The following is a 49986-nucleotide window of genomic DNA, read 5'->3' on the forward strand; positions in this document are numbered from 1 at the left end:
CAACTCGCCACCTGGGCCCGCCGCGGTCTGCTCGCCAAACCCGCACGCGGTCGCTATGCAGCCCCGAGCAACTGCCCCGCACCAAGCCCCTTGACCTGCGCCGATCCGCCTTAACTACGCGGCATTGGGTCTATACCTGGGCGATTCAGGCAAACGCTGAGCCCTGGACACCACCCCCTGCCACCAGCAAGGTCACCGACGCCAGGACGCGTCATGATCGGAACTACAGCAACCGTGGCTGTGCCGCCGCCGGTACCCTGGCTGCACACTTCGAAGCAACGTGATCGCGCCGTGGCGCGGAGGAGAACAGCTACAACATGGCACCGACCACCAAAGAAGGCCAGCGGACAGAGCTGCACAAGACGATCTGGCGTATCGCGAACGACCTGCGCGGCAGCGTCGACGGCTGGGACTTCAAGACCTACGTGCTGGGCATGCTCTTCTACCGCTTCATCTCCGAGAACCTAACGGCGTACATCAACCGCGGCGAACATGAAGCTGGAGATGAGTCGTTCGACTACAAGGTGCTTCCCGACGCGCAGGCCGAATTCGCTCGCGACGAGGTGGTGGCAGAGAAGGGCTTCTACATTCTGCCGTCGGAACTGTTCGCCAATGTCCGCGAGCGCGCCGCGCGGGACGAAAACCTCAACGAAACGCTCGCTCGGGTCTTCAAGAACATCGAGGGCTCGGCGCTGGGAACCGACAGCGAGGACGATCTGAAGGGGCTGTTTGACGATCTTGACGTCAACAGCAACAAGCTCGGAGGAACGGTCACCAAGCGCAACCAGAAGCTTGTGAAGTTGCTCAACGCCGTCGGCGATCTGCCGCTGGGGCGGTTTGAGGACAACTCGATCGACCTGTTCGGCGATGCCTACGAATACCTGATGCAGATGTACGCGGCCAACGCGGGCAAGTCCGGTGGCGAGTATTACACGCCGCAGGAGGTATCGGAACTGCTGGCGCGCATCACAGTCGTCGGCAAGAAGCAGGTTAACAAGGTCTATGACCCGGCGGTCGGGTCGGGCTCGCTGCTGTTGCAATTCGACAAGGTGCTCGGCAGGAACAATGTCCGCCGGGGTTTCTACGGTCAGGAGATCAACCTGACCACGTACAACCTTGCCCGGATTAATATGTTCCTACATGACGTGAACTACTCCGACTTCAATCTCGCGCACGGCGACACTCTCATCGACCCGGCGCACTGGGACGATGAACCGTTCGAGGCGATCGTCTCCAACCCGCCGTACTCGATCAGGTGGGAAGGTGACGCGAACCCGCTGCTGATCAACGATGAGAGGTTTGCGCCGGCGGGCGTGCTGGCGCCGAAGTCGAAGGCCGACCTGGCCTTCACGATGCACATGCTCAGCTGGCTCGCTGTCAACGGCACGGCCGCGATCGTCGAGTTCCCTGGGGTGCTATACCGCGGGGGTACGGAAAAGAAGATCCGTAAGTACCTGATCGACAACAACTACGTCGACACCGTCATCCAGTTGCCTGCCGACCTGTTCTTCGGAACCACGATCGCCACGTGCATCCTCGTGCTGAAGAAGTCGAAAAACTCGAGCGATGTGCTCTTTATCGATGCCTCAGCCGAGTACAAGCGTGTTGGCAACAAGAATAAGCTGCTCAAGGAGCATCAGGCGAGGATCCTCAATGCGTTCACCACGCGTGAGCCGGAAGATCACTTCACCACGCTCGTCAGCATCGAGGACATCGCGACGAACGACTACAACATCGCTGTGTCCTCTTATGTGGAGTCGGAGGACACGCGCACGGAGGTCGACATCGTCGAGTTGAACGCCGAGATCGCCCGCATCGTGGCGCGGCAGGCGGAGCTGCGCACGTCGATCGACGCGATCGTTTCCAAGCTGGAAGCGGGGGGAAATGCGCCTGTCTAAACTCCTCTCCGACGCTCCCGCTGTGGCAGCCATGCAAGTGGATGGTTTTCTCGATGGGCACGCATTGAAGTGGGGCAAGCACAAGAGGATCAAAGTAGGGAAGGTCCTCCGCAATTTTCATTGCCGCACCTGTGAAGCTCAGCGAACTTTCGTGTCTGGAGAGGAGCTGTCGTGTTTGGGTCTCGGTGAAAATCAAATCAGTATCGACGCCACACTACAATGCATCGAATGCCGGTCATCCGTGGAGATATGGTTCCTCATCGGCAGCAATGGTGACATTTCTGGTGCCGCACCAGAAGTGCGTATCGAGCGCTACACAGAGAACCTTCGCGACCGCGCTGACCGGGTTGACAGTCATCGCGGGCCGTTCTCGGATCTGGTCAAGCGAGCGCAGCTCGCGTATGAGAACCAACTTGGTGCCGGATCGATCGTCTACCTTCGCAAGATCTTCGAGCTCGTTACGTTTGAAGTGGCCGAGATTGCCGAGATCGAGACAAAGAAGAATAACGGGAAAAATTTCCCCTTTGCTTTGGTGCTAGAGAAAGTGAATGAAGTTCGCAATATCATTCCACGGCGCTTCTCGAGTGATGGATATCAGCTATTTCGTGAACTCAGCAATATTATCCATGGTGAGTCAAGCGAAGAGGAGGCGCTACAGAAATACAAGCCCTGCCTCCAGCTGGTCCTAGGTGTCGTTGACGAAGTAAGCCGCGACAACGAATACGCGCGAGCGATCGAAGAGTTGGGCTGGGATATCAAAAGCATTAGCGAGATCGCAGGAGGGAGCGTCGCGTGAGCAGTATCGATGAAATGCTTCATGAGCTATGCCCGGACGGGGTCAAGTTCAAGGAGCTTGGCACGATTGCAGAACTGGTTCGCGGTAACGGAATGCCGAAATCGGACTTCACGGATGAAGGGGTTGGCTGCATTCACTATGGTCAGATCTATACACATTACGGCACCTGGGCCACTGAAGTAATTTCGCACGTACACGAGGAGAAGGCTGCAAGACTGGCGAAGGTGAATCCTGGTGATCTCATCATCACTAACACTAGCGAGAATCTCGATGACGTGGGTAAAGCTGTTGCGTGGCTCGGTAGCGAGGTCATTGTAACGGGGGGGCATGCAACTGTCATTAAGCCGTCTATCGACTCCAAGTATCTTGCCTACTGGTTTCAATCCCCGGCATTCCATTATGAGAAAAAGCGTCGCGCTACCGGCACCAAGGTTATCGACGTTTCCGCAAATAAGCTCGCAACGGTGAAAATTCCGGTCCCACCTCTTGAGGTGCAGCGGGAGATCGTGAAGGTGTTGGACCAGTTCGCGGAGCTGGAGGCGGAGCTAAAGGCGGAGCTAAAGTCGGAGCTGGAGGCACGCCATCGCCAGTATGTTTTCTACCGAGACAAGCTGGTGAGCGAGGCTGTCGGGGCAGAGCATCTTCGTCTAGGTGACGTTGGTGATTTTGTGCGTGGACGTCGTTTTACCAAGAACGACGTGGTCGACTCTGGAATTCCGAGTATCCACTATGGTGAAATTTACACCGAATACGGTACCTCCGCTGACGAGGCCGTTAGGCACGTTCGCGTTGAGCTTCACGATCAACTCCGATATGCGCAACCCGGGAGCGTAGTATTCGCCGGCGTTGGTGAGACGGTTGAAGACGTAGGTAAAGCTGTCGCGTGGCTCGGAAACGAACCAGTGGCGACGCACGACGATACATTTGTGTTTACCTCCCCACTGAACCCTAAGTATGTCGCTTATGCGGTGCAGACAAAAGAGTTTCATCGCCAGAAGGAACGCCATGTGTCGCGGGCCAAGGTGAAGAGGCTCTCAGCGGCTGGGCTCGCCGATATCAAGATCCCAGTCCCGAATCTCACTGTTCAGGAGAGGATCGTCGAGACGCTCGACAATTTTGATGCTCTCGTCGGCGACATCATTTTCGGGCTACCTGCTGAGATCTCGTTTCGCCGCAAGCAGTATGAGCACTACCGCGATCGGCTCTTGACGTTCAAGGAGGCTGCGGCATGAGGGAAGCGCAGGCGCGCAAGTACGACCCGATCGCCGTCTCGGCTGAAAGTACCGTCGTTGCTGAGTACGTCCCCGATGCCTCTGGAGCCGCGACATACCAATCGGAGGCGGCGCTTGAGCGGGAGATGATCCGCCTGCTGGAGGCGCAGGCGTATGAGTACCTCCCGATCACATCGGAGGCGCAGCTGGTCGCGAACCTGCGGATCCAGCTTGAGACACTGAACCACGTGTCGTTCTCGGACTCTGAGTGGGAGTCGTTCTTCTCCACCAAGATCGCCGGACAGAACGAGGGCATCGTGGAGAAGACACTGCGGGTCCAGGATGACCACGTTCAGCTTCTGAAGCGTGACGATGGTTCGACGAAGAACATCACTCTCATCGACAAGAAGAACGTCCACAACAATCGTCTGCAGGTCATCAACCAGTACGAGGTAGACCGGGGCGAGGGCGGTGCGAGCTTCGCGAACCGGTACGACGTGACGGTGCTAGTCAACGGTCTGCCGATGGTGCATATCGAGCTCAAGCGCCGTGGGGTGGACGTCCGTGAGGCGTTCAACCAGATCAGCCGGTACCAGCGCGATAGCTTCTGGGCCGGCTCTGGGTTGTTCGAGTATGTGCAGTTGTTCGTGATCAGCAACGGCACGTTGACGAAGTACTACTCCAACAGCACCCGCTCGAAGCACTTGAAGGACAACCAGAAAACTGTCGGCGCGGGCAAGGGCAAGAAGTCGAGCAACTCGTTCGAGTTCACGTCGTGGTGGGCGGACGCGCAGAACAAGCCGATCGCGGAGCTGACCGCGTTCGTCAAGACGTTCTTCGCCAAGCACTCGCTGTTGAACGTGCTGACGAAGTACTGCGTGCTGACAGCCGACCATGACCTGCTAGTGATGCGGCCGTACCAGATCGTGGCGACGGAACGGATCTTGCGGAAGATCGAGTGCTCGACGAACCGCAAGATGCTTGGCACCATCGAGGCGGGTGGGTACGTCTGGCACACGACCGGGTCAGGCAAGACGCTGACGTCGTTCAAGGCTGCGCAGCTGGCATCGAAACTACCCGATGTCGCGAAAGTGTTGTTCGTCGTCGACCGCAAGGACCTCGACTACCAGACGATGCGCGAGTATGACCGCTTCGAGAAGGGTGCCGCCAACTCGAACGCGTCCACGGCGATCTTGAAGAAGCAACTGGAGGATCCGAACGCAAGCATCATCATCACGACGATCCAGAAGCTGTCGACGTTCATCAAGGCGAACCGGGGACACGAGGTGTTTTCGGGCCACTCCGTGATCATCTTTGACGAGTGTCACCGGTCGCAGTTCGGCGACATGCACACTGACATCACGCGAGCCTTCAAGCGGTACAACCTGTTCGGCTTCACCGGTACCCCGATCTTCCCGCCCAACTCCTCGAGCGGCGGGAACCCGTTGCTGAAGACCACTGAGCAGGCCTTCGGCGACAAGTTGCACACGTACACGATCATAGACGCGATTACGGACAGGAATGTCCTGCCGTTCCGTATCGACTACATCAATACGATCAAGGTCGGCAACCCAGACGATAAGCAGGTCTCGGCGATCGATCGGGAGCGTGCTCTGTTGGATGCGCGCCGACTCCGCGAGATCACAAAGTACATCCTGGAGCACTTCGACCAGAAGACGAAGCGGCAGACGAGCTATGAGCACGCGGTTGTCGCCAATGTTGTGGAATCGACCCGGACGAGGCGTCAGGTAGAGGCACTTCGTGAGAAGAAGCGAGTCCGCGGCTTCAACGCCTTGCTCGCCACCGCCTCAATTGAGGCAGCGCAGCGCTATTACTTGCAGTTCAAGCACCAGCAGGAGGCGCTCACCCCGGATCAGCGGCTGAAGGTGGGCATCATCTTCTCGTACGGTGCGAACGAGGCCACCGATGACGGGATCCTTGACGACGAGGCGTTTGACACCGACGCACTAAGCGGAGACGCGCGCACGTTCCTGGAAGATGCGATCCGGGACTACAACGCGATGTTCGGCACCAGCTACGACACCAGTGCCGACAAGTTCCAGAACTACTACAAGGACCTGTCGCAGCGAATGAAGAACCGCGAGATCGACTTGGTCATCGTGGTGAACATGTTCCTCACCGGCTTCGACGCGACCACGCTAAACACGCTGTTCGTCGACAAGAACCTGAAGATGCATGGTTTGATCCAGGCATACTCGCGCACCAATCGGATCCTCAACTCCGTCAAGCGCCACGGGAATATCGTCGTCTTCCGTGACCTTGAAGAGGAGACGAACGCGGCGCTCGAGCTGTTCGGGAACAAGGACGCCAAGGGCATCGTCATCGTGCCGTCCTACAGCGAGTACTACAGCGAGTACGCCGAGAAAGTCACCGAGCTGCTACACGCCTTCCCGCTTGGCACTCCTATCATCGGGGAGCAGGCCCAGAAGGACTTCATCAACCTTTTTGGTGCCGTACTGCGGCTGCACAATATCCTGACCGAGTTCGACGGCTTCGCTGGCCAGGACCTGTTGACAGAGCGCCAGCACCAGGACTACCGCAGTGTCTACCTCGACTTGTACGCCGAGTTCCGTGCGGAGACCGCCGCGGAGAAGGAACGCATCAACGAGGATATCGTCTTCGAGATCGAGCTGGTCAAGCAGGTCGAGATCGGCGTCGACTACATTTTGCTGCTCGTTGAGAAGATGCGGGCCGAGCGTGGGGACGGCGAGGACAAGGAGATTCGTGCCCAGATCTCGCGTGCGGTCGACGCTAGCCCGAGCCTGCGGAGCAAGCGCGACCTTGTTGAAGATTTCGTGAACTCGCTGTCTGTGCGCGGCGCTGTTGATGAACAGTGGCAGGCGTACGTGGAGGCGAAGCGAGATACTGAACTCGCGCGGATCATCGAGGAGGAAAAACTCCAGCCAGAGCAGACCCGGGCGTTCATCAAGTCCGCGTTCCGTGACGGGCAGATCCGTACGACTGGTACGGAGATTACGAAGATCCTTCCCCCCGTCTCTCGTTTCAGTCGCGATGGCGGCCACAGCGACAAGAAGAAGCGTGTGATCGAAACATTGACACAGTTCTTCGAGCGGTTCTTTGGGCTGGGCGCTGGAGGAAACGACTAACCGATGCGACGGGTCCCTTGATGGCTGGCCATTTGAAAGAACGCCGGTACGCCATCCGGAACTGAACGGAAAGCGCCGTCTCCCCAGGGTTGGGCGTTCCCAAGGGAACACTGGAAGTGTTCCCTTGGGAACGTGTCGCACCAGGGTCTGTGCCAGCCTTCGCCGGCCGCACCCTTCGTCGGGAATCTGGCTGGGCGAATCCGGGGTCAGCGGTGCCGACTGCGCTCCTCGAGCCTCGTGGCCACTGGCGTAGCCGGATGGCGTGGCGTGGCGGGCATGGCCGGTGTCCCGCTGGTGGTGCTTCGGCTGCGAGCCGCTTGCGTCCGCCGGTTCGGCTGAGCGGTTATGCGCCAGTTCAGGACCTCGGCGGGGTGCTCGGCACTGTCGAGTTCCCCCTGGGTGCCCACTTCGGCTAAGAGGCGTCGAGGGTTGTGGCCGGCGGTCTCGGCGTGGGCGAGGGTTGTGGTCAGGGCGGTCCAAGTGGGATCGGCGAGGATCCGGTCGGCGTGGTCGGGAAGGGCCGCGCGGAGGTCTTGCTCGAAGCGGCGGGCGGTATCCGCTCGTGGGGCGCGGCGCGTCAGGTCCGCTAGGACGGGTGCGGCGGCCTGCTCGTAGCCCGCCTGGAGGTGGTGGAAGGCTTCGTCGGCGGCTGCGGCCTGCTGTTCGTGGCCTCGCTGCTCGTGCCATTTGGCGGCGGCGCGGGCCAGGTGCACGGCGGCGAAGAGTAGGGCGATGGCGAGTCCTCCGGGCTCGTTGGAGGCGTAAGCGAGCTCCTTGGCGGCTTGGCGCAGGGCGGTGGCCGCGTCGTGGTCGGCGCGAGTGGCGGAGCGGCGGGCGCGGTTGAACGCCGAGGCGGCTGCGCGTAGCTCTGTGCGGTGTGGGCCGGGTGTGGCGCTGGCGATGTTGTAGAGGGCGTCGCCGAAGGCGGCGAGGTGGGCTTGGGCGGTGGCATCGTCGTCGGAGTCGAGGGTGGTGTGTGCCGTCTGCATCGCAGTGATGGTGTGGTCCCACGGCTCGGCGGGGTCTGCCGTGAACCGGGGGCGGCCGGCTGTCTCCTGGTCGGGCAGGCGTTCGCGTAGGCGGTTGATGGAGAGGTCGGGGGCGAGCTTCGAGCCGCCGTACCAGACAGGTTCGCCCGCCGCGTTGGTGTCGCCAGGTGCGGCGAGGCTGTAGCCGATCACGTCGCCAGTCTCGGGGCCGAGGCGCGTCTTGACCTTGATGCCCAGGGACTGCAGCACGGTGAAGTAGTCGGCCTCGGTGTGTACAGCGGCGGCGACCGCGTAGGCCCGCTCGCGCAGCCACTGCCGTGCCGTCACGGTCTGGCCCTGGCGCTCGGCCTTGGCGCGTTCGGCGCCGGTGGGGGTTCGGGGGGCCGTGAGGTCACCGGACTTCAGACGGCGCAGGCCGTACTCGGCTTCGATCCTGCGGCACTCGACTTGGGCCCTCCGGCCGTCCTGGTGGGTGCGCGGGCGGCGTCCGTCGGCGCGGACGGTGGTGGCCATGATGTGGATGTGGTCGTCAGCGTGGCGGACCGCGATCCATCGGCATGCCTTCTCGTCGCCGTCGGGGGCGATGCCCGTGGCGTGCAGGACGCGGCGGGCGACTTCGGCCCACTCGGTGTCGGTGAGGTAGCGGTCGCCGGGGGCGGTGCGGACCGGGCAGTGCCAGACGTGCTGTGGTGGCTTCTTGCCGCCCAGTTCGCGGGTGCGGAGGTCGACGTGGTGGTCGAGTCGTTTGGCGAGCTGGGAGTAGGTGGCTGCCGGGTCGCGGCCGGGGTCTGGAGCGCCGTTCATGTCCCAGGCGGCGACGATGTGGGGGTTGGTGTGTTCGTCGCGGCGGCCGGGGCCGAAGAGGTAGGCGATCAGTCCGCGGCTGTCGGAGCCGGTGGAGACGTCAGGAACCATGAGCCGTACCTTCCGCCAAGAGCTGGTCGATGAGGTGGAAGCTGTTCTGCGCTGCTCGCTCGACGCGGTCCAGAACCGCCTCGGCGCGCTCGGGCACGGTTCCTCGGTTGATGGCTGCTGTGATCTGGTTGAGGTTGCCGCCGATGCGGTTCAGCGCGACGGTGTGCGCCTCGACGGTCTCGATCAGCGGGCGGAGAGGATCGTCCTCCGGACTGCCGACCATTCCCGCCTTGCCCTGCGCAACGGCCAGGGCCGCGTCTCCGACGAATCCGGCGAACCTCTGACCGCGCTGGTGAGCGGCGGCGCTGATCACCTGGACCGCGGTGCGCGTGAAGCGGATGGTCTTCTCCTGGTCGCGCTTCTCCACGGTGCGCTTGCGGTTCAACTGCGCGGGCAGGACTGGGGCGTCGAGATCCCGCCAGGACGGCCGCTCGACGAGCGATGGGACATCGGCCGGCGGATTGCGAGGAGCTACGGGGTCGGCTGCGGGCTGGCAAGAGTCCCCGGCCACTCCCTCCTCCGGCTCGGGCGCCCCCTGGCGCTCGGCCTTGTCCTCCGCCACCCCTGGGGCGGGGGCAAGCGCGGACGAAGCCTCGTTAGAGGCTCGTTCGCTCCAGCTTGCTGCTGGTCGTCGGGGGAGCCTGAACAGCTTCCTGTGGCGGTGGGAGATGGTGTCGTCGGCGTTCGATTCGGGCATGGTGGTGCTCCGTCAGTCGTATGGGCGGTGGCTCGTCGCGTCCGTCGCATCCGTCGCATGGCTGGTCAGCACAGGTACGGAGAGGGCCGCAGGTACGGAGTGATCCGTAACGGCGAGGAGATCCGTCCCCGCGCTCACCTGCGCGGGGACGGATGCGACGGATTGCTACGGACCTGGTGTCAGCGAGCGGGCCTGGGGCCTGCGGGCCCGATGGGCGGGCCTGTGGGAAGCGACCCGGACGGAGGGGCGGGCGGCCTGCCCTGGGTCGGACGTGCCGGGGCCCCGGCGGTGGGTACAGGTGGGGCGAAGTCAGGGCAGTAGCGGGCCCAGGCGTCCACGAACTGGTTACGGGCGTACGCCTTGGCCTGCCTGCCGTTCTCGAACCGGTAGTTGGCCGGACTGATACCGAAGTCACGCAGCAAATTCGCCAGGTGGTACGCGTTCAGCCCCTTCGTGCCGTACTCCGCCCACGGGGCCTCGGCGTCCTGAATGAGGACCGCGAGCAGGTCCTGGCTGCGCAGAGCCTCCTTGCCGGCCTCCTGGTCGAAGACGCGGCGGATGTCGCGCAGCAGCCGGGTCTTCAGCGTCGTCTGCTCGTCTTGGACCACCTCGTTGCGCGTCATCGCCAGACAGGCGGCACGTGCCAGCGCGGGCCAGTGCCCACCGGCAAGGTCGGCGACGATGACGAGCGGCTCCCATGTGTCGGCGGCGCGGTCCTCGACGGGCATCTTCGGCACCGCGCCCGCGACGGTGCCGCGCAGCGGGACCAGCCAGTCGGCCAGCCGGTCGCGAAGCGCGTGCAGTTCCGGCACGGAGTACCGCGAGCGGAACGGGGTGATCCGCTCTCCCGGCTTGCGCTTCTGCATGCGGATGACGATCGCCCTGTCCATGATCGTGTCCGGCAGGTCACCGATACCGGCCAGCGCCGCCATCGCGAAGGTGGGGAACGCGGTCGGCTTGTGCTCCGGCCCGGAGATCCGCCAGGCGGGCCGGTTGCGCTGGTGCCCGGCGTTCAGCAGGCCGCGCAGGTCCTCTTTGTCGCCCGCTTTGGGACCGAAGATGGTGTCGGCCTCGTCCACCAGCAGCGTCGGCGGGTTCTTGCCGATGACGCGGAAGACAACCGCCGGGGAGGTGTTCACCGTCATCATCGGCTGGTGGACGGTCTCGTAGAGAACGTCCAGGAGACGGGACTTGCCGCAACCCTTGGTCGGCCCGACCACCGCCAGCCGTGGCGCGTGCTGGAGGCCGGGCTGGATGTGGGAGGCCGCGACCCAGAGGGTGACGGCGGTCAGGGCTTCATCGCTCGGCAGCACCACGTACCGCCCGATCGCCGTGCGGAGGTCGTCCAGCAGCGCGCTGCCTTCACCTACCGGCCCGCTGCCGTCTTGGGCTTCTGGTCCGTCTGGAACAGGATCGCCTGCGCTGTCCGACGCGGTTGTCGGGGCACTGGCCTCGGCGGGTCGCGAATCGCGCGAGCTCCGGTGCGGAGCACCGGCGGTCGGGCCTCCGATGGCGGGGCGTGCTTGCCGGTCGCGAGGCAGACCCTGGCCCGGGACCGCGATCGGCGGCCAGGCAACACCGGATGCCTTCGAGGTAGCGGGGGACGTAGGGACCTTCATAGATGTTCCTCTCGGGTGGGGGCGAGACGGGCAAGGTCTCGCCCCCGACCAGTTCGTTCAGGGATGGGCGACGTGCAAGGGGATCTCCGGCCCTCGGCGTAGGCGCGCCGAGGGCCGTTCCCGTATCCGGGCGGGCCAGCGACTCATGAGGCCAGGCCCCACTCGTCTCCGCCGTCGATCAGCGCGCGCTCGTAGCGCAGCAGTTCGGCCTCGGGGTAGAGCACCCGCTTGCCGACCTTGATGCCGCGCGGCCCCTTCTTGAGCTGCCGCCAGTAGCGGACGGTGCTCTCGGCGGTGCGGTAGCGCTCGGCGACCTCGGCGGTGGTCAGGTATCGCATGCGTTCCCATTCGGCTAGGTAGTGATTCGATCTGCATAATCAGTACCTCATGATCGGCGGTTAGCCAAACCGGGAAGCTCATGTTTCAATTTGGATAGCGACGGTCGCGATGGAGGTTCGATGGCAAGCGAGAAGGCCGAGGGTGGCGAGGTGCCGCTGCTCTACAGCGAAGGCAACGTGGCGGGCCGCGTGGCCCTGGAGCGCGAGGTCAGAGGGTGGAGCACGACCGAGCTGGCCGAACGGGTGACCAGAGCCGGCGTGAAGATGAACCAGACGGCCGTCTGGCGCATCGAGAACGGCTCACCCCGTCGCCGGATCAACCTCGACGAGGCGCTCGCCTTCTCCCGCGTCTTCGAGCTCCCCCTCGAAGAGCTGATGTCGCCGCCCCTCGAAGGGCTCGACGTCGACAGCCGACGGCTCGTCCAGGAAGCCGTCGAAGCGTTCTACGAAACCCGTGACGCCCGCGACCGTCTGCACCGTGCCGTGGTCGCCGTCGCCGGCCACATCAAGGCCCACCCGGACAGCTCGCGGGCGATCCACGAGCAATGCCTCCGCCTCATGGGGGACGAGCGAGACGCCCGCGTCCTCAGCGGCGACATCGAGGACGGGGGCCACTACTGACAACCAGCACAGAGGAGAAGCCACTTGGCGAACGTACAGAAGCGCCCCAACGGCAAATGGCGCGCCCGCTACCGTGATCTCGACGGCAAGGAGCACGCTCGCCACTTCGACCGGAAGCTCGACGCCCAGCGCTGGCTCGACGAGGTCACAGCCAGCGTGGTCACTGGTCAGTACGTCGACCCGCGCGCCGGTCGCATCACCTTCGCGAAATACGCCGAGAGGTGGCAGGGCTCGCTCATCGCGAGCGAGGCGGGTGAGCGCATCACCGACAACGCGCTCCGGCTCCACCTCGTACCGGCGCTGGGTGCCCGCTCCCTGGCGGCGATACGCCGCAACGACATACAAGTGCTGTTCAAGCACCTGTCCGACCAGCTCGGCCCGGGCAGTGTCCGGAACGTCCACGACGTCCTCGTGCGCGTCATGACGGCGGCCGTGGACGACAAGGTCATCGCCTCCAGCCCGTGCCGCCGGATCACCCTTCCGGTCATTCCGGACGAGGAGGTCACCCCGCCCACCGTCGCCCAGGTCGAGGCCATGGCGCGCGTGATGCCGCCCTACATCCGCGCGGCCGTCGTCGTGCTCGCCGGGTCAGGCTTGCGCATAGGTGAGTTGCTGGGCCTGAAGGTGTCGGACATCGACTTCAAGGCCGGCAGCATTCGCGTGGAGCGGCAGCGGCTCCAGTCGGGGAAGGTCGGCCCGCCGAAGACCGCGAAGTCCCGGCGGACGGTTCCGGTCGGGGAGGTAGTCACCGACGCGCTCCTCGGGCACCTCGCCGCGCGCCCCTCCACGGAGTGGCTGTTCACGATGGAGGAGGGGGAGCCGCTCAACTACCGCCGTTGGAAAACCGAGTGGAATGGGGCCCGCAAAGCGCTCCAGGCGGCGGAGAACGAGGCGGCCGGGCGTGAGGGCCGCAAGCCCGTCGAGCTGCCGCACATGGTGACCCACGACCTACGGCATTTCTACGCCTCCGCGCTCATCGCCGGCGGGGCGAGCGTCAAGCAGGTCCAGCTGGTCCTCGGCCATGCGTCCGCAGTCATCACCCTGCGGATCTACGCGCACCTGTGGCCGGGCGAAGAAGACCGCACCCGGTCCGTCATGGACGCCGTTCTCGGCGGCCTGCGGACCGGGTGCGGACCGGTAGGCGATATGACCAACGAAACCGCAGGTCAGACGGCCTAGCCGTAAATCAGGCCTTCTTCGTCTCCCAGAAGATCTTGTCGATCTCGGCAACCAGATCCAGAAGCTTCTGGCCGGTGGCCGGGTCGGTTGAGCCCTTGGCCGCGCTGGCGGCCTTGAGGGCGTCGTTGACCAGCTGGTGGAGCTGCGGGTACTTCTCGAAGTGCGGCGGCTTGAAGTAGTCGCTCCAGAGCACCGAGATGTGGTGCTTCGCGAGCTCCGCGCGCTGCTCCTTGATGACCACGACGCGGGCCCGGAAGTGCGGGTCCTCGTTGGCCTGGTACTTCTCCTGGACTGCCTTGACCGACTCGGCCTCGATACGGGCCTGGGCGGGGTCGTACACGCCGCAGGGAAGGTCGCAGTGGGCGCTGACCTTCACCTTGGTGGCGAACAGGCGGGAAAGCATAGTGCTGTCCTTCCTCGTGATCGTCTTCTCAGGTGGGACATTACTCCGTGAGAAGACGTTTTTCGCGAGTGCCCCCATGGGCTTAGGACAAAAGTCCAGTGTGGAACCAGGGCTGGTGGAGGAACGGACCGGGAGGTGCCGGATGCCGGAGTGGGACCGCGAGCGCGGGCATGGACAGGGGTTGGAGCAGGAGTTGGAGCAAGGGCCGCGACGAGGGCCGGGGCAAGGGGCCGCGGTCGGGCCGCCGTTCGGGATGGCCGAGGTGCACGGGCCGTCGATGGCGCCCACGCTGCTGCACGGCGACCAGCTGGTGGTCCACTACGGGGCGCCGGTCCGCGCGGGGGACGTGGCCGTGCTGCGCCACCCGTTGCAGCAGGATCTGCTGATCGTCAAGCGGCTGGTGGAACGGCGCGAGGGCGGCTGGTGGGTGCTCGGCGACAATCCGTACGCCGAGGGCGACAGCCGGGTGTTCGGGGCGGTGCCGGAGGAGTTGGTGCTGGGGAGGGTGCGGGCCAGGTTCCGGCCGCCGGCGGACGTTCAGCGTTCGGTGCCCGCGCTGCTTTCCTGGGCCGTCTCGTCGGTGCGGCTGGTGCGGGTGGACCGCTCGGTCTCCAGGCGCTTGCGGGCCCGGTAGGCGGCGACGTTGGCGCGGGTCGCGCAGCGGTCCGAGCAGTAGCGGCGGGAGCGGTTCGTCGAGGTGTCGAGGTAGGCGTTGCGGCACGGCGCCGCCTGGCAGATGCCGAGCCGGTCGACGCCCAGTTCGGTGAGGTGGAAGGCGAGCCCCATGCAGGCCGTCGCCGCGTAGCCCGCGGTGGCGTTCGCCGGGTGGTCCGCGATGTGCATGTGCCAGTCGGGGCGGGCCCCGGCGTCCCCGGCCCGCCCGCGGGGCCCGGCGTCCGGGCCCCGCCCGCCCTTGTCGGCCTTGTCGCCCTTGGCCGCGAGGTCGGTGTGGCCCGAGATCTGCGGGCTGACCGGGAACTCCATCAGCAGCGCGTTCAGCAGATCGACGGCCAGCGCCTCGTCGCCCCGGTCGGCCGCCTCGAAGATCGTGCGCAGCCGGCTGCGCACGCCCCGCAGCCGGGTCACGTCGGCGTCCGTCGCGCGGCGGGCCGCCTGCTGGCTGGTGCCGAAGAGGCCGCGTACGGCGTCGACCGAGGTGAGGGTGTCCTCGCCGCGAGCGGGTTGCTCGGTGTTGACCAGTCGCACGGCGTAGTCCGAGTAATAGGCCAGTTCCACTTGTAGTCCTTACGGAGGCGCTTTAGGGTTGGTAATGGCCGACAGCTATTCGAGGGTATTACGGGTCGGGGCGGGCGTCGTGGCCATGGACGCGGATACGGGCGTGGATGTGGACGTAGATGTAGATGTGGACATGGGCGCGGAGTGCGAGCGCGGGATCAAGAGCGGGAACGGGAGCAGACGTGGCACGGGGTGCGAAGGACGCGATGGACGTGGACAGCGTTGACGGGACGGCCGCCGGCGTGGACTGGCGCGGCTGGCAGGACAGCTGGGACCGGCAACAGGAGTGGTACCTCCCTGACCGCGAGGAGCGCTTCCGGGTCATGCTCGACATGGTCGAGGCGCTCGTCGGCCCCGAACCCGAGGTGTTGGATCTGGCCTGCGGTACGGGAAGTATCACGGACCGGCTGCTCCGGCGGTTCCCGAACGCACGGAGCACCGGCGTCGATCTCGATCCCGCGCTGCTCACCATCGCCCGCGGCCACTTCGCCGACGACCCGCGCGTCACCTTCGTCACCGCCGACCTCCAGGACCCCGGCTGGACGGGAGAACTCCCGCACCGCGCGTATGACGCCGTGCTCACCGCCACCGCACTCCACTGGCTGCCCACGGACGTGCTGCGCACGCTCTACGGGCAGCTCCCGGGCGTACTGCGGGACGGCGGCGTCTTCATGAACGCCGACCACATGCCGGACGACGGCACGCCCCGCATCAGCGCCGCCGAGCGGGCCTTCCGGCACGCCCGGCAGGGCCGCACCAAGGCCGCGGGGGTGCAGGACTGGGAGAGCTGGTGGCAGACCGCGGGCGCCGACCCCGTGCTGGCCGGCCCGGTCGCCCGCCGCTTCGAGATCTTCGGCTCGCACGCCGACGGCGAACCACACCCCGCCGAGTGGCACACGGACGTGCTGCGCGCGGGCGGCTTCGGCGAGGCGCGGGCGATCTGGCGGTCGGTGCCGGACGCGCTGGTGCTGGGGTTGAAGTAGCGGGCTGATCGCCGGGTGAGCCAGTCGCCGGGCGAAGCAGTCGCTGGGTGAGCCAGTCGCCGCGTGAAGCAGTCGCTGAGCGGAGCAGCCTGGCGAGCGCGTGGCCGGGCGGCGAAACGCCCGGCCGACAGCGGCCCCGCCCCCAGACGCCGCGAAGGCGGTACCGGCCCCCTCGGCCCGTACCGCCTTCGCGTACGTCCACAGCGGTCAGCGTCGGGCGACGCCCTCCGCGCGGGCGGCCGCGGCCACCGCCTGGGTGACCGCGGGGGCGACCCGCTCGTCGAACGGCGACGGGATCACGCACTCCGCGCTCAGCTCGTCCGCGACCACCGCGGCCAGCGCCTCGGCCGCCGCGAGCTTCATGCCCTCGGTGATCCGGGAGGCCCGCACCTGGAGCGCGCCCGCGAAGATGCCGGGGAACGCGAGCACGTTGTTGATCTGGTTCGGATAGTCGCTGCGCCCGGTCGCGACCACGGCCGCGTACTTGCGCGCGACCTCCGGGTGGATCTCCGGCGTCGGGTTGGCCATCGCGAAGATCAGCGCGTCCTTGGCCATCGTCGCCACCGCGGACTCGGCGACCGTGCCGCCGGAGACGCCGATGAAGACGTCCGCGCCGTCCAGCGCCGATTCCAGCGAACCGGCGAGCCCGGCCTTGTTGGTGAAGCCCGCCAGGTAGCGCTTGACCTCGGTCAGGTCCTGGCGGTCCGGGTGCACGATGCCCTTGCGGTCGCAGACCGCGACGTCCCCGATGCCCGCCTCGACCAGGATCTTGGCGATCGCGACCCCGGCCGCTCCCGCGCCGGAGATCACCGCGCGCAGCTGGCCCAGCGAGCGGCCGGTGAACTGCGCCGCGTTGCGCAGCGCGGCGAGGGTGACGACCGCCGTGCCGTGCTGGTCGTCGTGGAAGACCGGGATGTCGAGCCGCTCCTGGAGCCTGCGCTCGATCTCGAAACAGCGGGGGGCGGAGATGTCCTCCAGGTTGACGCCGCCGAAGGACGGGGCGAGCCGCACCACGGTCTCGATGATCTCGTCGACGTCGGTGGTGGCGAGCGCGAGCGGGATCGCGTCCACCCCGCCGAACTGCTTGAACAGGATGGCCTTGCCCTCCATCACCGGGAGGGACGCCTCCGGCCCGATGTCACCCAGGCCCAGCACCGCGGTGCCGTCCGTGACGACCGCGACGACCTGGGACTTCCAGGTGTAGTCGTGGACGAGATCGGGCTGCTCGGCGATCGCGCTGCACACCTTCGCGACGCCCGGCGTGTACGCGAGGGACAGGTCGTCGCTGTCGCGGATCGGCACGGTCGCCCGAATGGCCATTTTGCCGCCGCGATGGAGCGCGAAGGCCGGATCGAAGAACTCTTCGTCCGTAGCACTGTCGCTGCGAGGATTGATGATCTCCGCTGCCACTTGTATAACCCCTTAGTCATGAATCAGTTGAGGGTGACCACTCCTGGTTGAGGGGTGGGCGGGCACCGCGTCCGTGCCCCGCCGCGTCGGTTGGCCCGTCGCTGCGGAGGGAGGTACGGACGCCGGGCGCGCCGCACACGCGCCCTGAGCCCCGGATGAGGGGTGTTAGCAGACCTTTGTACCGGAAGACGCTCGCAGCCGACGAGTGAGTTGTGTTGCATCGTTGTGCCGTATGGGCTCGATGCTGCCGAAAGCGGCTCAAGAACTACTCGATGTCCACAGAGTGAGACAAGATATGCGCGACATCGGTCGTGGGCCGAGCGCGGGACCGGTGGCTGGCGTGTCCGGACATGACCGCTGTGTGACGGGGATCGCCGTTATCCGATTTTGACCTGGCTGACTACCTGATCGCAGCCGTCCAGATGGCAAGATGCGCTCATCACACAAGGTCCCGACACTCGAAGACGCGTGCCCTGACCTCGGCCACTGCCTCATCCGCAGGAGGAACCAGCATGACCGCAAGCACCACCCGTCGCGCGACCGCAGCCAGGACGAGGATGGCCGCTGTCGGCGCGATCGCGGTCGCCGGCGCCCTGCTGCTGACCGCGTGCGGCGACCAGACCGAAGAAGCGGACAAGAGCAAGACCGAGAGCGGCAGCGACTCGCTGCACAGCAAGCTGCCGACGGGCATCCAGAAGTCCGGCGTCCTCAAGATCGGTACGGACGCCCAGTACGCCCCGATGGAGTACGAGGAGGGCGGCAAGATCGTCGGCATCGACCCCGACATCGCCGCCGCGCTCGCCAAGGAGCTCGGCGTCAAGGTGCAGTTCACCAACAGCACCTTCGACGGCCTCGTCACCACGCTGAACTCGGGCCGCCAGAACGCCGTCATGTCCGCGATGAGCGACACCAAGGCCCGGCAGGAAGGCCTCGACGACAAGGGCAAGAAGGCCGGCAAGGGCGTCGACTTCGTCGACTACTTCACCTCCGGCGTCTCGCTCCTGGTCAAGAAGGGCAACCCCGAGGGCATCAAGGGACTGGATGACCTCTGCGGCAAGAAGGTCGCCGTCCAGCGCGGCACCATCTACGAGACCACCTTCAAAGACCAGGCCAAGAAGTGCGACAAGGCCGGTGACAAGAAGCTCGCGATCGAGGCCTTCGACACCGACGCCGAGGCGCAGACCCGGGTGAAGGCCGGCGGCGCGGTCGCCGACCTGAACGACTACCCGGTCTCCGCGTACATCGCGAAGAAGGCCGGCGGCGGCAAGGACTTCGAGGTGGCGGGCGGCCAGACCGACGCAGGCCCGTTCGGTATCGCGGTCTCCAAGGACGAGCCCCAGCTGCGCGAGGCCCTCAAGCTGGCGCTGGACAAGATCATCAAGAGCGGCGAGTACACCAAGGTCCTGGAGAAGTGGCAGGTCACGAAGAGCGCGGTCGACAAGGCGAGCATCAATGCCGGCTCCTGATCCACGTGTCCTGGGTTCCACTGAAGGGCAGTCACAGTGACTGACAAGTTCGACAAGGTGCCCGCCGAGGCCTCGCCCGGCGGCGAGCCGGTCTCCAAAGAGTCCGCCACCGCGGTCGCCCCCGAGGCCATCCGCGCCATTCCCGTCCGGCACTACGGCCGCTGGCTCAGCGGCGTGATCGTGCTGGCTCTGCTGGTGACGCTGGTGTACTCGTTCTCCCAGGGCAATGTGCGCTGGGGTACGGTCGGAGATTTCGTCTTCGACCACAGGGTCATCACCGGCGCCGGCAGGACGCTGCTGATCAGCGCGCTCTCCATGATCATCGGCCTGGTGCTGGGCGTCCTGTTCGCGGTGATGCGGATGTCGAAGAACCCGGTGACCAACTCGGTCGCCTGGCTCTACATCTGGCTTTTCCGCGGCACCCCGGTGTACGTACAGCTGGCGCTCTGGTTCAACCTGGCGCTGATCTTCCACTACCTCGACATCCCGTTCATCTACAAGGACGAGATGACGGACGTCATGACGCCCTTCATGTGCGCGCTGCTGGGCCTCGGCCTGAACGAGGGCGCGTACATGGCGGAGATCGTGCGGGCCGGCATCCAGTCGGTGGACGAGGGGCAGAACGAGGCGTCCCACGCGCTGGGCATGACCACGACCCAGACCATGCGCCGGGTCGTGCTGCCGCAGGCGATGCGGGTGATCATCCCGCCGACCGGCAACGAGTTCATCAACATGCTGAAGACCTCGTCACTGGTCACGGTCGTGACCTACCCGGAACTGCTCAGGTCGACCTCGGCGATCGGCGCCACCTCCTTCGCGGTGATGGAGCTGCTCTTCGTCGCCTCGATCTGGTACATCATCCTGACCAGCGTGTTCAGCGTCGGCCAGTACTACCTGGAGCGGCATTACGCGCGCGGCGCGCTGCGCAGTCTGCCGCCGACCCCGTGGCAGCGGGTCAGGACCAATCTGGCCGGCTTCAACAGGAGCTCGCCCGCCTCCGGAGGTGCTTCCGTATGACGACCCCCATGGTGAAGGCCGAGGCCGTCCACAAGTCCTTCGGCCCCGCGCACGTCCTCAAGGGTATCGACCTTGAGGTCGCGCCGCGCGAGGTGTCCTGTCTGATCGGCCCGTCCGGCTCCGGCAAGTCCACCTTCCTGCGGTGCATCAACCACCTGGAGAAGGTGAACGCCGGCCGCCTCTCGGTCGACGGCAAGCTGGTCGGCTACCGGCAGAAGGGCGACAAGCTCTACGAGCTCAAGGACAGCGAAGTCGCCCTCCAGCGCCGCGACATCGGCATGGTCTTCCAGCGCTTCAACCTCTTCCCGCACATGACGGCCGTCCAGAACATCATGGAGGCGCCGATCCAGGTCAAGCGCGAGTCGAGGGCGGACGCGCACCACCGGGCGATGGAACTCCTCGACCGGGTCGGCCTGAGCGAGAAGTCGGGCAGCTACCCCTCGCAGCTCTCCGGCGGCCAGCAGCAGCGCGTCGCCATCGCGCGGGCGCTCGCCATGCAGCCGAAGCTGATGCTCTTCGACGAGCCGACCTCGGCGCTCGACCCCGAGCTGGTCGGCGAGGTCCTCGACGTCATGCGCGGTCTCGCCGAGGACGGCATGACGATGATCGTCGTCACCCATGAGATGGGCTTCGCCCGCGAGGTCGGCGACGCGCTGGTCTTCATGGACGACGGCATGGTCGTGGAGTCAGGCAACCCGCGCGAGGTGCTGAGCGACCCGCAGCACGAGCGGACGAAGTCCTTCCTGTCGAAGGTGCTGTAGCGAGAGCGTGCTGGACGCGCCGGTGGCGTGAACGCGAGGGCGGTACGGGCCGGTCGGCCCGTACCGCCCTCGCGCGTGCGGCCCGCCCGGGGCCGTGCCCGCCGGAGAGGCCGTCGGCGCGGCGCTCCCGTGGCGCTCCCGCGGCGGGTCCGGGCGCAGGCCCGGGCGCTGGGCCCGCCGGGGGAGCCGGGCGGGCTGCGGGGAGTGTCACACCCCCGCGTGCTTCCACCGCGCCTCGCCCGCGTCCTATCGTCAGGTCCATGTTCGCTGCCTACGCTGCCCGTATTGACCGTGACCAGCCGCTGAACGGACTCGAACTGGGGGAGCGGCCGGCCCCGGACGCGCGGCCCGGCTGGACGACCGTCGACGTCAGGGCGGCCTCCCTCAACCACCACGACCTGTGGTCGCTGCGCGGGGTCGGGCTCGGCGAGAAGTCGCTGCCGATGATCCTGGGCTGCGACGCGGCCGGGACCGACGAGGACGGCAACGAGGTCGTCCTGCACTCCGTCATCGGCCAGAGCGGCCACGGCGTGGGCCCCGACGAGCCGCGCTCCATCCTCACCGAGCGCTACCAGGGCACCTTCGCGGAGCGGGTGAGCGTCCCGTCCTGGAACGTGCTGCCCAAGCCCGCCGAGCTGACCTTCGAGGAGGCTGCCTGCCTGCCGACAGCCTGGCTGACCGCGTACCGGATGCTCTTCAGCAACGCGGGCGTACGGCCCGGCGACAGCGTCCTGGTGCAGGGCGCGGGCGGCGGCGTCGCCACGGCCGCGATCGTGCTGGGCGCGGCGGCGGGCCTGCGGATGTTCGCGCCGAGCCGCGGCGAGGCCAAGCGGCGGCGGGCCGTGGAGCTGGGCGCGGAGGCGGCCTTCGAGAGCGGCGAGCGGCTGCCGCACCGCGTCGACGCGGTCATCGAGACGGTCGGCGCGGCCACCTGGTCGCATTCGGTCAAGTCCCTCAAGCCGGGCGGCACCCTGGTCATCTCCGGCGCGACGAGCGGCCCGAACCCGGCCGCCGCCGAGCTCAACCGGATCTTCTTCCTGGAGCTGAGGATCGTCGGCTCGACGATGGGCAGCAAGGAGGAGCTGACGTCCCTGCTGAGCTTCTGCGCCGCCACCGGCGTACGGCCCGTCATCGACACCGTGCTGCCGTTGGACCGGGCCCGCGAGGGCTTCGAGAAGATGGCGGGCGGGGAGCTGATCGGGAAGGTCGTGCTCACGGTCTGAGGCGCGGGACGGGGGAGCGGGTCTGAGGAGTGGGACGGGGGGCCGGGCGCGGGCGGCTCCCGTACGTCCCCTACGTCCCGTTGTCCCGCACGTCCTCTTGCCGGTCGCGGCCGGCCCTGTTTGGATGTCCGGCATATGACGGCCCATCAGGGGCGGTCGGGGCCAGGGGGATTCATGCGCAAGCCGGTACTGGTCGCGGTCCTGGCGGCGCTCGCCCTGCTGGTGCCCGAGGCGGCGGGCGCGCGACCGGCCGATCCGCCCGGGCCCGCGCGCTCCCCGGCCCGCGCCGCCGGCATCCCGCCGCTGACCGACGAGCACGGCCGCACGCTGACCCTGCGCGGCTGGAACGTCGAGGACAAGGCGCACCGGGGCGCCGACGCGTTGAGCGCCGTCACCGAGCGGCACTTCCGGGACATGGCGGCGGCGGGCTTCAACACCGCCCGGCTGCTGGTCTTCTGGGACGACCTGGAGCCGGAGCGCGGGCAGTACAGCGAGCGCTACCTGCGCAAGATCGAGCGGATTCTCGGCTGGGCGCAGCGGCACCGCGTCCGGGTCGTCATCGACGCGCACCAGGACGTCTACGGGCCCGCGTTCGGGACGCACCGGGGCATCCCGGAGTGGGCGACCCGCACCGACGGCCTGCCCTACACGCCCAACCCGGACGACTGGTTCTCGGAGTACTTCCAGCCCGCCGTGCAGGCCGCCTTCGAGCACCTCTACGAGGACGCGGACCTCCAGCGGGCGCAGGCCCGGATGTGGCAGGTGCTGGCCCGGCGGCTCGCCCGGCAGCCCGCCGTGCTCGGCTACGACCTGATCAACGAGCCGATGGGCCGCATCCGCGACGGCGAGGAACTGCCCACAGCCGCACGCCGGATCGAGCGCGAGCAGCTCACCCCGATGTACAACCGGATCGCGGACGCGGTGCGCGAGGTCGACCGGCGCAGCTGGCTGTTCGTCGAGCCGACCCCGATCGTGGGCGAGGGCGTGCCGACCGGGCTGGGCAGGATCGATGACCCCAAGGTCGTCTACGCGCCGCACTTCTACAACGCCGCGATGGAGGCGGGCCGGGACTACGACCCCTCGGCCGGCTGGATCGAGGCGTACGAGGCCGCCGTCACCCGCTACCCGCGCGAGCGGGGCGTCCCGGTGGTGGTGGGGGAGTGGGGGCCGCTCAACAACGAACTGCCGCTGATGGGGCGCTTCTACGAGGACGCCCTCGCCTCCATGGACCGCTACAGCTCCGGCTGGGCGGGCTACGTGTGGTGCTACGGCGGCGGCTACTGCGCCGTCGACCGCGACGGGCGCTTCCGGCGCAACAAGGAGCGCACCGCCCGCCCGTACGCCCCCGCCGTCTCCGGCGCCGTCCGCTCCGACGCGTACGACCCGGCGGCCGGCCGGTACCGCCTCGCCTACGCGCCCCGCCGGCTCGGCACCACCGAACTGTCCCTGCCGCCCACCGCCACCGGCTGGCGGATACGGGTGGCCGGCCCGGCCGCGACCAGGACCCGGGTCGTACGCCCCGGCGAGCGCGGAACGGTCCTGATCCGCGCTCGGCCCACCGCGCACAGCCCGGTCACGGTGACGGTCACGCCGCGCGGCTAGCCGCGGGCACGTTCGCGTCGTCGGCGGCCCGCTGCTGCTGCGGAGCGGTCACGAGCCACTGGCTGACCAGCGTGGTTCCATGTCGGGCCGCCGGAGCCGGGACAAGGACAGGGCCCCGAGCGGACTGCGGGCCTTGCCCTGGGGCGGACCCTGGCCGGGCCTCGGGCCCGGACCGCGGCCGGGCTTCGGACCGGACCCGGAGCTGAACATCGGAGCCGGGCTACGTGACGTGGATCGTGCCGATGCCCAACGTGCTCCGGGCGGGCAGGATGCTGGACGTGAACACCGCGCCCAGCAGCGGGTTCACCAGCTGCGCGAGCCGCTCCGCGCGGGCCCGGCCCAGGGCCCGCCAGGGGCCCGCGGCCAGTTCGTCGGTGAGCCGCTCGACCGGGTTGCGGCCCTTTTTGGCCTGTTCCGTCGCCCGGCCCTCGGCGTCGAGCCAGCCGCGGGCGTACAGCCGGCTGCGGGCCGCGCTCCACTCCTGTTCGGTCCAGCCCCGGCCGGCGAACGCGGCCTCCGGCGCGGCGCCGACCGCGGCGAACGAGACCAGCGACTCGCACGGGTCGAGGCCGTTGGTGAGCAGCGCCGCGAGGTGTCCGTCGCCGCGGTGTTCGCGCAGCACGGTGATGGCCTGCCAGAGCACCAGGTGCGGTTCGTCCGGCCAGGGCAGGTCGCGGTTGGCCGCGGCGAGCGGGCGGGCGGCGGCCGTCGCGTTCTCGGCGGCCTGCCGGGCCAGCGCGGCGGCCTCGGCCAGCTCCGGCACGGGGACGCGGTCGCCGATCAGGCCGCGTAACACCCGGTCCATCGCGCGCAGCCGGGCGGCGAGCACCTGCTCGGGCGTGGCCGTCGACCAGATGGCCGGGACGTACCGGGCGATCATCCGCGGGCTGAAGCTGTAGAACGTGCCGGCCACCAACTCGGGCCCGGCCGCGCCCAGCGGGGCCGTGCGCCAGGCGAAGTAGCGGGGCCAGCGGGACTCGACGTCATAGCCGAGGGCCGCGGCTTCCTCGGCTGCCTGCGGGGCGAAATAGAGCGTGGCGTGGATGGGCTCCAGCCGGTGCCACATCCGGCGGGCCAGACCGGGGTATTCCGACATCGCGCACCTCGTTGATCAAGATCCCTGTGTGCTGCGGGAGTTGACTCTAAACGCCCGCCGCGGATCTGGCTGCCCCCTCGCCGGGGTTCGACCGGCGAGGAGCAGGGGAGGCCGGCCGGCGCGCTGCCGGAGCGGGCCGTCGCCCGTCGGGTGTTCCCGGGCGGCGGCCCCTCGTACGGCCGGTCAGGCGCTCGGAGCGCGCAGCGCGGCCCCGATGCGGGCGGCCGCTGTGGAGAGGTGCCGGCGGGCGTCCTTGAGCTGGCCGGCGCTCACGCCGTGGTCGCGCGCGGCGTCCCGGATGTCGTCGCGGAAGCGGTCGAGCAGCCGGTCCAGGTCGCGGGACGGGTCGTCGGTGACGGCGGTGTCCCGCGCCCACTCGGGCTCGGGTTCGGCTGGGTCCTGACCGGCCGAAGGCCCGCCCGTGGGCCCGCCCGTGGGCCCGCTCAGGGGCTCGCCCAGGGGCTCGCTCAAGGGTCCGGATCCGCTGGAGGCCGGCGCGTGCTCCTGCTGTTTGTCCAGGTCGACGCGTTCGACGCGTTCCCCGGTGACGTCGGCCGCGCCGGCATCCCGCCGGGCGTCGGCGGGCGCCTCGGCGCGGGTGTCGTCGCCGGGGGCGGCCGACCGCGCCTGCTGCGCGTCGCCGATCCGGCTCATGCCGCGCGACACCTCGGCCAGGCCCTCGCGCACCGCGCTCTGCCAGTCGCCGGTCCGCAGATGGTCCTGCGTCTGCTCCTGTACGCGCTTGGCGATCCGCTGGACCTCCTCGCGCGCGAAGTCCTGGGCGTCCTTGGCCTGCTTGCGGGCCCGCTGCGCGTCCTGCCGGGCGCGCCGGCTCTCCTCCTTGGCGCGGCGGGCCTGCTCCTTCCATTCGTCCTTCGCGCGCCGGAACTCCTCCCTGGCCTGCCGCCAGGACTCCTTGTCGCCGAACGCGCCGTCGAAGTACGCCGAGGCGTCGGGGAAGCCGGGGTCCGAGGACTCGGCGTCGCCGTCGCCGCCCTGGCCGGACGGCTTCGTACGGGTCCGCTGCGCGGCCTCGCGCATCTCGCGGCGCAGGTCATCGGCGGAGCCGCGGACGTCGTCGCGGATCTCGGCGGCGAGTACGGAGACCGACTCCCGGATCTCCAGTTCCAGATCGGCCAGCTCGCCCTGGCGGTCGGCGAGTTCGGCGCGGCCGGCGTCGGTGATGGAGTAGACCTTGCGGCCGCCCTCGGTGGCGTGCGTGACCAGGCCCTCGGCCTCCAGCTTGGAGAGCCGGGGGTAGACGGTGCCGGCGGAGGGCGCGTACAGGCCGTCGAAGCGCTCCTCCAGCAGCCGGATCACCTCGTAGCCGTGCCGCGGGGCCTCGTCGAGCAGCTTGAGCAGGTAGAGGCGCAGTCGGCCGTGGGCGAAGACGGGGGGCATCTCAGAGCACCTTCTTGTCGGCCTTGCCGGCCTGGTCGGCGGGGGCGTCCCCCGCGGTGGATCCGGCGGTGGATCCGGCGGTGGATCCGGCGGTGGATCCGGCGGTGGGTTCCGGGCCGGCCGGGGCGGGCCCGGGGGCGTCGGCGGGCGGGGCGGCCGGCTCGTCGTGCGCGGGCCGGCGCAGCAGGGCGACCGCCCCCGAGACGGTGGTGAGCTTGAGCCTGCCGCTGCCCGAGCCGAGCCGGCCGGTCACCCTCCCCCCGCTACCGCCGGGGGTGCCCCCAGCCCCCCACTGGCCGTCGACCCGCAGGTCCTCGAAGGCGTTGGAGAGGGTGCCGCTCGCGGTGCTGGCTTCCACCTCGGCGTCGGCCGGGTGCGGCAGCCGGATGGCGATCTCGCCGGAGACGCTGGTCAGGCTGATGTCGGGCCCCTTCGCGGCCCCTTCGCGGCCCCTTCGCGGCTCGGCGGCAGGAGGTCGACGATCATATTGCCGCTGACCGAGTCGGCCCGTACGGCCGATCCCGCGCCCTCGATGACCGTGAGGTCGCCGGAGACCGAGTTGAAGCGCAGGTCGCCGGTGAGGCCCTGCGCCTCGACGCGGCCCGAGACGGTGTCGGCGCGGACCCGGCCGGTCAGGCCGACGAGGGTGCTGTCACCGGAGACGCCGCGCACGTCGGTGCGGCCGTCGATGCCGGTGACGACGGCGGCCGCACCGACGACGCCGACCTCGACGCGGGTGTCCGCCGGGACGGTCACCGAGACGACGGCGCTACGGTGCCAGCCCTTGCGGTCGAGCCACTTGAGGAAGCCCTTCCAGGGGAGGTCGTCGTAGGCGACGGTCAGGACGCCGTCCCGGTGGGTGACTGTCAGCGGCGGGCCGTCGACGGAGGTGACCTCAAGCCGCGCGCCGGGGCGGCCCCCAGCGGTGGCCGGGGAGGGGTCGGTGCTGCCGACGACGTTGACGGTTCCGCCGACGAGCCGCACGTTGAGCGAGGTGACGGGCTCGTCGAAGGTGAGCTTCTGTGGTTCGGCGACCGACCACTCGGACTGGGCTGACACGTTGGCCTCCCCTGGGCGTAGGTGAACGACGCAACATGTCGCGTCTGTCGATAGACACGATATATCGCGTGGTGGGGAAGTCAACTGTGCGGGTCGCGACAGGTCGCGAGCCGGCGGGAGTTCGCGGATACCGGGCCGCCGGTGGACGGGTGTCCTCAATCGCCGGACAGGCTTGATTTTGAGCGCGTTGGGGGGCGCCTCCCGGCCGGAGGCTGAGGGAGGCCTGAACTTAGCCCCTACTCGTCGTCCTCGCTGTCGTCCAGGCGGGCCAGCCACGTCGCCAGGCGTTCCACCGGGATTTCGAAGTCCGGGTTGAGGTCGACGAACTCGCGCAGCCGCTCGGCGACCCAGCCGAGCGATACGTCCTCCTCGCCGCGCCGGGTCTCCAGCTCTTCGATGCCGCGGTCGGTGAAGTACATGGCGTGCTCCAGTAAGGGTCGCCCCGGCGGCCCAGGCCGCCGGGTGAAATCAGGATCGGGATCGGGATCGGCCGGGATCGGGCCGGGTACGGACGAGGGGCCCGGACCGTGGAGAACGGTCCGGGCCCCACAGCGTACGTACGCCGGTCAGATCCGGTCAGATGTCGAAGACCTCGTTGACGAGCGCTGCCTGCTCGGCCTGGTGACGCTTGGCCGAACCGACCGCCGGGGACGAGGACGCCGGGCGCGAGACACGGCGCAGCCGGTCCTCGCTCTCCACGTCCGCGCCGACCGCCAGGTCGAGGTGATCGATCAGGTTGAGCGCGATGAACGGCCACGCGCCCTGGTTGGCCGGCTCCTCCTGGACCCAGAGGTAGTGCTCGGCGTTGCTGTACTTCGAGATCTCGGCCTGGATCTCCGCGCCGGGCAGCGGGTACAGCCGCTCGATGCGGATGACCGCCGTGTCCGTCGCGCCGCGCTTCTCCTTCTCCGCCGCGAGGTCGTAGTAGACCTTGCCGGAGCAGAAGACGACCTTGCGGACCGCGGTGGCCTCCACGGTGTTCTCGTCGCCGATCACCGGGCGGAAGCCGCCGGTGGTGAACTCTTCCGCCTTTGACGCCGCCGCCTTCAGACGCAGCATCGACTTCGGGGTGAAGACGATGAGCGGCTTGTGGTGCGGGTTGTGGACCTGCCAGCGCAGCAGGTGGAAGTAGTTCGACGGCAGCGTCGGCATGGCGACCGTCATGTTGTTCTGCGCGCACACCTGGAGGAAGCGCTCAGGACGGGCCGAGGAGTGGTCCGGGCCCTGGCCCTCGTAGCCGTGCGGCAGCAGCAGTGTGACGCCGGACGTCTGGTTCCACTTCTGCTCGGCCGAGGTGATGAACTCGTCCACCACGGTCTGCGCGCCGTTGACGAAGTCACCGAACTGCGCTTCCCACAGCACCAGCGACTCCGGGCGGGCCAGCGAGTAGCCGTACTCGAAGCCCATCGCCGCGTACTCGCTGAGCAGCGAGTCGTAGACGTTGTAGCGCGCCTGGTCCTCGGAGAGGTACAGCAGCGGGGTGTAGTCGTCGCCGGTCTCCCGGTCGACGAGCACCGCGTGCCGCTGCCCGAAGGTGCCGCGGCGGGAGTCCTGGCCGGACAGCCGGACCGGGGTGCCCTCCATGAGCAGCGAGCCGATGGCGAGGGTCTCGCCCATGCCCCAGTCGATGGTGCCGTCCTCGACCTGCGCCGCCCGCCGCTGCAACTGCGGCAGCAGACGCGGGTGGACGGTGATCCGGTCGGGGATGTTGACCTGCGACTCGGCGATCCGCTTGACGACTTCCTGGCTGATCGCTGTGTTCAGCGCCACCGGGAACTCGACCTGCGGCTGCGGGAGATCGGCCGGAGCCGGGACGGAGGTGGTGGCCTCACGGACCTCCGTGAACACCTTCTCCAACTGGCCCTGGAAGTCCTGCAGCGCCTGCTCGGCCTCTTCCAGCGTGATGTCGCCGCGACCGATGAGGGACTCGGTGTAGAGCTTGCGCACCGAGCGCTTCTTGTCGATCAGGTCGTACATCAGCGGCTGGGTGAAGCCGGGGTTGTCGCTCTCGTTGTGACCGCGACGGCGGTAGCAGACGAGGTCGATCACGACGTCCTTGTTGAACGCCTGACGGAACTCGAAGGCCAGCCGCGCTACACGGACCACGGCCTCCGGGTCGTCGCCGTTCACATGGAAGATCGGCGCTTCGATCATCCGCGCCACATCGGTGCAGTACATCGAGGAGCGTGCCGACTCAGGCGCCGCGGTGAAGCCGACCTGGTTGTTGATGACGATGTGCACGGTGCCGCCGGTGCGGTAGCCGCGCAGCTGGGACATGTTGAGCGTCTCGGCCACCACGCCCTGCCCCGCGAAGGCCGCGTCGCCGTGCAACTGGACGGGCAGGACCGTGAAGTCCGTACCGCCCTTGCCGATGACGTCCTGCTTGGCGCGGGCGACGCCCTCGACGACCGGGTCGACCGCTTCCAGGTGGGACGGGTTGGCGGCGAGCGAGACGGTGATCTGCTCACCGTCCAGACCGGTGAAGGTGCCCTCGGCGCCCAGGTGGTACTTGACGTCGCCGGAGCCGTGCATCGACTTCGGGTCGAGGTTGCCCTCGAACTCCCGGAAGATCTGCGCGTACGACTTGCCGACGATGTTGGCGAGCACGTTCAGCCGGCCGCGGTGGGCCATGCCGATGACGACCTCGTCCAGACGCGACTCGGCGGCCGCGTCGAGGACCGCGTCCAGCATCGGGATGACGGACTCGCTGCCCTCCAGCGAGAAGCGCTTCTGGCCGACGTACTTCGTCTGCAGGAACGTCTCGAAGGCCTCGGCGGAGTTGAGCCGGCGCAGAATGCGCAGCTGCTCCTCGCGCTCCGGCTTGGAGTGCCCGCGCTCCACCCGGTCCTGGACCCACTTGCGCTGCTTCGGGTCCTGGATGTGCATGAACTCGACGCCCACCGTGCGGCAGTACGAGTCGCGGAGCACGCCCAGGATGTCGCGCAGCTTCATCATCGGCCGGCCGGCGAAACTGCCGACCGCGAACTCGCGCTCCAGGTCCCACAGGGTGAGGCCGTGCTCGATGACGTCGAGGTCGGGGTGCTTGCGCTGGCGGTACTCCAGCGGGTCGGTGTCGGCCATGACGTGGCCGCGGACCCGGTAGGAGTGGATCAGCTCGAAGACGCGGGCGGCCTTGGTGACGTCGTCGTCGTGCGTCGCGTCGATGTCCTTGAGCCAGCGGACCGGCTCGTAGGGGATGCGCAGCGCCTCGAAGATGTCGTCGTAGAAGCCGTTCTCGCCGAGCAGCAGCAGGTTCATCTGGCGCAGGAACTCGCCGGACGCCGCACCCTGGATGACCCGGTGGTCATAGGTGCTGGTCAGCGTCATGACCTTGGAGATGCCCAGCCGGTTCAGGGTGTCCTGGGAGGTGCCCTGGAACTCCGCCGGGTAGTCCATCGCGCCGACGCCCAGGATGAGGCCCTGACCGGGCATCAGGCGCGGCACGGAGTGCACGGTGCCGATGCCGCCGGGGTTGGTCAGCGAGGCGGTGACGCCGGTGAAGTCGTCCATCGTCAGCTTGTTCGCGCGAGCGCGGCGGACGATGTCCTCGTACGCCTGCCAGAACTCGAAGAAGTTGAGCGTCTCGGCCTTCTTGATCGCCGCGACGACGAGCTGGCGGTCGCCGTTCGGCTTGACCAGGTCGATCGCGAGGCCGAGGTTGATGTGCTCCGGCTTGACGAGGGTCGGCTTGCCGTCCTTCTCGGTGAACGAGTGGTTCATCGAGGGCATGGCCTTCAGCGCCTGCACCATGGCGTAGCCGATGAGGTGCGTGAAGGAGACCTTGCCACCGCGAGCGCGCTTGAGGTGGTTGTTGATGACGATGCGGTTGTCGAACAGCAACTTCACCGGAATCGCCCGCACGGAGGTTGCCGTGGGCAGCTCCAGCGAAGCGTTCATGTTCTTCACCACAGCGGCCGAAGGGCCGCGCAGCGTGACGTACTCCGGGCCGGACGCCTCGGGCGCCTTGGCGGCGGGTGCCGCCTTCGCGCCGGCCGGCTTGACCGGTGCGGCGGCAGCCGTCGCAGGCGCGGGACCCGTAACAGGCACAGCGGGCACAGCCGACGCAGCAGGTGCGGCGGCGGGCTTGGCCGGTGCGGCCTGCGGCGCGCTCGCGCCCTGGCCGTCCGCGGCGGTGACGCCGACCGAAGCCGGCTTCTGCGCCACGGGAGCCGCTACCGGGGCCTGTGGCCGGTCGGAGACGGAGATGTCGGGAGTGGCGGAGCCTGCTCCCGGCTTTGCGGCCGGGGCATCCGCCCCGGGCTGAGCCTGCGGCGGCGTGACCGTCGCAGTTCCCGGCTTGTAGTCGGCGAAGAAGTCCCACCAGGCTCGGTCGACCGAGTTCGGGTCCTGGAGGTACTGCTGGTAAATCTCGTCGACGAGCCACTCATTGGGACCGAAGGCGGTCGCAGGGTCTTTACCCTGCCCGTCCTTGTCGGTCGAGATGCTCGAGGTGTTGGGGGACTGTGGCGACACGGCGGCAACCGCCCTCTTCCGCTTCCTAAGGTGGTGGACAGCGGGAATAAAGGCTACGCCTCCAGGGACCTCTGGTGCAGTCCACACAGGCCTGTCGTCGTGCAAGTCACACCGACAAGCGGGTTTCGGCGCAGGATTTGGCGGGAAACACCCGAGGTTCCGTTGCGTAACGGGAACGCACGAGCGCTGTCGTGGCCGCTGCCGCCCACAACCGCTGCGCGACCCGGATGGATCACGCGCTTCCGTTCACGACCATACGTCAACCGGACGGCTTAACGGTTCCGGGGAGAGTGACGAGGATGCGGCAGCCGCGCGGGGATTCGGCCACTCCGATCCTGCCGCCGTGCAGATCTACCGCCCAGCGGGCGATGGCCAGCCCGAGTCCGGTACCTCCGTCGCTGCCCGGTCCGTGCGGATTGACCGCCGCGCCGCGGCTGAAGCGCTCGAAGACGTGGTGCCGCTCGGCCTCCGGAATGCCGGGACCCTCGTCCTGCACCTCCAGCTCCAGGCTCTCCGGCGCGGCGCCGCGCCGGGCCCGCACGGTGACCCTGCCGTGCCGGGGGCTGTGCTTGACCGCGTTGTCGATGAGGTTGGCCACCACCTGGTGCAACCGCTCCGCGTCCGCGTGCGCGGTGAGCTCCGGCGGGGAGACGTCCAGATGCAGATGGACGTCCGTCCTGGAGGCGTTGCCCGAGCCCGAGGCCAGCACGCTCGCGCTGCGGCTCATACTCGCTTCCTTCAGCACACCGGACAGATACGGCCACACCTCGAAGCGGCGGGCGTGCAGCGGCACCACGCCGTTGTCCAGCCGGGACAGGTCCAGCAGGTGCTCCACCAGGCTGCCGAGCCGCTCGGTCTGCCGCAGGGCCGTGCGCATCGTCTCCGGGTCGGCCTCCGAGACCCCGTCCACGACGTTCTCCAGCACCGCGCGCAACGCGGCGCACGGGGTGCGCAGCTCGTGCGAGACATTGGCCACCAGCTCCTTGCGGTGCTGGTCCACGGCCTCCAGATCGGCGGCCATCCGGTTGATCGTGGCGGCCAGATCGCCCAGCTCGTCGCGCCGGCCGGCCCGCACCCTGCGGGTGTAGTCGCCGTGCGACATCGCGCGGGCGGCCGTCGTCATCTCGTCCAGCGGGGCCGTCAGGCTGTGCGCCACGAACTGGGTGATCAGCATCGAGGCGATGACTGAGAAGATCGTGATGAAGCGCAGCTCGGTGTCCGTGCGCAGCGCCACCATCAGCAGTCCGGTGGTGATGAACACCGAGACGACGACGAGCAGCCCCAGCTTGGCCTTGATCGAGAACGGCCGAAGATCGCTCCAGGGGCGTGTCTTGAAGCCGCCGCCGGCGTCGGATCCGCCGCCGGCGGCGGTGCCGTTCCGGGAGGTCCTCCCGGAGCCGTTCCCGGGGCCGCTCATGGCGCCGGGGTCTCCAGGGCATAGCCCACGCCGTGCACGGTACGAATCCGCTCCGCCCCGATCTTCCGGCGCAGCGCCTTGATGTGGCTGTCCACGGTCCGGGTGCCGGAGGCGTCCGCCCAGTCCCACACCTCGGCGAGCAACTGCTCGCGGGAGAGCACGGCGCGCGGCGTGTGGGCCAGGCAGACCAGCAGGTCGAATTCGGTCGGCGTGAGGTGGACGTCCTCGCCGCGCACCCGCACCCGGCGCTGCGCGTGGTCGACCTCCAGCTCGCCGAGCCGCAGGATGCCGCTGCGCGGGGTGTGCGCGGCCTGGGCGGCCCGCTCGACCCGTCTGAGCAGGACGTGCACCCGCGCCGCCAGCTCGCGCATCGAGAACGGTTTGGTCATGTAGTCGTCCGCGCCGACTCCGAGGCCGACGAGCATGTCGGTCTCGTCGTCCCGCGCGGTGAGCATCAGCACCGGCAGCGGTCGCCGCGCCTGCACCCGACGGCACACTTCGAGGCCGTCGAAGCCGGGCAGCATCACGTCCAGCACGAGCAGATCGGGCTGCCACGCCTCGGCCGTCTCCACGGCCGAAGGGCCGTCGCCCGCCGTCTGTACTTGGAAGCCCTCGGCGCGCAGCCGGGCCGCGATGGCGTCGACGATCGTCGAGTCGTCCTCGACGACCAGTACCCGGCGCTGGGCGCCGGGGGTCGCTGCGGCCGTGCCGCCGTGGGTGGCCTGTGTTTGATCCATCGCCCCGCCCCTGCGTGATCCCTGGCCAGGCCGCTAAGGCCTGTCGCGCCTGTCGCGCCTGCTGGGATGCAGCGTAAGGGCAGGACGGACGGCTCGGCTACGCGCCCCGGATCGCGAGATGCACCACGTCAGGGACGCCCCGGACAACTTGGATCTCTTCCGTACGAACGTCCCTGAACCCGGCATTCCGCAGCGCGTCCTCGAACGCGGCCGACGGCCGGGACGACCAGAGCGCCAGCACTCCGCCCGGAGTCAGGCACTCGCGGCAGGCGGCGAGACGGGTGGGGCCGTAGAGGTTTTCGTGTTCGTCGGCGACGGTCCAGTCGGGCCCGTTGTCGATGTCCAGGCAGAGCGCGTCGTACCGCCGGGCCGCCGCCCCCGTACGGAGGTACGCGACCAGATCGGTGTGCACGACCTCGCCGCGCGGGTCGGCGAGGGCCGCCCCGGAGACGCTGTCGAGCGGGCTCCGGCGGTGCCAGTCGATGACGGCCCGCTCGCGCTCGACGACGGTGATCCGCCCCCAGCGCGGCTCGGCGGCGGCCTCGGCGAGCGAGAAGCCGACGCCGAGCCCGCCGATGAGCAGCGCCGGGCGGACGCGGCCTGCGGGCAGCGCGTCCAGGGCCGCGCGGACCAGCAGCCGCTCGGAGCGACCGTCGGAGGTGTCCATCAGGAAGCAGCCGTTGGCGATGATCTCGTAGACCCCGCCCCTGGCTCCGTTCCTGCCCCTGTCCCTGTCCCTGCCCCTGCCCCCGCCCCCGCTTCGGCGCCGGAGCACCACCTCGCCGTACGGGCCTTCGCGGCGCTCCAGCGTCACAGGCGCTTCGTGGAAGGCGTCGATGTCGATGTCGTGCTGCGGCGGCATGGGCTCGGACCTCCGGGGCGGAAGGGGGCGGGATGTGGGGATTGGGGGCATGGGCCTCTGGTTTGGACGTATTTTGGCCGGACCGGCGGGTCTGGGTCCACCGCTATTCGGCCACCGCTGGATGGAGCGCGCACGGACGCTGCGGAGGGGGCGCGGGTTGCCTTATGTGACCGGGGTCACTGACAGGGAAGGGCGCGGTGGCTGAATCTGCGTGTTGTTCTTGACGAACGGTGTGTGCGCGGCGACCCAGGGAACACGGTCGTGGCACCACCGGGGCGCGGCGCGCGGACGCCGGGCCCGCGATACGGACCCATGGGGCCGACCCGTGGCAACCCGTGAGGAAGGGGCGTCGACGCGGTGACGTGGCCAGAGACGACCGGTGTACGGGCTGCGGGCCGGCAGCGGACAGGTGAGCGCGCTACGGGCACGCCGTTGACGAGCGCGCTGACGGGCATTCCGCGCCAGCGTGCGGTCACCTCCGGGCGGCGGAACGAGGCGGTGGCGGGCGGCGCCGGGTCGACCGGGGCAGCCGGCTCGGCGACGCTGACACCGGCTGCGATCCCGGCCTCGGTATCGGCTGCGACGACTGCCGCGAGCGCTGCCGCGCCGACTGCCGTGACCGCCCCGACCCCCGTCCTGCGGACGGCCCTGCGCCGGCTCGGCCGGCTGCTGCCGACGCCCGTCGGGACGCCGTTCACCTTCTGCTACGCGCTGGTCCTCATCGCCACCACCGTCTTCGCCGACCTCGGGAACCAGACGACCGTCTCGCTGCTGCTGCGCGGCTCCAGCACGGATGTCGCGCATCTGGCCCAGACGCCGCTGCTGGTGCTGTTCGCCAGCACCCTCTGGGTCGCGGGCGGCCTGCTCTCCCCGTACGCCCTCGGTTTCCTGCTGGTGCTCACCGCGCTGGAGCGCCGGATCGGCGGGCTCCGTACCGCCGCCGTCTTCCTGCTCGGCCATGTACTGGCCACCCTCGCCACCGAACTCCCGGTCGCGGTCGCGGTGGCGGTCGGCCACCTGCCCGAGGCGTCGCTGCACCGGCTCGACTACGGCATCAGCTTCGGCCTGATGGCCTCCACCGGCGCGCTCGCCGGGCTGCTGCGGCCCTGGCTGCGGTGGGCCGTCCTGGGCGGCGTCGGGGCGATGCTGCTCAGCGACCTCGTCGAATTCAGCGACCCGCTCACCAACTGGGGCCACCCGCTGTCACTGCTGATCGGGGTCGCCGCCTGGCCGCTGGTCAGGGCCTGGTCCCGCGACGGCGGCCTCGGCCGCGCGAGCCGCCGCGCCCCGCTGAACTCCCCTCAGGTCCCGGGCCGCGACCCGGACCCCTCGGCGCGAGGGCCGCGCAGCGCGTAGAGCGCCGCACCCACCACGAACGCGGCCCCGGCCGTCCACCAGGACGCCGGCTGCGGCCCCGGCTGCATCGGCCACGCCCACACGGCGGCCCGACCGCCCGGCGCGGGCGGCGCGTTCAGGTGGACCGCGCTGATGTACGCGAGCATCGGCAGCCGGCTCAGCCGGGCGCCGATCAGCGCCGCCGCCGCAGCGGTGACCCCGATGCCGCCCAAGGAGATGCGGATCATCGCGGGCGCGCCGCCGGTTCGCGGATCGGCCGGCTGATGCGACCGGAGGGGGCCCGCCGGAGGGGGAACGTCAGAGGGGGAACACCGCACCCGACATCCAGCGTTCCCGTGCCGAGGACCGGCGGCCGACGACCGAATGCCGAAAAGCCGTCGTCCCCGAGCACCTCTCCCCCGATCGCTCACAGCGAACACCCCCAGGGGAACAACAGCAGCCCCCCAAGCATTGAGTCCACATAGCTCAACTTGATTGCCGAAGGGGAGATCATGGCTTCGTCGTCCGTATCGCTCACACTGCCCGTACTACCCCTCGATGACGAGGTCGTTCTGCCAGGCATGGTGGTGCCGCTCGACCTGTCCGACACCGAAGTGCGAGCCGCCGTGGAGGCCGCGCAGTCCGCCGCCGAGGCGGGCGGCAAGCCGCGGGTGCTGCTCGTGCCGCGGATCGACGGCAGCTACCCGGACGTCGGGGTGCTCGGCCGGATCGAGCAGGTCGGGCGGTTGTCCGACGGTGATCCGGGCGCGCTGATCCGGGGTGTGAGCCGGGTGCGGATCGGGGCCGGGACCACCGGGCCCGGGGCCGCGTTGTGGGTCGAGGGCGCCGAGGTCGAGGAGACCGTGCCCGAGCCGTTGCCCGGTTCCGTCGCCGAGTTGGTCAAGGAGTACAAGGCGCTGGCCACCAGTTGGCTGCGCAAGCGTGGCGCCTGGCAGGTCGTGGACCGGGTGCAGCAGATCGAAGGGGTCTCGCAGCTCGCGGACAACTCCGGCTACTCCCCGTTCCTGACCATCGAACAGCGCGTGCGGCTGCTGGAGACGACCGACCCGGTGGCCAGGCTGAAGCTGGCCGTCGGCTGGCTCGGCGAGCACCTGGCCGAGCAGGATGTCGCCGAGTCCATCGCCAAGGACGTCCAGGACGGCGTGGACAAGCAGCAGCGCGAATTCCTGCTGCGCCGTCAGATGGAGGCCGTGCGCAAGGAACTGTCCGAGCTCAACGGCGATCCCGAGGACGAGTCCGACGACTACCGGACCCGGGTCGAGGCCGCCGAGCTGCCGGAGAAGGTCCGGGAGGCGGCGCTCAAGGAGGTCGACAAGCTGGAGCGGTCCTCCGACCAGAGCCCCGAGGGCAGTTGGATCAGGACCTGGCTGGACACCGTCCTCGAACTGCCGTGGAACGAGCGGACCGAGGACGCCTACGACATCCCGGGCGCGCAGGCGGTGCTGGACGCCGACCACGCGGGCCTCGCGGACGTCAAGGAGCGGATCACCGAATACCTCGCGGTGCGCAAGCGGCGCGCGGACCGGGGTCTGGGCCTGGTCGGAGGCCGTCGGGGCGGCGCTGTGCTGGCCCTGGTCGGCCCTCCCGGCGTCGGAAAGACCTCGCTCGGCGAGTCCGTCGCCCGCGCCATGGGCCGCAAGTTCGTCCGGGTCGCGCTCGGCGGCGTACGGGACGAGGCGGAGATCCGCGGCCACCGGCGCACTTACGTCGGCGCGCTGCCGGGCCGGATCGTACGGGCCATCAAGGAGGCCGGCTCGATGAACCCGGTCGTGCTGCTCGACGAGATCGACAAGGTCGGCTCGGACTTCCGGGGCGACCCGGCCGCCGCCCTGCTCGAAGTGCTCGACCCGGCGCAGAACCACACCTTCCGGGACCACTACCTGGAGGTCGAGCTCGACCTGAGCGACGTCGTCTTCCTGGCCACCGCCAACGTCCTGGAAGCCATCCCGGAGGCGCTGCTCGACCGGATGGAACTGGTCAGGCTCGACGGCTACACCGAGGACGAGAAGGTCGTCATCGCCCGCGACCACCTGCTCCCGCGCCAGCTGGAGCGGGCCGGTCTGGAGCCCGGCGAAGTGACTCTGGAGGACGAGGCGTTGCGCAAGCTGGCCGGCGAGTACACCCGCGAGGCGGGCGTGCGGAACCTGGAGCGCTCCATCGGCAGGCTGCTCCGCAAGGTCGCGGCGCAGCACGAACTCGGCGAGCGCGAGCTGCCGTTCACCATCGGCGACGACGGCCTGCGGCCGCTCATCGGCCGGCCGCACCACACCCCCGAGGCCGCCCAGGACCCGGCCGAGCGGCGCACCTCCGTACCGGGCGTGGTCACCGGACTCGCGGTGACCGGCGCGGGCGGCGACGTCTTGTACGTCGAGGCGTCCCTCGCCGACCCGGAGACGGGCGGCGCGGGGCTGAACCTGACCGGACAGCTCGGCGACGTGATGAAGGAGTCCGCGCAGATCGCGCTCTCCTTCCTGCGCTCGCACGGCGCGGAGCTGGAACTGCCGGTCGGCGACCTCAAGGAACGCGGAGTCCACCTCCACGTCCCGGCGGGCGCGGTCCCCAAGGACGGCCCGAGCGCGGGCATCACGATGACCACCGCTCTCGCCTCGCTGCTCTCCGGGAGGCAGGTGCGGCCGGATGTGGCGATGACCGGCGAGGTGTCGCTGACCGGGCGGGTGCTGCCGATCGGCGGCCTCAAGCAGAAGCTGCTGGCGGCGCACCGGGCCGGGATCACGACCGTGGTGATCCCCAAGCGCAACGAGCCCGACCTGGACGACGTCCCGGCCGAGATCCTGGAGAAGCTCGACGTCCACCCCGTCTCGGACGTACGGCAGGTCCTGGAACTGGCCCTGACGCCGGCGGGCTCGGTGCCCACGGAGGTACCGGTCGCGGCGTGAGGTGAGGTGAGGGACGCGTGCGTGGCGACGGCCTGTGTGACCTCGTTGGGGTCGCGCGGGCCGGCGTCGTGTTCGGAGATCGGGTTCGGCGGGGAAGGGGCATGCCGTGGCCGGAGTGGGGGCGGCCCAGGACCACGCAGGGGGTGGAGTCGCCCGTTGGGCGGGTATCTGCCGGTCAGCCCGGGGCGTTCGGCTGTCCGGCGTACCGCGGCGCTGGAGGTGGGTGAGCAGGTGACTCCTCCCCCTCCTTCAGGAGGGTGAGGAGTCACGTCAGGACTGCTTGCCTGAGGGAAGGTACGCGCGTAGACAGCGGAGGCGGAAGAGGTCCCGGTTGCCGCCGTTGGTCTATTCCTGCGAAATAATGCCGGAGCTGCGGTAATGACCGCGACTGAAAGAAAGCTTCTCGGCGGCGGAGTCGTCCGCAGGCTGAAGAGACAGCCATGAACAGCCATGAACAGCCATGAACAGCCATGAACAGCAACGAACAGCGATGAACAGTCATGAACAGCCATCAGCAGGAAAGCCGGAGAGGGCGCTGACGTGCAGAAGACCGGGGCCGAGGGCGGCGCGGGCGCCGACGACCAAAGCGGAGCGGACCACGCTTTTCTGTCCCTCGAACGCGAGTTGGCCGTCTTTCTCCGCAGGGCCCGCGCCTCTTCGGGGGAAATGGCGCGCGAGGTGCACCCGGAGCTGGAACCCGCGGCGTACGGGCTGCTCGTACGGCTGGAGGACGCGGGCCGGCAGCGGGCCACCGACCTCGCGGCCTACTTCGGCGTCGGCAAGGCGACGATGAGCCGTCAGCTGCGGGTGCTGGAGGACCTCGGCCTGGTCGCGCGCGAGCCGGACCCGGCCGACGGCCGCGCCTCGCTCGTGGGCATCACCGACGAGGGCCGCGAGCGCTTCAGGCGGGTGCGCGACGCCCGCCGCGGGCAGTATGTGCGCAAGCTCGCGGGCTGGGACCGCGGCGAGATCGCGGAACTGGCACGGCTGCTGAACCAGTTCAACCGCCGCGCTGAATCCTGAGCGGGTCCTGAGAGAGGGGCCTGAGAGGGCCTGGCCGGGGCCTGGCCGGGGGTCAGAGTCCAGCCAAGCCCTGACTGGTCCTGGCTGAGCGCCGAGCCCCGAACAGCGGGCCCCGCCCCCGCGCGCTCAGAACTCCGCGAAGACCACAGCCGCGTCGTCGTGCGCCTTGCCGCGCCGGAAGACCGCCCCGTCCGGGTCCGCGTGCTCCGCGTCCCGTACCCGGTCGATCAGCGCCTGCGGCCCCTCCTTGCGCAGGAGGGCGAAGCAGTCCGCCCAGTCGCCCTCGCGGAACACCTCGACCCAGCGCGTCGCGCCGTCGGTGAGCGCGGCCAGCGCCCGTACGTCCGTCCGCGCCAGGGTGCCGACGACCGCCGTGCGGGCGACGTCCGGGTCGGCGGCGGCGGTGAAGAAGCCGCCCCGCGCGTTGCGGAGCGCTTCCACGGCCAGCCCGTACGCGGCGCCCGCCGCCTGCCGTTCGGCGGAGCCGGGCGGCTGGGCCCGTACGGCGTCCCGCTGGGCGCGCACGGCGGGCGGCAGTTCGTCGAGGCGGGGGTCGAGCAGCGGCGCGACCGTGCCGTCCGGGTGCTCGACGAGCAGCGCGGAGTCGGACAGGACCAGATATTCGACGGACCCGGCGGACGCGTCCGGCCGGCCGGACTTGGCCGGCTGCTCGGATCCGCCCGATCGGCCGGGGCCGGCCAGCTCGTCCGACCACCTGACGGAGACGCAGGTGGCCTGGGGAGTTCGTACGTGAGAAAGGTCACAGGTATCGCGGTGTGCGTCGGCGGTCCTGGCGATGGCGGTCGCGAGGCAGTCCGCGAGAGTCATATCCCTTCGCGAACCGGACAGTTCGAACATCGCGCCGCCGAGCCGGGCGGTGAACCAGGGCACCCCGTGCACACAGCCGTCGTCCCCCGGCGGCGGCGTCACACCGTCGAGCAACACGATCACGCCACCCCGGCCGGACGCGGGCAGGGCCACTGATGCGTAGTCCTCATTGGGACGTTGGGAGTCTCCGGGGCTGGTGGCGAGTTCGATGCGCATGCGAACAGTCTGCCGGAGCGACGGCGCTGTCCGGTCGCATCCGGTGGCCACCGGCGGTTTCGGGGCGGTTGTGATGGGAATAGTGAATGGCCCGTACCAGTGGTCCGGTGTGCCGGGGCGTCGTCGGAACGATCCCGCCGGGAAAGCTGCGGGCGGGCATCCTGCCAGGCCCATCGGTCCTTTTCCAACCAACCCCCCGAATGGGGGTGGTTGTGGCGCGCACGCCAAGTTGATGGTCATCTTCCGAGTGATGTTCACTCGTTCGGGTGGCCGGGCGGACGATGTGCGCTCACCTCTCAGTGGTGCTGGAAAGGTCAGTTGCCGAATCAGGGGTGGTCGAGCACTTGCGGAAGTTGTCGTCACCTCCGGCGTGGGCAGGCGAGATCAAGATTGCGAGCACCGGTGCAGAAAAAGCGGCTTCGGGGCAATGGGCGTGAGCCCAAGACAGCACAACCGCGTACGGCACGTGTCCGAAACCGGCTGCTCGCAGCGGTCGTCGTCATCGTCGTCGCCGTGCCCGCGGCCGGCGCCCCCGGCATCGCCGCGGCCTCCGGAGATCTGACGGAGTCCCAGCGGCTCGTCGACCTGGCCGACTCCAACCGGCAGTCCATCGCGCTCGCGCACTCGCTCGCCGACGAACGCGACAACATGGTCGAATACGTCGCAGCCGGCCGTACGACCGCCTCCGGCGCGGGCGTCTCCGAGAGCCAGCGCGCCCGCGTCGACCGACGCATCGACGAGGTCGCGCCCAGCGCCACGGCCAAGGTCCGCCGGCTTCTCGGCGGCCTCCCCAAGATCCGTCAGCAGGCGCTGTCAGGCCCGGGGAACGCCGTCGACACCTTCACGGCGTACAGCGAGGCCGTCCAGGCGCTGCACGACACCGCCGGCACGCTCACCCGCAAGCTCCCGGCCCGCTCCGAGACCCGCGACGCCGACGCGCTGCCCGAACTGGGCCGCGCCGTCGAGCAGGCCTCCGCCACCCGCGGGCTGTTGCTCGGCGCGCTGGCCGGCGGCTCGGCGCGACCCGCGCTGACCGCCGCCGCCCAGAAGGCCCACGTACGCGAGCAGGCCGCGCTCGCCGACTTCAACCAGACGGCGGGCTCCGACACCCGCGACTCCTTCTCGGGCACCGTCAACGGAACCGAGGTCACCACCGCCGAGCGCTACCTCGTCCGGCTCACCGACCAGCCGCGGCTCTCCGTCGCCGACCTCTCGCTCAGCGAGAAGCGGGTCGGCTCGACGCTCTCCGCCCGAATCGACCGGATGCGCGGCGTCGAGTCCTCGCTCACCGCGAGCGAGGCCGACCGGCTCGCGCTGCTCCGCGACGAGGACGTCACCGCGCTGGAACTGCGCGCCGCCCTGGTCGGCCTGTGCCTGCTCATCGCGCTCGGCATGAGCGTGCAGGCCGCCCGCTCGATGACCCGGCCGCTGGCCGCCCTGCGGCTCGGCGCCCGCCGCGTCGCCGCCGACCCCCTCACCCAGGAACCGGTCGCGTTCAAGGGTCGCGACGACGAATACGCCCAGGTCGTACGGTCCGTCAACGAACTCAGGGCCGCCGCCGTCGAACTGCACGCCCGGGTCGCCGAACTCGACGGCCAGCGGACCCGGCTGATCGGCGCCCGGCAGACCCTCGCCGACGAGCGCGTACAGCTGGTCCAGGAGCGCGAGCAGCTCACCGAGCGGCTCGCCGCGCTGCAAGCCAGCGTGCACGGCCGGTTCGTCAACCTCTCGCTGCGCAACCTCGGGCTCGTCGAGCGGCAGCTGACCGTCATCGAGGGCCTGGAGGAGCGCGAGGACGACCCAGACCGGCTCGGCGTTCTCTTCAAGCTCGACCACCTCGCCACCCGGATGCGCCGGCACAGCGAGAACCTGCTGGTCCTGGCCGGCGCGGAGCACGGCACCGGGCACGCGGGCCCGGTGCCCCTGGTGGACGTGCTGCGCGCCTCGATCAGCGAGATCGAGCGCTACGAGCGGGTGCAGATCCAGTCGCTGCCGCCGAACTCGCAGGTCGCCGGGTTCGCCGCCGACGACGTCAGCCACCTGGTCTCCGAACTGCTCGACAACGCCACCGCCTTCTCGCCGCCGGACGCGCATGTGCAACTGTCCGGCTGGCTGCTGGAGAGTGGCGAGGTGATGCTCTCCGTCCAGGACGAGGGCATCGGCATGACCGACGACCGGTTCGCCGAGCTGAACGTCCGGCTCTCCGACGGCACCGCACTCGACGCCACCGCCTCGGACGCCGGGGAGGACACGCTGGGCCTCGGCCTGTACGTAGTGGTGCGGCTCGCCGCCCGGCACGGCGTACGGGTCCAGCTGCGCGAGCAGAAGCAGGGCGGGGTGGCGGCCGTGGTCGTCCTGCCGCGCTCGATACTGCCCGCCGGCGCGAACCCGGGCGCGGCCCCCGTCGACACCGTCGCAGGCCAGGGCGAGGCCCCCGCGACACCGAGCCTGCCCGGCTCGGTCGCCGAGGCGAACTCCAACGCGCTGCCGAACCGTTCGGGCCGCAACTCCGACACGATGCAGCTCGCGCTTCCGGGGCAGCCGCCGGTGCCGGAGTCGGCCCAGGCGCCGGATCGGGCTCAGGCATCGGTTCAGGCTCAGGCATCGACTCAGGCTCAGGCATCGACTCAGACACCGGCTCAGGACCCGCAGGCGCCCGGAGCGCCGCAGGCGGAGCAGGACCCGCTGGTGGTGGCCGCCGAGCACGCCATCGCGGCGGCAGCGGATCGCGAGGTCCAGGCGGCGCAGGTCCCGCAGGCGGCGCAGGACGGGCCCGCAGGGGCGATTCCGGCCCCCCGGCTGCCCAGCCGACGCCCCGCGCACACCGAGCCCGACCACCACGCCAGGACCCCGGCCGACGACGCGGCGGGCCAGGGCGACCAGCAGACCCGCGCGCGGCACGCCCGCACCGGCGAGAACACTGGACCCGCCGCGCAGGCCGCACCCGCCACACCGAGCGCACCGGTGGCACCGGTCACACCGACCACACTGGCCGGGGCCGCTGCCGTACGGTCAGCACCCGTCGTACCGTCAGCATCCGCCGCCGCCGTACCGTCAGCATCCGCCGCGCCCGCGTCCGAAACCGTGAGTGCGCCGGAGGCCGAGCCCGCGCCCGAGCCCACACCCGCCAAGTGGGAGCGTGTACCGGACAGGCGGCCCGCCGGGAAGCGCAGGACCGACAAGGGCTTGCCCAAGCGCACCCCCAAGACCGCGGCGCCCAAGGCCGCTCCGGCCAAGGAGCGCACCGGCCCGGTGGACGCCGAGGAACTGCGGCGCCGGCTGGGAGGCTTCCAGCAGGGGGCGATGAAGGGCCGCCGCGCCGCCGAGGCGGAGGCCGGGGAACCGACCACGGACCAGAGGGCAGAACAGACACTGGAAACAGACCGCAAGACAGACCAAGCGGGGGCGCTGGACGAGGCAGACACTGTCGAGGAGGCACGCGGTTGAGCGCGTTTACCCGTGGGGCGCAAGGAGCATCGGCGGCATCGCCGCCAGCCGCGCCCCCAGTTGGTCACGGTACGAGTACGTTCGGCCTGAGCAGGGAGGCCCGCAACCTGCAATGGCTGCTGGCCAATCTGGTCGACGAGGTCCCAGGCATCCAGTTGGTCGCCGTGGTGTCCTCGGACGGCCTGCTCTTGCTGTCGTCCGATCCTGAGCGGCTCCCTGAGGCGCGGGAACAGGTCCACGAGGGCCCGAAGGGGTCGCCGGCCGACCTCGCCACCATCGTCTCCGGGCTCGGCAGCCTCACCAGTGGCGCCGCGAAGCTGATGGACGGCGGGACGGTCAAACAGACCATGGTCGCGATGGACCAGGGCAGCCTGTTCGTCATGTCCATCACCGACGGCTCACTGCTCGGTGTGCACGCCGCCCCGGACTGCGACATGAGCGTCATCGCCTACCACATGGCGCTGTTCGTCGGCCGGGCCGGCCATGTCCTCAGCACCGAACTCCGCAGTGAACTGCGTCAGTCGATGGAGTGCCAGGAGCCCCAGGAAACCCAGGAGACACCGCAGTGACAGCGACCCCCGTGCCCAAACTGCCGGTCAGAGGCTCGGAGCGCAAACCCTCGCGGGTGCGTCCGTACTCGCTCACCGGCGGCCGCACCCGGCACTCCCATGTACTGCTCGTCGAGACCTTCGTGGCCGCGCTCGACGGCCCCGAGGAGCGGCTGGAGCTGACCTCCGGCGGCTGGGGCGACCGGGTGATGCCCGAGATGCGGGCGATCGTGGAACTCTGCCGCAAGATGCGCTCGGTGGCCGAGGTCTCCGCGCTGCTGCAGATGCCGCTGGGCGTGGTCCGCGTCTTGCTCAGCGACTTGGCCGACCAAGGAAAGATCCGCGTCTACGGCACCGGACACGGCACCGGACGACCGGACCGCACGCTGCTGGAAAGGGTGCTCAGTGGACTTCGCAGGCTCTGACGCCGACACCATGACCGCCTCGTCCGGAACCGTTTCGCCTGCGGCCGCGCCGCTCGTGACCGCCTCGCCCGCGTCGGTCTGGTCCGCGACGGCCTCGTCCGAAGAGGGCGAGCAGAGCTGGCAGACGGACCGCAGCCGCGCGCCCATCGCCACCAAGATCGTGGTGGCGGGCGGCTTCGGCGTCGGCAAGACGACGTTCGTCGGCGCGGCCTCGGAGATCACGCCGCTGAGCACCGAGGCGGTGATGACCCAGGCCAGCGAGGACACCGACGACCTGGCGGCCACCCCGGACAAGACCACGACCACGGTCGCGATGGACTTCGGCCGGATCACCCTCGACGCCGACCTGGTGCTCTACCTGTTCGGCACACCGGGGCAGCAGCGCTTCTGGTTCATGTGGGACGACCTGGTACGTGGCGCGATCGGCGCGATCGTGCTGGCCGACACCCGGCGGCTGGAGGACTCCTTCCCGGCGCTCGACTACTTCGAGAGCTGCGGGATGCCCTACATCGTCGCGGTCAACCACTTCGAGGGGACGCACCCGTACACGGCCGAGGACGTGCGCGACGCGCTGTCCGTGCCGCCGCCGGTGCCCGTGGTGATCATGGACGCCCGGCGGCGCATCACCGTCGTCGAGTCCCTGCTGACCCTGGTCGGGCACGCGCTGGCCGCCACCCCCGAATGACGGCGTCGGTCCCTGGGCCGGCCGCCGCATCGGTGGCAGCGTTAGCGGCGGCTCCACCGAGCCGCGGAACGGGCGGCCGTCGATCCCTCCTCCCGTCGTTTCCCCCCTTTTGAACACGTAAGAGAGAGACCTCCCATGCGGAAGATACTCATCGTCGGAGCCGGCCAAGCCGGACTCCAACTCGCCCTCGGCCTGCAGTCCCAGGGCTATGAGGTCACCTTGATGTCCAACCGCACGGCGGACGAGATACGGGCCGGACGCGTCATGTCCACCCAGTGCATGTTCGACACCGCGCTCCAGCACGAGCGCGACGAGCAGATCAACTTCTGGGAGAGCCAGGCCCCGCGCATCGAGGGCGTCGGCGTCTCCGTCGCCGCCCCCGACTCCTCGCGCGCGATCGACTGGGTCGGCAAGCTCGACGGCATCGCCCAGTCCGTCGACCAGCGGGTCAAGATGGCCGGCTGGATGGAGACCTTCGCGCAGCGCGGCGGCCAGCTCGTCATCCACGGCGCGGCCGTCTCCGACCTCGACTACTTCGCCCGCGCCTACGACCTGGTGCTCGTCGCCGCGGGCAAGGGCGAGCTGGTCTCGATGTTCGGCCGCGACGCCGCCCGCTCCCCGTACGACGCCCCGCAGCGCGCACTCGCCGTCGCCTACGTGCACGGGCTGGGCCTGCGCCCCGAGCACCCGGACTTTCTCGCGGTCCGCTGCAACCTGGTGCCGGGCGTCGGCGAACTGTTCGTCATGCCCTCGTTCACCACCTCCGGTCCCTGCGACATCCTGTTCTGGGAGGGCGTGCCGGGCGGACCGCTCGACGCCTTCCAGGGCATCAAGGACCCGAACGAGCACCTGGCCAAGACCCTGGAGCTGATGGAACAGTTCACGCCCTGGGAGTACGCGCGAGCCACCAGGGTCGAGCTGACGGACGCCAACGGCACCCTCGCGGGCCGCTACGCCCCGACCGTGCGCAACCCGATCGGCCGGCTGCCCTCCGGCGGCCTGGTGCTGGGCGTCGCGGACGTCGTCGTCGCGAATGACCCGATCACCGGTCAGGGTTCGAACAGCGCCTCCAAGTGCGCGGCCTCCTATCTCGCGAGCATCATCGAGCGCGCCGACCAGCCCTTCGACGGCGCGTGGATGCAGACCGCCTTCGACCGCTACTGGGACACCGCGCAGCACGTCACCAAGTGGACCAACGCGATGCTCGGCGCTCCGCCGGAGCACGTCCTCAACCTGATCGGCGCCGCGGGCCAGCTCCAGCCGGTCGCGGACCGCTTCGCGAACGGCTTCAACAACCCGGCCGACTTCGACAACTTCTTCTTCGAGCCGGAGAGGACGAACGCGTACCTCGCGGAGGTCCAGGCGGCGTCGGCCGTCTGAGGGACGGCGGGGTCGGGAGTGCTCCGGGGAGAGGGAGAGAGAAGGGGAGGCGGGGACGCGGCCTCCCGGCCCGGTTGCCGCTCGCCCGTTCGCCCCGCCCGTACCCCGGCCCGTTCGCCCCGGCCCGTTCACCTCCGCCCGTTCACTTCGACGCGACCGCGGCGTTGTACCCGGTGTCGTCGCCACTCCTCGCTCCCGCGCTCACGCTCGCGCCCGGCGGGAGCGGCGGCGGTCTGTAGCGCGCGAGCGGCTTCGCGGCGGGGTCGGGGCGGACCGCGCCGAGGAGCGGGTTGGCGGCGATGGGGGACACCTTCACCACCGAGCCCGGCCGGGGCGCCTGCACCACCAGGCCGCCGCCGATGTATATCGCCACATGCGTCGCGCCCGGGAAGTAGACCACCAGGTCGCCCGGCCGCAGCGCGCTGAGCGGCACCCGCGGGAGCTGTCTCCACTGCTGCTGGCTGGTCCGCGGAATCGGCTTCCCAGCGCGCGACCACGCCCGCGAGGTGAGCCCCGAGCAGTCGAACGACGCCGGGCCCGTCGCCCCCCAGACGTACGGCTTGCCGAGCTGCCCGAAGGCGTACGCCAGCGCCCGCTTTCCCGCCCGCGACGGGACTCCTGCCCTGCTCAGATCACCCGAGGCCAGCAGTTCGCGCTGGGCCTCGTCCATGTCCCGCTGCTCCAGCAGCCGCAGCTCAGCCAGCTGATCGTCGGTCAGCGAGGCGAGCATCGTCTGCACCGCGTCGAGCCGGTGCTGTACGGCGTCCCGCTGTCTCTTCCGCTTCCCGGCGAGCGTCTGCTGCCGGTCCAGCGCGCCCCGGGCGCGGGTCGCCAGACCGTCGAGCCGCCTCTCGCCGCCGGACAGCCGCGCGACGCTGGCGGCCTGGTCCCTGGCCGCCCGTTTGAGGACGTACCGCTGGTCGGCCAGATCCCTGGGGGAGGAGCTCAGCAATAGCTGGACGTACGGGGACAAGGCGTCGGCCCCGGCCCCCCGGTACTGCACGCGGGCGAGCCGCCCCGCGTCGTCGCGGCTGCCGGCGAGCGCGGTGCGGGCCGCGGCCAGCTCGGTGTCCGCCTGCTTGACGGCCGTGCGCTGGGCCTTGAGGTCGTCCGCGACCGCGTTGTACGCCTCGGTGGATTTCTCGGCCCGCTGGTAGAGCGTCTGGAGCTGGGAGAGCAACTCGCTGATTGGTTTGTCGGTGGGGGCGGCGGGCCTTGCGGGAGCGGCGGCTGTCGCGGTCGCCGACGTAGCGGCCAGCGCCAGCACCGCCGCGGCGGCCAGCGCCCTCGTACAGACCGAGCGTGGGAATCGTCCTGACACGAAATCACCTCCGGCTACGGCCGAAAGACGAGATCATTCGGCCACCCAGATCGTGACATGACGGGTCGTACCCTCGCGGAGCCTGTGGACAACTCCGCCTAACGCTGTCACCCGTTGGTGAGCGGGAGCGCTCGTTCAGGGGCGAACGGGGCGGGAGGCCGCCTGCGGGAACAGCCGTCCAGGGGCCTGCCGGACTCAGACCCGGACCCAGACCCGGCGGGTGCGCCCGCCGGACGGACCCGCGACCGCCCGTCGCTCAGGCCCGTTCCTCAGGACCGCTCATCCGGTGGGTCCGCCGGCTGTCCCTCCGGCGGGCTCTCCCTCCGTTGCTCCCGCTGCTCCCGCCGTCCCTCCGGACGGGACCACGGCCACTTCAGGCCGCCCGGACGGCGCCCCTTCGGGTCGTACTCGTACTTCCATCCCAGCTGGAGCCCCAGCCGCTTCGACCGTCCCGCCGGCGCCCGGTGGTAGACGTGCACGGTGGGCGGCCCGCCGTCCGGGTCCGGGACCGGGACCTCGTACACCTTCGGCGGCTGACCGGTCGCGCCGAGCAGGATCGGCAGGATCCGCCCGTCCAGCGGGCCGCCGACGAACGGGGTCTCTTCGCTCTTCATGCCGTCAGTGTCCGTCACACCGCGCGGCCGGGCGTCGCCGGGCGCTGCCGGGCGCTCAGAGCAGATGCGCCGCGTCGCTGACGACCGGCAGGATGCGGCGGGCCAGCAGGCCGACCGGCCCGTCCGCCGTCTCCAGCGCCAGCGCCGCCCGCGCGGCCCGCGCCGTCTGCGGATCGCTCGCGGCGGTCGCGGTGAGCAGCGCTATGAAGTGGTCGACGAGCCAGTCGCGCAATTCGTCCAGCGGCGGCCGGCGGTCCGAGGACGACTCGCTCTCGTCCAGCCAGATCAGCGAGGCCGCCTCGACGGCCGTTATCCAGGTACGGACCATCATCCGCAGCCGCGGGCCGGGCTCGGCCACCTGGAGGTGCAGCAGGATCTGCTCGGCGGCGGCGCGCCGCACCTCGTCGACGATCGCGGTCGTACGGCTCGTCTCGACCACGCTGCCGCCCTGGAGCAGGGCGGTGAACCCCGCGTCGTGCTGGTCGACGAAGCCGAGATAGCGGTCGAGGGCGCGGGACAGCCGCCTGGTCAGCGGGCCGGTCTGCGGTTCGGCGAAGCACAGCTCCAGCAGGTCGGCCGCGCTGCGCAGCGCGGCCTCGTACAACTGCTGCTTGCCGCCCGGGAAGTAGCGGTAGACGAGTGGCCGCGAGACCTCTGCGGCGGCTGCCACCTCGTCCAGCGAGACGTCCTCGGGGGCGCGGTGCGCGAC

40 protein-coding genes and 1 pseudogene are annotated in these 49986 nt (G+C 69.4%); 21 read left to right on the forward strand and 20 right to left on the reverse strand.

Features of this window, described 5'->3' with window-relative positions; all coding sequences use genetic code 11:
* Positions 1 to 317: 317 nt before the first annotated feature.
* The 4 genes from QMK28_RS20790 to QMK28_RS20805 are packed head-to-tail and all read left to right on the forward strand — an operon-like array spanning position 318 to position 7033.
* Positions 318 to 1898 carry a type I restriction-modification system subunit M gene (locus QMK28_RS20790; RefSeq protein WP_326440143.1) on the forward strand — a complete coding sequence of 527 codons (1581 nt, stop codon included), beginning with the start codon at positions 318 to 320 and terminating at the stop codon, positions 1896 to 1898.
* 22 nt (positions 1899 to 1920) lie between these two features.
* Positions 1921 to 2694, forward strand: a complete 774-nt coding sequence (locus QMK28_RS20795) for a hypothetical protein (protein ID WP_326440145.1) — start codon at positions 1921 to 1923, stop codon at positions 2692 to 2694.
* Positions 2691 to 3926 carry a restriction endonuclease subunit S gene (locus tag QMK28_RS20800; RefSeq protein ID WP_326440147.1) on the forward strand — a complete coding sequence of 412 codons (1236 nt, stop codon included), beginning with the start codon at positions 2691 to 2693 and terminating at the stop codon, positions 3924 to 3926. The genes QMK28_RS20795 and QMK28_RS20800 overlap by 4 nt, the downstream gene beginning before the upstream one ends.
* Entirely contained in the window at positions 3923 to 7033 is a 3111-nt protein-coding gene (locus tag QMK28_RS20805) for a type I restriction endonuclease subunit R (RefSeq protein ID WP_326440149.1), read from the forward strand. The genes QMK28_RS20800 and QMK28_RS20805 overlap by 4 nt, the downstream gene beginning before the upstream one ends.
* 206 nt (positions 7034 to 7239) lie before the next feature.
* Here QMK28_RS20805 and QMK28_RS20810 read toward each other — a convergent pair whose 3' ends face one another.
* From QMK28_RS20810 to QMK28_RS20825, 4 genes are all read right to left on the reverse strand, one after another.
* A complete protein-coding gene (locus tag QMK28_RS20810; protein WP_326440151.1) occupies positions 7240 to 8937 on the reverse strand; it encodes a relaxase/mobilization nuclease domain-containing protein in 1698 nt (565 codons plus the stop codon).
* Entirely contained in the window at positions 8927 to 9499 is a 573-nt protein-coding gene (locus QMK28_RS20815; protein WP_326440210.1) for a hypothetical protein, read from the reverse strand. The genes QMK28_RS20810 and QMK28_RS20815 overlap by 11 nt, the downstream gene beginning before the upstream one ends.
* Positions 9500 to 9813: 314 nt before the next feature.
* The gene (locus tag QMK28_RS20820) at positions 9814 to 11253 is read right to left on the reverse strand and encodes a DUF3631 domain-containing protein (protein ID WP_326440153.1); all 1440 of its coding nucleotides are present in this window, start codon (positions 11251 to 11253) and stop codon (positions 9814 to 9816) included.
* A gap of 143 nt (positions 11254 to 11396) precedes the next feature.
* Positions 11397 to 11591, reverse strand: a complete 195-nt coding sequence (locus QMK28_RS20825) for a helix-turn-helix transcriptional regulator (protein ID WP_030628141.1) — start codon at positions 11589 to 11591, stop codon at positions 11397 to 11399.
* Positions 11592 to 11711: 120 nt separating this feature from the next.
* Between QMK28_RS20825 and QMK28_RS20830 the strand changes: the two genes are divergently transcribed.
* A complete protein-coding gene (locus QMK28_RS20830) occupies positions 11712 to 12212 on the forward strand; it encodes a helix-turn-helix transcriptional regulator (protein ID WP_100561490.1) in 501 nt (166 codons plus the stop codon).
* A 24-nt stretch (positions 12213 to 12236) separates the two neighbouring features.
* Entirely contained in the window at positions 12237 to 13391 is a 1155-nt protein-coding gene (locus QMK28_RS20835; RefSeq protein WP_326440158.1) for a tyrosine-type recombinase/integrase, read from the forward strand.
* Positions 13392 to 13398: 7 nt separating this feature from the next.
* Here the strand turns inward: QMK28_RS20835 and sodN are convergent, their stop codons facing one another.
* Positions 13399 to 13794: a superoxide dismutase, Ni gene (sodN, locus tag QMK28_RS20840; RefSeq protein ID WP_326440160.1), complete on the reverse strand. Its 396-nt coding sequence runs from the start codon at positions 13792 to 13794 to the stop codon at positions 13399 to 13401.
* 142 nt (positions 13795 to 13936) lie between these two features.
* Here sodN and sodX point away from each other — a divergent pair, with 142 nt between their 5' ends.
* A complete protein-coding gene (sodX, locus tag QMK28_RS20845; protein WP_443050781.1) occupies positions 13937 to 14428 on the forward strand; it encodes a nickel-type superoxide dismutase maturation protease in 492 nt (163 codons plus the stop codon).
* Here sodX and QMK28_RS20850 read toward each other — a convergent pair.
* Positions 14332 to 15030, reverse strand: coding sequence for a CGNR zinc finger domain-containing protein (locus tag QMK28_RS20850; protein ID WP_326440162.1), 699 nt, complete (start codon positions 15028 to 15030; stop codon positions 14332 to 14334). The genes sodX and QMK28_RS20850 overlap by 97 nt on opposite strands.
* Positions 15031 to 15236: 206 nt before the next feature.
* Between QMK28_RS20850 and QMK28_RS20855 the strand changes: the two genes are divergently transcribed.
* Positions 15237 to 16013, forward strand: coding sequence for a class I SAM-dependent methyltransferase (locus QMK28_RS20855; protein WP_326440212.1), 777 nt, complete (start codon positions 15237 to 15239; stop codon positions 16011 to 16013).
* Positions 16014 to 16220: 207 nt separating this feature from the next.
* Here the strand turns inward: QMK28_RS20855 and QMK28_RS20860 are convergent, their stop codons facing one another.
* Positions 16221 to 17423, reverse strand: coding sequence for an NAD(P)-dependent malic enzyme (locus QMK28_RS20860; protein ID WP_326440164.1), 1203 nt, complete (start codon positions 17421 to 17423; stop codon positions 16221 to 16223).
* Positions 17424 to 17935: 512 nt separating this feature from the next.
* Between QMK28_RS20860 and QMK28_RS20865 the strand changes: the two genes are divergently transcribed.
* The 5 genes from QMK28_RS20865 to QMK28_RS20885 all read left to right on the forward strand — a co-directional run bounded on the left by QMK28_RS20865 (position 17936) and on the right by QMK28_RS20885 (position 23492).
* Positions 17936 to 18889 (forward strand): ABC transporter substrate-binding protein, encoded by a 954-nt coding sequence (locus QMK28_RS20865; RefSeq protein ID WP_326440166.1) that lies wholly within the window; start codon positions 17936 to 17938, stop codon positions 18887 to 18889.
* Positions 18890 to 18925: 36 nt separating this feature from the next.
* On the forward strand, positions 18926 to 19906 hold the full coding sequence (locus QMK28_RS20870; RefSeq protein ID WP_326440168.1) for an amino acid ABC transporter permease: 981 nt from the start codon (positions 18926 to 18928) through the stop codon (positions 19904 to 19906).
* Positions 19903 to 20667 (forward strand): amino acid ABC transporter ATP-binding protein, encoded by a 765-nt coding sequence (locus QMK28_RS20875; RefSeq protein WP_326440170.1) that lies wholly within the window; start codon positions 19903 to 19905, stop codon positions 20665 to 20667. Before QMK28_RS20870 ends, QMK28_RS20875 begins: the two co-directional genes overlap by 4 nt.
* A 260-nt stretch (positions 20668 to 20927) precedes the next feature.
* On the forward strand, positions 20928 to 21890 hold the full coding sequence (locus QMK28_RS20880; protein WP_326440172.1) for a zinc-binding dehydrogenase: 963 nt from the start codon (positions 20928 to 20930) through the stop codon (positions 21888 to 21890).
* Positions 21891 to 22064: 174 nt separating this feature from the next.
* Positions 22065 to 23492: a cellulase family glycosylhydrolase gene (locus QMK28_RS20885; RefSeq protein ID WP_326440174.1), complete on the forward strand. Its 1428-nt coding sequence runs from the start codon at positions 22065 to 22067 to the stop codon at positions 23490 to 23492.
* 220 nt (positions 23493 to 23712) lie between these two features.
* Here QMK28_RS20885 and QMK28_RS20890 read toward each other — a convergent pair whose 3' ends face one another.
* From QMK28_RS20890 to QMK28_RS20925, 8 genes and pseudogenes are all read right to left on the reverse strand, one after another.
* Entirely contained in the window at positions 23713 to 24588 is an 876-nt protein-coding gene (locus tag QMK28_RS20890) for an SCO6745 family protein (RefSeq protein ID WP_326440175.1), read from the reverse strand.
* Positions 24589 to 24771: 183 nt separating this feature from the next.
* Positions 24772 to 25989, reverse strand: coding sequence for a PadR family transcriptional regulator (locus QMK28_RS20895; RefSeq protein ID WP_326440177.1), 1218 nt, complete (start codon positions 25987 to 25989; stop codon positions 24772 to 24774).
* A 1-nt stretch (position 25990) separates the two neighbouring features.
* A pseudogene (locus QMK28_RS20900) lies at positions 25991 to 27048 on the reverse strand (DUF4097 family beta strand repeat-containing protein).
* A gap of 236 nt (positions 27049 to 27284) precedes the next feature.
* Positions 27285 to 27467, reverse strand: coding sequence for a DUF6104 family protein (locus QMK28_RS20905; protein WP_326440179.1), 183 nt, complete (start codon positions 27465 to 27467; stop codon positions 27285 to 27287).
* A gap of 157 nt (positions 27468 to 27624) precedes the next feature.
* The gene (locus QMK28_RS20910) at positions 27625 to 31521 is read right to left on the reverse strand and encodes a multifunctional oxoglutarate decarboxylase/oxoglutarate dehydrogenase thiamine pyrophosphate-binding subunit/dihydrolipoyllysine-residue succinyltransferase subunit (RefSeq protein ID WP_326440181.1); all 3897 of its coding nucleotides are present in this window, start codon (positions 31519 to 31521) and stop codon (positions 27625 to 27627) included.
* A 259-nt stretch (positions 31522 to 31780) separates the two neighbouring features.
* Positions 31781 to 32938 (reverse strand): HAMP domain-containing sensor histidine kinase, encoded by a 1158-nt coding sequence (locus QMK28_RS20915; RefSeq protein ID WP_326440183.1) that lies wholly within the window; start codon positions 32936 to 32938, stop codon positions 31781 to 31783.
* Complete coding sequence (locus QMK28_RS20920; protein ID WP_326440185.1) at positions 32935 to 33675, reverse strand: response regulator transcription factor; 741 nt, start codon at positions 33673 to 33675, stop codon at positions 32935 to 32937. Before QMK28_RS20920 ends, QMK28_RS20915 begins: the two co-directional genes overlap by 4 nt.
* Before the next feature lie 97 nt (positions 33676 to 33772).
* A complete protein-coding gene (locus tag QMK28_RS20925; RefSeq protein ID WP_326440187.1) occupies positions 33773 to 34537 on the reverse strand; it encodes a spermidine synthase in 765 nt (254 codons plus the stop codon).
* 498 nt (positions 34538 to 35035) lie between these two features.
* On the opposite strand from QMK28_RS20925, the gene QMK28_RS20930 reads away from it, so the two are divergent.
* On the forward strand, positions 35036 to 35893 hold the full coding sequence (locus QMK28_RS20930) for a rhomboid-like protein (RefSeq protein WP_443050782.1): 858 nt from the start codon (positions 35036 to 35038) through the stop codon (positions 35891 to 35893).
* Here QMK28_RS20930 and QMK28_RS20935 read toward each other — a convergent pair.
* On the reverse strand, positions 35839 to 36120 hold the full coding sequence (locus QMK28_RS20935; RefSeq protein WP_326440189.1) for a hypothetical protein: 282 nt from the start codon (positions 36118 to 36120) through the stop codon (positions 35839 to 35841). The genes QMK28_RS20930 and QMK28_RS20935 overlap by 55 nt on opposite strands.
* 264 nt (positions 36121 to 36384) lie before the next feature.
* Here QMK28_RS20935 and lon point away from each other — a divergent pair, with 264 nt between their 5' ends.
* Complete coding sequence (gene lon, locus QMK28_RS20940; RefSeq protein ID WP_326440191.1) at positions 36385 to 38790, forward strand: endopeptidase La; 2406 nt, start codon at positions 36385 to 36387, stop codon at positions 38788 to 38790.
* A 540-nt stretch (positions 38791 to 39330) separates the two neighbouring features.
* Positions 39331 to 39813, forward strand: coding sequence for a MarR family winged helix-turn-helix transcriptional regulator (locus tag QMK28_RS20945; RefSeq protein ID WP_326440193.1), 483 nt, complete (start codon positions 39331 to 39333; stop codon positions 39811 to 39813).
* A gap of 126 nt (positions 39814 to 39939) precedes the next feature.
* Here QMK28_RS20945 and QMK28_RS20950 read toward each other — a convergent pair whose 3' ends face one another.
* Positions 39940 to 40857, reverse strand: coding sequence for a hypothetical protein (locus tag QMK28_RS20950; RefSeq protein WP_326440195.1), 918 nt, complete (start codon positions 40855 to 40857; stop codon positions 39940 to 39942).
* A 513-nt stretch (positions 40858 to 41370) separates the two neighbouring features.
* Here QMK28_RS20950 and QMK28_RS20955 point away from each other — a divergent pair.
* The 5 genes from QMK28_RS20955 (at position 41371) to QMK28_RS20975 (ending at position 47342) form a co-directional block, all read left to right on the forward strand.
* The gene (locus tag QMK28_RS20955) at positions 41371 to 44304 is read left to right on the forward strand and encodes a sensor histidine kinase (protein WP_326440197.1); all 2934 of its coding nucleotides are present in this window, start codon (positions 41371 to 41373) and stop codon (positions 44302 to 44304) included.
* 86 nt (positions 44305 to 44390) lie between these two features.
* On the forward strand, positions 44391 to 44873 hold the full coding sequence (locus QMK28_RS20960) for a roadblock/LC7 domain-containing protein (RefSeq protein ID WP_326440216.1): 483 nt from the start codon (positions 44391 to 44393) through the stop codon (positions 44871 to 44873).
* Positions 44870 to 45277, forward strand: a complete 408-nt coding sequence (locus QMK28_RS20965) for a DUF742 domain-containing protein (protein WP_326440199.1) — start codon at positions 44870 to 44872, stop codon at positions 45275 to 45277. Before QMK28_RS20960 ends, QMK28_RS20965 begins: the two co-directional genes overlap by 4 nt.
* A 10-nt stretch (positions 45278 to 45287) precedes the next feature.
* Complete coding sequence (locus QMK28_RS20970; protein WP_326440201.1) at positions 45288 to 45962, forward strand: GTP-binding protein; 675 nt, start codon at positions 45288 to 45290, stop codon at positions 45960 to 45962.
* Positions 45963 to 46097: 135 nt separating this feature from the next.
* Positions 46098 to 47342: a styrene monooxygenase/indole monooxygenase family protein gene (locus tag QMK28_RS20975; protein ID WP_326440203.1), complete on the forward strand. Its 1245-nt coding sequence runs from the start codon at positions 46098 to 46100 to the stop codon at positions 47340 to 47342.
* 142 nt (positions 47343 to 47484) lie between these two features.
* On the opposite strand, the gene QMK28_RS20980 is transcribed toward QMK28_RS20975, so the two are convergent.
* The 3 genes from QMK28_RS20980 to QMK28_RS20990 form a co-directional block, all read right to left on the reverse strand.
* The gene (locus tag QMK28_RS20980) at positions 47485 to 48663 is read right to left on the reverse strand and encodes a C40 family peptidase (RefSeq protein WP_326440205.1); all 1179 of its coding nucleotides are present in this window, start codon (positions 48661 to 48663) and stop codon (positions 47485 to 47487) included.
* A gap of 269 nt (positions 48664 to 48932) precedes the next feature.
* On the reverse strand, positions 48933 to 49277 hold the full coding sequence (locus QMK28_RS20985; protein WP_326440207.1) for a hypothetical protein: 345 nt from the start codon (positions 49275 to 49277) through the stop codon (positions 48933 to 48935).
* Positions 49278 to 49332: 55 nt separating this feature from the next.
* Positions 49333 to 49986 (reverse strand): TetR/AcrR family transcriptional regulator (locus QMK28_RS20990; RefSeq protein ID WP_326440209.1); only part of this gene is annotated, 654 nt, incomplete at its 5' end.

The organism is Streptomyces sp. H27-D2, assembly GCF_035828615.1.
Lineage (GTDB): Bacteria > Actinomycetota > Actinomycetes > Streptomycetales > Streptomycetaceae > Streptomyces.

What these genes read in the sequence shown, in the direction of transcription:
- QMK28_RS20805 (WP_326440149.1), top strand. Translation starts at nt 3,923, where the DNA reads ATGAGGGAAGCGCAGGCGCGCAAGTACGACCCGATCGCCGTCTCGGCT.
- QMK28_RS20915 (WP_326440183.1), bottom strand. Translation starts at nt 32,938, where the DNA reads ATGAGCGGCCCCGGGAACGGCTCCGGGAGGACCTCCCGGAACGGCACC.
- QMK28_RS20855 (WP_326440212.1), top strand. Translation starts at nt 15,237, where the DNA reads ATGGACGTGGACAGCGTTGACGGGACGGCCGCCGGCGTGGACTGGCGC.
- QMK28_RS20920 (WP_326440185.1), bottom strand. Translation starts at nt 33,675, where the DNA reads ATGGATCAAACACAGGCCACCCACGGCGGCACGGCCGCAGCGACCCCC.
- lon (WP_326440191.1), top strand. Translation starts at nt 36,385, where the DNA reads ATGGCTTCGTCGTCCGTATCGCTCACACTGCCCGTACTACCCCTCGAT.
- QMK28_RS20790 (WP_326440143.1), top strand. Translation starts at nt 318, where the DNA reads ATGGCACCGACCACCAAAGAAGGCCAGCGGACAGAGCTGCACAAGACG.
- QMK28_RS20975 (WP_326440203.1), top strand. Translation starts at nt 46,098, where the DNA reads ATGCGGAAGATACTCATCGTCGGAGCCGGCCAAGCCGGACTCCAACTC.
- QMK28_RS20970 (WP_326440201.1), top strand. Translation starts at nt 45,288, where the DNA reads ATGACCGCCTCGTCCGGAACCGTTTCGCCTGCGGCCGCGCCGCTCGTG.
- QMK28_RS20810 (WP_326440151.1), bottom strand. Translation starts at nt 8,937, where the DNA reads ATGGTTCCTGACGTCTCCACCGGCTCCGACAGCCGCGGACTGATCGCC.
- sodN (WP_326440160.1), bottom strand. Translation starts at nt 13,794, where the DNA reads ATGCTTTCCCGCCTGTTCGCCACCAAGGTGAAGGTCAGCGCCCACTGC.
- QMK28_RS20865 (WP_326440166.1), top strand. Translation starts at nt 17,936, where the DNA reads ATGACCGCAAGCACCACCCGTCGCGCGACCGCAGCCAGGACGAGGATG.
- QMK28_RS20935 (WP_326440189.1), bottom strand. Translation starts at nt 36,120, where the DNA reads ATGATCCGCATCTCCTTGGGCGGCATCGGGGTCACCGCTGCGGCGGCG.
- QMK28_RS20925 (WP_326440187.1), bottom strand. Translation starts at nt 34,537, where the DNA reads ATGCCGCCGCAGCACGACATCGACATCGACGCCTTCCACGAAGCGCCT.
- sodX (WP_443050781.1), top strand. Translation starts at nt 13,937, where the DNA reads ATGCCGGAGTGGGACCGCGAGCGCGGGCATGGACAGGGGTTGGAGCAG.
- QMK28_RS20825 (WP_030628141.1), bottom strand. Translation starts at nt 11,591, where the DNA reads ATGCGATACCTGACCACCGCCGAGGTCGCCGAGCGCTACCGCACCGCC.
- QMK28_RS20950 (WP_326440195.1), bottom strand. Translation starts at nt 40,857, where the DNA reads ATGCGCATCGAACTCGCCACCAGCCCCGGAGACTCCCAACGTCCCAAT.
- QMK28_RS20985 (WP_326440207.1), bottom strand. Translation starts at nt 49,277, where the DNA reads ATGAAGAGCGAAGAGACCCCGTTCGTCGGCGGCCCGCTGGACGGGCGG.
- QMK28_RS20905 (WP_326440179.1), bottom strand. Translation starts at nt 27,467, where the DNA reads ATGTACTTCACCGACCGCGGCATCGAAGAGCTGGAGACCCGGCGCGGC.
- QMK28_RS20880 (WP_326440172.1), top strand. Translation starts at nt 20,928, where the DNA reads ATGTTCGCTGCCTACGCTGCCCGTATTGACCGTGACCAGCCGCTGAAC.
- QMK28_RS20890 (WP_326440175.1), bottom strand. Translation starts at nt 24,588, where the DNA reads ATGTCGGAATACCCCGGTCTGGCCCGCCGGATGTGGCACCGGCTGGAG.
- QMK28_RS20885 (WP_326440174.1), top strand. Translation starts at nt 22,065, where the DNA reads ATGCGCAAGCCGGTACTGGTCGCGGTCCTGGCGGCGCTCGCCCTGCTG.
- QMK28_RS20895 (WP_326440177.1), bottom strand. Translation starts at nt 25,989, where the DNA reads ATGCCCCCCGTCTTCGCCCACGGCCGACTGCGCCTCTACCTGCTCAAG.
- QMK28_RS20830 (WP_100561490.1), top strand. Translation starts at nt 11,712, where the DNA reads ATGGCAAGCGAGAAGGCCGAGGGTGGCGAGGTGCCGCTGCTCTACAGC.
- QMK28_RS20820 (WP_326440153.1), bottom strand. Translation starts at nt 11,253, where the DNA reads ATGAAGGTCCCTACGTCCCCCGCTACCTCGAAGGCATCCGGTGTTGCC.
- QMK28_RS20875 (WP_326440170.1), top strand. Translation starts at nt 19,903, where the DNA reads ATGACGACCCCCATGGTGAAGGCCGAGGCCGTCCACAAGTCCTTCGGC.